The 57,671-nt window shown below is 42.1% G+C and carries 58 protein-coding genes (2 of these 58 cut by a window edge); 25 read left to right on the top strand and 33 right to left on the bottom strand.

Translation table 11 applies throughout. The features are described 5' to 3' along the window. A protein-coding gene (locus MKX52_RS16515; RefSeq protein WP_012011525.1) for a peptidoglycan DD-metalloendopeptidase family protein crosses the window boundary here: on the top strand, positions 1–279 show its 3' end. Its footprint begins 618 nt before the window's first position; 279 of the gene's 897 nt are visible here — the last part of the coding sequence; the start codon falls outside the window, past its left edge; the stop codon is at positions 277–279. Positions 280–358: 79 nt separating this feature from the next. Here the strand turns inward: MKX52_RS16515 and MKX52_RS16510 are convergent, their stop codons facing one another. The 5 genes from MKX52_RS16510 to MKX52_RS16490 form a co-directional block, all read right to left on the bottom strand. Beyond that, entirely contained in the window at positions 359–706 is a 348-nt protein-coding gene (locus MKX52_RS16510) for a P-II family nitrogen regulator (protein WP_007497589.1), read from the bottom strand. A gap of 18 nt (positions 707–724) precedes the next feature. Continuing rightward, positions 725–1,933 carry an ammonium transporter gene (locus tag MKX52_RS16505; protein ID WP_088003428.1) on the bottom strand — a complete coding sequence of 403 codons (1,209 nt, stop codon included), beginning with the start codon at positions 1,931–1,933 and terminating at the stop codon, positions 725–727. Positions 1,934–2,126: 193 nt separating this feature from the next. Then, positions 2,127–2,867 (bottom strand): amino acid ABC transporter ATP-binding protein, encoded by a 741-nt coding sequence (locus MKX52_RS16500; protein WP_088003433.1) that lies wholly within the window; start codon positions 2,865–2,867, stop codon positions 2,127–2,129. Between the two features lie 10 nt (positions 2,868–2,877). Next, positions 2,878–3,555 carry an amino acid ABC transporter permease gene (locus tag MKX52_RS16495; protein ID WP_012011521.1) on the bottom strand — a complete coding sequence of 226 codons (678 nt, stop codon included), beginning with the start codon at positions 3,553–3,555 and terminating at the stop codon, positions 2,878–2,880. Positions 3,556–3,595: 40 nt separating this feature from the next. Continuing rightward, on the bottom strand, positions 3,596–4,441 hold the full coding sequence (locus MKX52_RS16490) for a transporter substrate-binding domain-containing protein (RefSeq protein ID WP_342491902.1): 846 nt from the start codon (positions 4,439–4,441) through the stop codon (positions 3,596–3,598). A gap of 218 nt (positions 4,442–4,659) precedes the next feature. Here MKX52_RS16490 and MKX52_RS16485 point away from each other — a divergent pair, with 218 nt between their 5' ends. Next, entirely contained in the window at positions 4,660–6,048 is a 1,389-nt protein-coding gene (locus MKX52_RS16485) for an MFS transporter (RefSeq protein ID WP_342491061.1), read from the top strand. 37 nt (positions 6,049–6,085) lie between these two features. On the opposite strand, the gene MKX52_RS16480 is transcribed toward MKX52_RS16485, so the two are convergent. The 3 genes from MKX52_RS16480 to MKX52_RS16470 all read right to left on the bottom strand — a co-directional run bounded on the left by MKX52_RS16480 (position 6,086) and on the right by MKX52_RS16470 (position 8,389). Continuing rightward, positions 6,086–6,685, bottom strand: a complete 600-nt coding sequence (locus MKX52_RS16480) for an undecaprenyl-diphosphatase (protein ID WP_041816376.1) — start codon at positions 6,683–6,685, stop codon at positions 6,086–6,088. A gap of 89 nt (positions 6,686–6,774) precedes the next feature. Continuing rightward, on the bottom strand, positions 6,775–7,962 hold the full coding sequence (locus MKX52_RS16475) for an MFS transporter (protein WP_144499982.1): 1,188 nt from the start codon (positions 7,960–7,962) through the stop codon (positions 6,775–6,777). Between the two features lie 13 nt (positions 7,963–7,975). Further along, complete coding sequence (locus MKX52_RS16470; RefSeq protein ID WP_217016040.1) at positions 7,976–8,389, bottom strand: MarR family transcriptional regulator; 414 nt, start codon at positions 8,387–8,389, stop codon at positions 7,976–7,978. Between the two features lie 338 nt (positions 8,390–8,727). On the opposite strand from MKX52_RS16470, the gene spoIIID reads away from it, so the two are divergent. The 4 genes from spoIIID (at position 8,728) to MKX52_RS16450 (ending at position 12,005) form a co-directional block, all read left to right on the top strand. Then, entirely contained in the window at positions 8,728–9,006 is a 279-nt protein-coding gene (gene spoIIID / locus MKX52_RS16465; RefSeq protein WP_008343327.1) for a sporulation transcriptional regulator SpoIIID, read from the top strand. A gap of 184 nt (positions 9,007–9,190) precedes the next feature. Further along, the gene (gene mbl, locus MKX52_RS16460) at positions 9,191–10,192 is read left to right on the top strand and encodes a cell shape-determining protein Mbl (RefSeq protein WP_012011515.1); all 1,002 of its coding nucleotides are present in this window, start codon (positions 9,191–9,193) and stop codon (positions 10,190–10,192) included. Positions 10,193–10,316: 124 nt separating this feature from the next. Continuing rightward, positions 10,317–11,156: a flagellar hook-basal body protein gene (locus MKX52_RS16455; RefSeq protein ID WP_012011514.1), complete on the top strand. Its 840-nt coding sequence runs from the start codon at positions 10,317–10,319 to the stop codon at positions 11,154–11,156. A gap of 30 nt (positions 11,157–11,186) precedes the next feature. Beyond that, positions 11,187–12,005 carry a flagellar hook-basal body protein gene (locus tag MKX52_RS16450; protein WP_003215031.1) on the top strand — a complete coding sequence of 273 codons (819 nt, stop codon included), beginning with the start codon at positions 11,187–11,189 and terminating at the stop codon, positions 12,003–12,005. 14 nt (positions 12,006–12,019) lie between these two features. Here MKX52_RS16450 and MKX52_RS16445 read toward each other — a convergent pair whose 3' ends face one another. Further along, a complete protein-coding gene (locus MKX52_RS16445) occupies positions 12,020–13,075 on the bottom strand; it encodes a tetratricopeptide repeat protein (RefSeq protein WP_342491060.1) in 1,056 nt (351 codons plus the stop codon). Positions 13,076–13,293: 218 nt separating this feature from the next. Between MKX52_RS16445 and fabZ the strand changes: the two genes are divergently transcribed. Together fabZ and mscL are read left to right on the top strand one after the other, a co-directional pair. Then, positions 13,294–13,728 carry a 3-hydroxyacyl-ACP dehydratase FabZ gene (fabZ, locus tag MKX52_RS16440; protein WP_012011512.1) on the top strand — a complete coding sequence of 145 codons (435 nt, stop codon included), beginning with the start codon at positions 13,294–13,296 and terminating at the stop codon, positions 13,726–13,728. A 126-nt stretch (positions 13,729–13,854) separates the two neighbouring features. Then, positions 13,855–14,250, top strand: coding sequence for a large conductance mechanosensitive channel protein MscL (gene mscL / locus MKX52_RS16435; protein ID WP_003215139.1), 396 nt, complete (start codon positions 13,855–13,857; stop codon positions 14,248–14,250). Positions 14,251–14,472: 222 nt separating this feature from the next. Here mscL and MKX52_RS16430 read toward each other — a convergent pair whose 3' ends face one another. Next, a complete protein-coding gene (locus MKX52_RS16430) occupies positions 14,473–14,883 on the bottom strand; it encodes a YwpF-like family protein (RefSeq protein ID WP_003215215.1) in 411 nt (136 codons plus the stop codon). A gap of 117 nt (positions 14,884–15,000) precedes the next feature. Between MKX52_RS16430 and MKX52_RS16425 the strand changes: the two genes are divergently transcribed. The 3 genes from MKX52_RS16425 (at position 15,001) to MKX52_RS16415 (ending at position 17,533) form a co-directional block, all read left to right on the top strand. After that, entirely contained in the window at positions 15,001–15,357 is a 357-nt protein-coding gene (locus tag MKX52_RS16425) for a hypothetical protein (protein WP_041815992.1), read from the top strand. Positions 15,358–15,730: 373 nt separating this feature from the next. Further along, entirely contained in the window at positions 15,731–16,591 is an 861-nt protein-coding gene (locus tag MKX52_RS16420; protein WP_342491901.1) for a Cof-type HAD-IIB family hydrolase, read from the top strand. Positions 16,592–16,744: 153 nt separating this feature from the next. After that, positions 16,745–17,533: a PAS domain-containing protein gene (locus MKX52_RS16415; RefSeq protein WP_342491059.1), complete on the top strand. Its 789-nt coding sequence runs from the start codon at positions 16,745–16,747 to the stop codon at positions 17,531–17,533. A 70-nt stretch (positions 17,534–17,603) separates the two neighbouring features. Here MKX52_RS16415 and MKX52_RS16410 read toward each other — a convergent pair whose 3' ends face one another. Next, complete coding sequence (locus tag MKX52_RS16410; RefSeq protein ID WP_342491058.1) at positions 17,604–20,381, bottom strand: DEAD/DEAH box helicase; 2,778 nt, start codon at positions 20,379–20,381, stop codon at positions 17,604–17,606. Beyond that, a complete protein-coding gene (locus MKX52_RS16405; RefSeq protein ID WP_342491057.1) occupies positions 20,368–21,975 on the bottom strand; it encodes an SWIM zinc finger family protein in 1,608 nt (535 codons plus the stop codon). Before MKX52_RS16405 ends, MKX52_RS16410 begins: the two co-directional genes overlap by 14 nt. Positions 21,976–22,161: 186 nt before the next feature. Here MKX52_RS16405 and MKX52_RS16400 point away from each other — a divergent pair, with 186 nt between their 5' ends. Further along, on the top strand, positions 22,162–22,305 hold the full coding sequence (locus tag MKX52_RS16400) for a hypothetical protein (protein WP_003214884.1): 144 nt from the start codon (positions 22,162–22,164) through the stop codon (positions 22,303–22,305). A gap of 116 nt (positions 22,306–22,421) precedes the next feature. After that, entirely contained in the window at positions 22,422–23,741 is a 1,320-nt protein-coding gene (locus MKX52_RS16395) for a UDP-glucose/GDP-mannose dehydrogenase family protein (protein ID WP_342491056.1), read from the top strand. Between the two features lie 35 nt (positions 23,742–23,776). On the opposite strand, the gene MKX52_RS16390 is transcribed toward MKX52_RS16395, so the two are convergent. The 5 genes from MKX52_RS16390 to alsS all read right to left on the bottom strand — a co-directional run bounded on the left by MKX52_RS16390 (position 23,777) and on the right by alsS (position 28,044). Next, positions 23,777–24,310 carry a chromate transporter gene (locus tag MKX52_RS16390; protein ID WP_041816374.1) on the bottom strand — a complete coding sequence of 178 codons (534 nt, stop codon included), beginning with the start codon at positions 24,308–24,310 and terminating at the stop codon, positions 23,777–23,779. Continuing rightward, positions 24,310–24,900, bottom strand: a complete 591-nt coding sequence (locus MKX52_RS16385; protein WP_342491055.1) for a chromate transporter — start codon at positions 24,898–24,900, stop codon at positions 24,310–24,312. The genes MKX52_RS16390 and MKX52_RS16385 overlap by 1 nt, the downstream gene beginning before the upstream one ends. Positions 24,901–24,907: 7 nt before the next feature. Further along, positions 24,908–25,384, bottom strand: coding sequence for an Lrp/AsnC family transcriptional regulator (locus MKX52_RS16380; protein ID WP_041815982.1), 477 nt, complete (start codon positions 25,382–25,384; stop codon positions 24,908–24,910). 153 nt (positions 25,385–25,537) lie between these two features. Further along, positions 25,538–26,308: an acetolactate decarboxylase gene (gene budA, locus MKX52_RS16375; RefSeq protein ID WP_088003954.1), complete on the bottom strand. Its 771-nt coding sequence runs from the start codon at positions 26,306–26,308 to the stop codon at positions 25,538–25,540. A gap of 35 nt (positions 26,309–26,343) precedes the next feature. Continuing rightward, the gene (gene alsS, locus MKX52_RS16370) at positions 26,344–28,044 is read right to left on the bottom strand and encodes an acetolactate synthase AlsS (protein ID WP_088003952.1); all 1,701 of its coding nucleotides are present in this window, start codon (positions 28,042–28,044) and stop codon (positions 26,344–26,346) included. A 150-nt stretch (positions 28,045–28,194) separates the two neighbouring features. Here alsS and alsR point away from each other — a divergent pair, with 150 nt between their 5' ends. Together alsR and MKX52_RS16360 are read left to right on the top strand one after the other, a co-directional pair. Continuing rightward, a complete protein-coding gene (alsR, locus tag MKX52_RS16365; RefSeq protein ID WP_012011500.1) occupies positions 28,195–29,091 on the top strand; it encodes an acetoin biosynthesis transcriptional regulator AlsR in 897 nt (298 codons plus the stop codon). Positions 29,092–29,141: 50 nt separating this feature from the next. After that, positions 29,142–29,759, top strand: a complete 618-nt coding sequence (locus tag MKX52_RS16360; protein WP_041815979.1) for a flavin reductase family protein — start codon at positions 29,142–29,144, stop codon at positions 29,757–29,759. Between the two features lie 238 nt (positions 29,760–29,997). Here the strand turns inward: MKX52_RS16360 and rbsB are convergent, their stop codons facing one another. The 9 genes from rbsB to MKX52_RS16315 form a co-directional block, all read right to left on the bottom strand. Continuing rightward, positions 29,998–30,915: a ribose ABC transporter substrate-binding protein RbsB gene (gene rbsB, locus MKX52_RS16355; protein ID WP_342491054.1), complete on the bottom strand. Its 918-nt coding sequence runs from the start codon at positions 30,913–30,915 to the stop codon at positions 29,998–30,000. 13 nt (positions 30,916–30,928) lie between these two features. After that, positions 30,929–31,882: a ribose ABC transporter permease RbsC gene (gene rbsC, locus MKX52_RS16350; protein WP_342491053.1), complete on the bottom strand. Its 954-nt coding sequence runs from the start codon at positions 31,880–31,882 to the stop codon at positions 30,929–30,931. 1 nt (position 31,883) lies between these two features. After that, on the bottom strand, positions 31,884–33,365 hold the full coding sequence (locus MKX52_RS16345; protein WP_217016046.1) for a sugar ABC transporter ATP-binding protein: 1,482 nt from the start codon (positions 33,363–33,365) through the stop codon (positions 31,884–31,886). A gap of 15 nt (positions 33,366–33,380) precedes the next feature. Beyond that, the gene (gene rbsD / locus MKX52_RS16340; protein ID WP_088002346.1) at positions 33,381–33,773 is read right to left on the bottom strand and encodes a D-ribose pyranase; all 393 of its coding nucleotides are present in this window, start codon (positions 33,771–33,773) and stop codon (positions 33,381–33,383) included. Further along, the gene (gene rbsK, locus MKX52_RS16335) at positions 33,770–34,648 is read right to left on the bottom strand and encodes a ribokinase (RefSeq protein WP_342491052.1); all 879 of its coding nucleotides are present in this window, start codon (positions 34,646–34,648) and stop codon (positions 33,770–33,772) included. The genes rbsD and rbsK overlap by 4 nt, the downstream gene beginning before the upstream one ends. Continuing rightward, positions 34,645–35,631: a LacI family DNA-binding transcriptional regulator gene (locus MKX52_RS16330; protein WP_342491051.1), complete on the bottom strand. Its 987-nt coding sequence runs from the start codon at positions 35,629–35,631 to the stop codon at positions 34,645–34,647. Before MKX52_RS16330 ends, rbsK begins: the two co-directional genes overlap by 4 nt. Before the next feature lie 117 nt (positions 35,632–35,748). After that, a complete protein-coding gene (locus tag MKX52_RS16325; protein WP_342491050.1) occupies positions 35,749–36,891 on the bottom strand; it encodes a Ger(x)C family spore germination protein in 1,143 nt (380 codons plus the stop codon). After that, a complete protein-coding gene (locus MKX52_RS16320; protein ID WP_342491049.1) occupies positions 36,881–37,978 on the bottom strand; it encodes an endospore germination permease in 1,098 nt (365 codons plus the stop codon). Before MKX52_RS16320 ends, MKX52_RS16325 begins: the two co-directional genes overlap by 11 nt. Then, complete coding sequence (locus tag MKX52_RS16315; RefSeq protein ID WP_342491048.1) at positions 37,968–39,449, bottom strand: spore germination protein; 1,482 nt, start codon at positions 39,447–39,449, stop codon at positions 37,968–37,970. The genes MKX52_RS16320 and MKX52_RS16315 overlap by 11 nt, the downstream gene beginning before the upstream one ends. 745 nt (positions 39,450–40,194) lie before the next feature. Between MKX52_RS16315 and pgsB the strand changes: the two genes are divergently transcribed. The 5 genes from pgsB to MKX52_RS16290 all read left to right on the top strand — a co-directional run bounded on the left by pgsB (position 40,195) and on the right by MKX52_RS16290 (position 44,524). Next, positions 40,195–41,376, top strand: coding sequence for a poly-gamma-glutamate synthase PgsB (pgsB, locus tag MKX52_RS16310; RefSeq protein ID WP_012011489.1), 1,182 nt, complete (start codon positions 40,195–40,197; stop codon positions 41,374–41,376). A gap of 15 nt (positions 41,377–41,391) precedes the next feature. Further along, positions 41,392–41,841: a poly-gamma-glutamate biosynthesis protein PgsC gene (pgsC, locus tag MKX52_RS16305; RefSeq protein WP_012011488.1), complete on the top strand. Its 450-nt coding sequence runs from the start codon at positions 41,392–41,394 to the stop codon at positions 41,839–41,841. Between the two features lie 18 nt (positions 41,842–41,859). Further along, positions 41,860–43,026 carry a CapA family protein gene (locus MKX52_RS16300; protein ID WP_342491047.1) on the top strand — a complete coding sequence of 389 codons (1,167 nt, stop codon included), beginning with the start codon at positions 41,860–41,862 and terminating at the stop codon, positions 43,024–43,026. After that, on the top strand, positions 43,023–43,193 hold the full coding sequence (locus tag MKX52_RS16295; protein WP_003213661.1) for a hypothetical protein: 171 nt from the start codon (positions 43,023–43,025) through the stop codon (positions 43,191–43,193). The genes MKX52_RS16300 and MKX52_RS16295 overlap by 4 nt, the downstream gene beginning before the upstream one ends. A 107-nt stretch (positions 43,194–43,300) precedes the next feature. Beyond that, positions 43,301–44,524, top strand: a complete 1,224-nt coding sequence (locus tag MKX52_RS16290; protein ID WP_342491046.1) for a C40 family peptidase — start codon at positions 43,301–43,303, stop codon at positions 44,522–44,524. A 56-nt stretch (positions 44,525–44,580) separates the two neighbouring features. Here the strand turns inward: MKX52_RS16290 and MKX52_RS16285 are convergent, their stop codons facing one another. Both MKX52_RS16285 and MKX52_RS16280 read right to left on the bottom strand, forming a co-directional pair. After that, the gene (locus MKX52_RS16285; protein WP_342491045.1) at positions 44,581–45,462 is read right to left on the bottom strand and encodes a Cof-type HAD-IIB family hydrolase; all 882 of its coding nucleotides are present in this window, start codon (positions 45,460–45,462) and stop codon (positions 44,581–44,583) included. 189 nt (positions 45,463–45,651) lie between these two features. Further along, on the bottom strand, positions 45,652–46,617 hold the full coding sequence (locus MKX52_RS16280) for an LCP family protein (protein WP_003212964.1): 966 nt from the start codon (positions 46,615–46,617) through the stop codon (positions 45,652–45,654). A gap of 270 nt (positions 46,618–46,887) precedes the next feature. Here MKX52_RS16280 and MKX52_RS16275 point away from each other — a divergent pair, with 270 nt between their 5' ends. Then, on the top strand, positions 46,888–48,252 hold the full coding sequence (locus MKX52_RS16275) for a sugar porter family MFS transporter (protein WP_342491044.1): 1,365 nt from the start codon (positions 46,888–46,890) through the stop codon (positions 48,250–48,252). A gap of 137 nt (positions 48,253–48,389) precedes the next feature. Beyond that, the gene (locus MKX52_RS16270) at positions 48,390–49,787 is read left to right on the top strand and encodes a bifunctional glycosyltransferase family 2 protein/class I SAM-dependent methyltransferase (RefSeq protein WP_342491043.1); all 1,398 of its coding nucleotides are present in this window, start codon (positions 48,390–48,392) and stop codon (positions 49,785–49,787) included. A 12-nt stretch (positions 49,788–49,799) separates the two neighbouring features. Here the strand turns inward: MKX52_RS16270 and MKX52_RS16265 are convergent, their stop codons facing one another. The 5 genes from MKX52_RS16265 to kduI form a co-directional block, all read right to left on the bottom strand. After that, positions 49,800–50,945, bottom strand: a complete 1,146-nt coding sequence (locus MKX52_RS16265; protein ID WP_342491042.1) for a Ger(x)C family spore germination protein — start codon at positions 50,943–50,945, stop codon at positions 49,800–49,802. Next, entirely contained in the window at positions 50,942–52,042 is a 1,101-nt protein-coding gene (locus MKX52_RS16260; protein WP_342491041.1) for a GerAB/ArcD/ProY family transporter, read from the bottom strand. Before MKX52_RS16260 ends, MKX52_RS16265 begins: the two co-directional genes overlap by 4 nt. Before the next feature lie 3 nt (positions 52,043–52,045). Beyond that, positions 52,046–53,512 carry a spore germination protein gene (locus MKX52_RS16255; RefSeq protein ID WP_012011479.1) on the bottom strand — a complete coding sequence of 489 codons (1,467 nt, stop codon included), beginning with the start codon at positions 53,510–53,512 and terminating at the stop codon, positions 52,046–52,048. A 106-nt stretch (positions 53,513–53,618) separates the two neighbouring features. Further along, complete coding sequence (gene kduD / locus MKX52_RS16250; RefSeq protein WP_342491040.1) at positions 53,619–54,392, bottom strand: 2-dehydro-3-deoxy-D-gluconate 5-dehydrogenase KduD; 774 nt, start codon at positions 54,390–54,392, stop codon at positions 53,619–53,621. Between the two features lie 4 nt (positions 54,393–54,396). Further along, a complete protein-coding gene (gene kduI / locus MKX52_RS16245) occupies positions 54,397–55,224 on the bottom strand; it encodes a 5-dehydro-4-deoxy-D-glucuronate isomerase (RefSeq protein WP_144455419.1) in 828 nt (275 codons plus the stop codon). A 262-nt stretch (positions 55,225–55,486) separates the two neighbouring features. Here kduI and MKX52_RS16240 point away from each other — a divergent pair, with 262 nt between their 5' ends. From MKX52_RS16240 to MKX52_RS16230, 3 genes are all read left to right on the top strand, one after another. Next, on the top strand, positions 55,487–56,497 hold the full coding sequence (locus MKX52_RS16240) for a LacI family DNA-binding transcriptional regulator (RefSeq protein WP_342491039.1): 1,011 nt from the start codon (positions 55,487–55,489) through the stop codon (positions 56,495–56,497). An 86-nt stretch (positions 56,498–56,583) separates the two neighbouring features. Then, the gene (locus tag MKX52_RS16235) at positions 56,584–57,600 is read left to right on the top strand and encodes a sugar kinase (RefSeq protein WP_342491038.1); all 1,017 of its coding nucleotides are present in this window, start codon (positions 56,584–56,586) and stop codon (positions 57,598–57,600) included. After that, positions 57,572–57,671, top strand: partial view of a bifunctional 4-hydroxy-2-oxoglutarate aldolase/2-dehydro-3-deoxy-phosphogluconate aldolase gene (locus MKX52_RS16230; protein WP_342491037.1) — the beginning only. The gene runs 500 nt beyond the window's last position; the window shows 100 of its 600 coding nt (coding positions 1–100); it begins with the start codon at positions 57,572–57,574; its stop codon lies off the right edge, out of view. Before MKX52_RS16235 ends, MKX52_RS16230 begins: the two co-directional genes overlap by 29 nt.

The raw sequence follows: 57,671 nt of genomic DNA, 5'->3' as shown, positions 1-57,671 counted from the left end.
CGTATGGAAGGTTTAGCGCTTAATCCACTTAGCTTCATTGACAAGCCTGTTTCAACTATTGAAAAGGCCGCACAAGAAGTGACGGAAGAAGCAAAAGAACCTGCTCAGCCAAAAGCTGATGAAAAAACGAAGGAACCTGCTGCTGAAGATAAGGTCAAAGAGCCTGCTGGAGAAAAATCTGAAGAAAAGTCTGATGAGAAGGGAAAATCCTCTGATCAAGAAAAGTCTTCTGATTCCTCTAAAGACAGCAGTCAATCTGAAGAAACAAAACAATCTTAAGTCTTGAAACCTCTGTATATGAATCATGCAGAGGTTTTTTTCTGTCTTAAAAAATCCCCCGCACTCGGCGGAGGATGGTTTAAAGGGCGGCAGGACCTTCTTCACCTGTCCGAATGTTGATTGTATTTTCTATCTCATATATAAAAATTTTCCCATCCCCTGGTTCGCCTGTACGAAGTACCTTTTGAGCTGTTTCAACGACCTGTTCAACAGGTACTTTGCTTAGGACGATTTCAATCTTTAAACGTTCGTACACATTGCTTTCCTTTTTGACGCCGCGATATAATTCTGTATGTCCCTTTTGTAAACCGCAGCCGTGTACATTCGAAAAGGTAATGGAAGTGACACCAATCTTTCCAAGCTCCACCTTTAATGTTTCGAAATTGGCTGGACGTGTGACAATCTCCACTTTATACATTTTGCTCATAGAGACACCCCTTTTTCTTTAATCTTGATAAGCTTTTTCCCCATGCATGGTTAAATCAAGACCCACTGATTCTTCTTCTTCAGTTGCGCGAATCTTAAAGAAGAGATTCACCACTTTGATGATCACGTATGTCACAACAGCTACAAAAGCATAGGTGGCCACAATAGCGACGACTTGCTTCCAAAGTAAGCTAGGATCTCCATAAAATAAGCCATTGGCTCCGCCGTCATTGACAGAGGTTGTTGCGAAAAGTCCTGTTGCAATACCTCCCCAAGTCCCGCCAATTCCGTGAAGTCCGAATGCATCTAGTGCATCGTCATAGCCAAATTTGGCTTTGAGCGAGAAAACTCCCCAGAAACACACGATGCCGCCGATAATTCCGATAATAATAGAAGCAAAAGGTGTGACAAAACCTGCGGCAGGTGTAATTGCCACAAGACCTGCGATGGCTCCAGATATTGCGCCGAGCATGGTCGGTTTTTTGTTGATCATCCACTCGACTAACAGCCAGCCGATGATTCCCGCAGCCGCAGCAGTATTGGTGTTAATAAAGGCATACATGGCGACACTGTCTAAGGTAAGGGCACTTCCAACGTTAAAGCCAAACCATCCGAACCAAATGACAGCTCCGCCAAGAAGAGTATAAATCAAATTGTGAGGGGAAGAGCTTGCTGCTTCTTTACGTTTCCCGAGCACAATCGCTACAACTAGACCTGCCACACCTGATGAAATGTGAACCACGTTTCCTCCAGCAAAGTCGAGCGCACCCATTTCGCCAATCCAACCGCCTCCCCATACCCAGTGAGCGACTGGCGCGTATACAAATGTGACCCAAAGGAGTGTAAACACGACGACCGCTGAGTAGCGAATTCGTTCAGCAAAGGCACCTGAAATGATGGCTGTTGTTAAGACGGCAAAGGTCATTTGGAACATCATAAACAATGAATGTGGGATCGTCTCACTGTAGGAACCAGGTTCAAAGCCAACGCCTTTTAGTCCAACCCAGTCTAAGCCTCCGATCCATGCATTGCCTGGTGCGAAAGCTAAGGAATAGCCAAACAAGATCCATACGATAGAAACGATCGCTAGTGAAGTTAAGCTGTGCATGGTTGTACTTAAGACGTTTTTACTTCTCACGAGTCCTCCGTAGAATAAGGCTAAACCCGGTGTCATTAACCACACGAGTAGTGCGCAGAAGAACATAAATACTGTATCACCCATTTGCATGCTGCATTCCCCCTGAATCATTCAGAATTAATTGATTTCTTAATTCCTCATTATAGAGAGAAAAGTCATATATAACATATTTATGTAAGTTAATCTTACATGGTTTTTGGTTATATTCAATATAAATGGATGAAAAGTTCGTGGGAAATGAGAAAAATCGTGCCTTGAGTACGAAAAATAAAGGGCGTTTGACCTATAAAATGGAGCTGAGAAACAGCTTGGTTCGTTCCTCTCGAGGAGAATCGAACAATTCTGAAGGGGTGCCTTCTTCAACAATACGGCCTTCGTGCATATAGACGACACGATCGGCTACTTCTTTCGCAAAGCCCATTTCATGTGTGACGATCACCATCGTCATGCCTTCTTTTGCGAGACTTTTCATTGTTTGCAGTACCTCGCCTACAAGCTCTGGGTCGAGGGCAGACGTAGGTTCGTCAAATAACATGACATCTGGTTTCATGGCGAGTGCTCTTGCAATAGCCACACGCTGCTTTTGACCGCCTGATAGTTTAGAAGGGTATACATTGGCTTTATCCGCAAGTCCGACCTTTTCTAACAGGACATTGGCTTCTGATACAGCTTGAGTCTTTTTTGTTTTTTTCACCATAACAGGCGCCTCGATGATGTTTTCAAGCACAGTTTTATGCGGAAAGAGGTTGAAATGTTGAAACACCATGCCTATTTTTTGCCGCATCTCGTTTAATTGATCGCGTTTTGGGTGAACTGGACTGCCATCAATAATGATTTCCCCATCATTTTTGATTTCTAAAAAGTTCATACAGCGGAGCAAGGTGCTTTTTCCAGAGCCACTGGCACCAATTAAGACGACCACATCATTTTCGTAAACAGTGAGATCAATATCCTTTAAAACATGCAGTTCTCCGAAGTGTTTATTGAGTTTTTTAACACGAATGAGTTCCTTTGATTCTGTCATGTTTCTCCTCCTAATGGTCACTGACTGATAGTTTTTTCTCAAAGGTTTGGACAGCAAATGTTAACAGCAGGACAAGGACTAAGTAATAGACGGCTACAACAAGTAAATAGGTCATATTGTCAAAGCTGTTTGAGCCTTGGGTCGTGGCGACATTAAATAGTTCATTGACGCTAATAAAGGCGGCGAGTGATGAATCTTTTAAGCCAATAATGAACTGGTTGCCAAGAGGGGGGAGGGCGCGCCGCATCGCTTGCGGGAGAATGATGCGTCTCATTGTTAGAAAACGTCCCATGCCAAGAGAGCGTCCAGCCTCTTTTTGCCCCTGATCGATTGATTGGATGGCGCCTCTAAATATTTCTGCTATATACGCTCCATTATGAAAGGCGAGCGCAATGGAAGCGGCCCAGAAGTCGGGGATATTTAATTCTGTCAGTCCAAAATATAGGATGAAGATTTGGACAATCAGTGGTGTGCCGCGTACAAGGAAGATATAGGCGTTGGCGATATAACCGAAGACAGCCACGCGTGATATTTTCAATAAAGCAAAGAAGAGCCCGATGAACATGCCAATGAAGATGCTGATCACAGTGAGTTGTAGGGTGAGCAGCATTCCTTCTAAAAAAATACTTCTTGAATCAATCAGCGTCTGAAAAAAATGTGATAGGGTAGGCAAAACAATCATCTCCATTTGAAGAAAGTGCGCCTAAAAAAGGCGCACAATCGTGGTTTTAATTTTGTTTGACCGTGATATCTTCATCAAAGTATTTCTCGCTAATTTGTTTGAATGTTCCGTCCTTTTTTAATGCGTCAATCGCATCGTTGATCTCTTTTATAAGCTGTTTATTTTCTTTAGATACAGCGATTGCCTGCTCACTTTGTCCGAGTCTTTCTTGCGCTTCAATCTTTAATTTTTTCTTCATGGCTTCTGCACCTGTGGCGAAATCCGTCACGACTGCATCGTGTTTTCCGTTGGCTAGTGCTTCTAAAGCGACGACATCACTGTCGTAATATTTTGGTTCCTGCCCGCTATGTTTCTTTGCGATATCAGCATAGGACGAGCCTTTAGATACAGCGATTTCTTTGCCTTTTAAATCATCAGCCTGCTCAATGTCTGCTCCTGGTCTTGTGAAAATTTGCGGACCAGAGTAGTAGTAGGGCTTAGAAAGAAGGACGTGTTTTTTTCGTTCCTCATTGATGGTATGACTTGCAACTGCCGCATCGAATTTTCCAGATTTCACACCTTCGACGATGCCTGCGAATTTATATTTCTTCTGTATAGGCTCGAGACCTAGTTTGTCACTAATCGCATTGCCTACATCGATATCAAAGCCTGACATCTGATTTCCATCCATGTAACTGAACGGGTGAAATTCACCTGATGCTGCAAATATAAACTTCCCATCCTCCAAAATTGGCGACCCTTTCGCTGTAGAATTACGTTTATCTCCGTTCCCATTTGTTTCATTTGAACCACACGAAGACAGAAGTAATACTGCAACCGATAAAAGGGCTGGGACCCAAAACCGTCTTTTCTTAATAATAAGCTTCTCCTCCTTTTTAGCCGTTCTCCATATAAGGAGAAAGTAGGCTTTTCAATATGTGTAGCATCTTACCATTTGTTCCTCATATTCTCAATTTTATATGTGTTTTTCCAACACTCGCCCTTTTAAAATGTATGTCTTGCTTTTCCAAGAGAGAACTTGAATTCATCAGGGTAAAAAAGGGAAATGAATCTCATAATAACGGAAGGATTGGTAAAAAACATGTCAGTTCATAAAGAGGGGGTCGGTGTATGAAGAAGTGGAGAGACAACCGAAAAGTCTTTTTAACTGCAATTGCCTTTGGGACAATGTTAAATCCGTTGAATTCCTCAATGATTTCTTTGGCATTGCATCAAATTCAGCATGAATTCGGTTTGTCATTTACGACTGTATCTTGGCTGATTTCGTCTTTTTATTTAGCTAGTGCGGTGACGCAGCCGGTGAGCGGCCGGATTGGGGATCATGTGATGAGCCGGAGAACATTATTTTTATTCGGACTAGGTCTTGTAGCGGTCTCAGCTATCTGTGCGCCGTTTGCCCCGACGTTTGCGGTGCTGATTGTGATCCGGCTGTTGCAGGCAATTGGGAGCAGTGCCATTTATCCTTCTGGTGTCGGACTTATTCGGGATCATATCCAAGAAAAGCAGGCATCGGCGTTAGCTGTATTGTCCATTTTTGCTTCGGCGATGACGGCGCTTGGCCCGACACTTGGCGGCTTTTTGATGACGATCGGCGGCTGGCCAGCGATCTTTTTAGTGAATCTGCCTTTTATTTTGATTAGCTTCTTTCTTGGACTATCTTTGTTTCCGAAGGAACAAAAAAAGAGAAAGCTACGTATAGGTGAAACGGTACGAAAGCTCGATTTGCCAGGGATGCTTCTTTTTACCGTTTGTATTGTCCTTTTGCTTTCGTTTTTATTATCACTAGGTCATGGTATTCAATATGTACAGGGGGTTCTTTGTCTCTTGAGTGCAGGCGCTTTTATTTGGTGGGAGTATCAGGTGGATGAACCGTTTATTCAAATTCGGATGTTCAGACAGGAGCAGCGGCTGTCACTTGTGTATGTGCAATTTATCATTTTAAATATCTTTTTCTATTGTCTTTTCTTTGGTTTGCCGAGCTATTTCCAGGATGAATTAGGCTGGCGTGTGGAAATGACAGGTCTTTTTATGCTTTGCATGTCTGGGGTGAGCATCATTGTCTCTCCACTTACGGGAAAGTGGGTGGACCGAGGGGATGAACGTCATCCGGTATTAGCCAGTGCGGTATTGATGCTGGCTGGAGCGTCTGCGATGACCTTCTTTTTTATTCCGGCACCATTATGGGGAAAAGGGCTGGTTCTAGCTTTGCTTGGACTTAGTTATGGGATTGGAAATGTTGCGCTGCAAGCAGCGATGCTCGAGGCAAGTCCTCAGCATATGATTGGCACGTCCTCTGGGCTTTTTCAAACATGCCGCTACCTTGGCTCTATTCTATCGTCTGCTGTTCTCGGTATGCTGTTTGGAGATGAAATTGCTGGTCCTCATTTTGAGCAGTTAGGCTGGACGTTGATTATCATTTCCCTTATCGGCATCGGAGTCAGTCTTTACTTTTCGAGCAAGGTCAGAGGAGGGCAGTCAATAAAAAAAGCGGCGCGATAAGTGGAAGAAGAATCTTCATCACGTTATCGCAAGCCGCTTAAGAGTTAGACAGGTCAGAGCCCTGATCCTTTTGCTTCCTTCTGAATATTTTTCCTTCAATTGTCTCATAGAAAGTGACGATGCGATCAATTGGAGAGTCAAAGAACTTCCATAATTTATTCATGATAAACACGACCACAATCGATACGATCAAGCTGCCTAAAACATCTAATGGATAATGGTGACCGACCCAGATGCGGGAGAATCCTGTGAGTAATCCAAAGACGAGCAAGATGTTACCAAGCTTTTTATTACGAGATCGAATGGCAAGTGAAAGAGCCAGTGCACCTGTTGTATGGTCACTTGGGAAGGAAGCGTCTGCTGAGTGCGGAATGAGTGTGTCGACTTTATGCGCCACAAACGGCCGCTCCTCATAATGAAACAGTGTAATGGCAAAATTAACGATAAGTGCCGCGATGCCTGTTACACCAGAAAAGAAGACATGCTTCTTAAATTTGTGATTACCTAAAAACCAGCAAATCAATAAAACAAGGGCATACACAAGAAGGGCCTTTTTCGTAATGAAAATCATGGCCTGATCTAAAAACTCAGAATGATGAGCCATCCCGTGTATCAATTTAAACAGTTCGTAATTCAAAACATCACCTATACCTTCGCTTAATGCCAACTATATTTTTCAAACATCCTATATTTTAGCATGTTTCCGTTGAAGTTTAAAATAGAATCCTATTCTGATAGGGAGACCTTCTGTGCTTTTGCTTCTTGGGGCTTTCGTTCGCTCCAGTAAAAAACAATCATACTGAGCAAGACAACAATACCTGCAATGAGATATACATTTGAAAAATCGGTGAAGCTGACAAGAAGACCAAATACAAATGAGCCAGCAGCAATCCCCGTATCATATAAAGTGAAGAAAGTAGCCGTCGCATAGCCTGTACGGTGAGCTGGCGAATGCTGAATGGCAAGTGTTTGTAAACATGGTACTAGTGATCCATAGCCAAGTCCAATGACACCACCTGATAAAAGAAGCATTGTAGCTGAATGTGTAGCCGTCAGCATCCATAAACCAATCGCAAAAAGAGCAATCGAAGGATAGATCACAATGTGAGGTCCTACTCGGTCAAAAAGTCTGCCTGTAAATGGACGTGATCCAAGCATTGCTGCCGCAAACACAATAAAGAAATAACTGCTTGCCCCCATCAAGTCAAGGGAATTGGCATAGACTGAAATAAATGAAATGATCGGCGAATAACAGAAGGAAATAATGATACCGACTGCTGCTGTTTTTAATGCACCTTTTTCAAACAAGTGAGAAAAAGTAAATCGGAAGACGACACTACCCCCATCTTCAAGCTCTGGCTGTCTGATTAGCATCGTAAAAGCGGCACCAATGGTAACGATAATGGAGAAAAGAAGGAATAAGGAATGGAATCCTACTTTTCCTACTTGATTCAATGCAATAAATGGACCGATAACCACAGCAAGGTTCATGGACATGACAAAGTAGCCGAGTCCTTCCCCGCGTTTATGTTTTGGAATCATATCTGCTGCTATGGCACTGGTTACTGTCGTCAAAATGCTAAAAAAGATGCCCTGCACGAAACGCAGCATGAGAAGTGTTTGGAATTGATCAATCGGGATGTATAAATAAGTGAGTAAGGCAAATGCCGTTGATGAGAAAATTGCCATCCGTTTTTTACCGAATTTCTCAATAATCGCTCCAGAAAACGGTCTTGTCACAATGGCGGACAATAAGAAGACCGTCACAAGAAGACCACCCTGTGATTCTGTTCCATTGAGTTCATCCATTGTGTAAATAGGCAGCAAGGTCAAAAGGGCATAAAAAGAGGTGAACGTAAATAAATTCACCAGGACAATCATGATAAAGTCTCTCGTCCAAATGCGTTCGTTCATGATGTATCACTTCCTATTCAGTTGATAATTTGTGTAAAAGTGTATGGAGGAGTTGTTTTTCTTCGTGGGTGAAATCTGCAAGACATTCTTCTTCAAATTGTTCCATCGTACGTTTGATTTCTTCAAATCGGGCCTTAGCATCATCTGTCATCACGATCAGGTTTTCACGTTTGTCTTTTCCTTGTATCCGTTGCACCCAGCCATTTGCTTCTAGACGGGTTACGGTTCGGGTAATGGTTGGGGCTTCGACGTTCAAGTATGTCCAAATGTCTTTTTGGGTTTTCGGGCCGAATGTATCCAAACAAAAAAGTACAGTCCATTGGGACATGTACAAATCATAAGCAGCAAGCGCTTCGTTCGCCTTTTTAGACAGCAATCTGGCGCTTTGGTGTATTTGATGTAAACACTCTCTATTTAACGTATCCATATGCTCACCTTTATTAAATATTTAGCTAGGTAAATAAAATCACCTTTTCTATTTTACGTGCTCGACCCATTCTTGTAAAGTGAAAATTTTCGCCACTCGAAATGATTGCATTTTCTGATAAATCCCTTGTCCCTTCTTCATTTTTAGCATATTCCCTATGCAATGCTAATACACTGTTACAAACCTGACAAAGAGAGTGTTTGAGGTGAGGGATCGTGTTTGGCATTTGCTACCTAATGGATGAGAAATTAAGACGAACAAGCGCCGCTGAAAATGGATAATATTGATACGGATCTCATTTCACACTTCTCACATCCATTTTAGGGAGGTCGAGTGGTGTGCACGATTACATCAAAGAGCGAACAATCAAGATAGGTAAGTATATCGTGGAGACAAAGAAAACCGTTCGTGTAATTGCGAAAGAATTTGGAGTCTCTAAAAGTACTGTACACAAGGATCTAACAGAAAGACTGCCAGAAATTAATCCAGATCTGGCTAATGAAGTGAAGGAGATACTGGATTATCATAAATCAATCCGCCACTTGCGAGGAGGAGAAGCCACTAAATTAAAGTATAAAAAAGAAGAAATTTTAGAAGGCGAGCCTGTGAAACAGTAAGCTTAGTTCTTTGTTCATAAACATGATATATATATCTTCCTCATATCGGTAGTTTCTAACCACAAATTTTGTAAAGACTTTTGTAAAGAAATATCTTTTTTTCTGCAAATTATGATAGAATATATAATTAGGGCAGAATGTGGTATTTGCTATGGAAACAGATTTTCAAGGAGGATATATATAGATGTTTGCTAGGGATATTGGAATTGATCTTGGTACTGCCAATGTACTGATTCATGTCAAAGGAAAAGGAATTGTGTTAAATGAACCATCTGTGGTAGCTCTTGACAAAAACAGCGGGAAAGTTTTGGCTGTTGGAGAAGAGGCGAGACGTATGGTTGGACGTACGCCTGGGAATATTGTTGCGATTCGTCCATTAAAAGATGGCGTAATTGCTGATTTTGAAGTAACTGAAGCGATGCTCAAGCATTTTATTAACTCATTAAATGTGAAAGGGCTATTCTCTAAACCGCGTATGCTCATCTGCTGCCCGACAAACATTACATCTGTTGAGCAGAAGGCGATCAAAGAAGCTGCTGAAAAAAGCGGCGGAAAGCATGTATTTCTTGAAGAAGAGCCAAAAGTAGCAGCTATTGGTGCTGGTATGGATATTTTTCAGCCAAGTGGAAACATGGTCGTAGATATTGGAGGCGGAACGACAGATATCGCTGTCATCTCAATGGGTGACATTGTAACCGCCTCTTCTATTAAAATGGCTGGAGACAAATTTGATCTGGAAATTCTCAATTACATTAAAAAAGAGTACAAGCTGTTGATCGGTGAACGCACGGCTGAGGATATTAAGATCCAAGTTGCAACGGTATTCCCAGACGCACGTCACGAAGAGATTTCAATTCGTGGACGAGATATGGTGACAGGATTACCAAGAACGATTACCGTCACAAGCAAAGAAGTAGAAGAAGCATTGCGTGAATCTGTATCTGCGATTGTTCAGGCTGCGAAGCAAGTTCTTGAGAGAACACCGCCTGAATTATCAGCTGATATTATTGATCGCGGCGTCATCATTACAGGTGGCGGAGCTCTTCTAAACGGGCTTGATCAATTGCTTGCAGAAGAGCTGAAAGTACCTGTTTTCGTGGCTGAGAATCCGATGGATTGTGTAGCTGTTGGTACTGGCGTCATGCTTGATAATATGGACAAGCTGCCAAAGCGAAAACTCAGCTAATGATGTCCCTCATTCTTTTTCGAAAGAATGGGGGATTTTTATTAAAGAACCCTGCAAATATGCCGATATATTTCATAGAAGATTGTGTTTAGGTCATGTGAAAGAATTTTAATGAGGTGAGCACGTGTTAAAAGGACTATACACCGCAACATCTGCCATGATCGCTCAAGAGCGGCGGACAGAAATGCTTTCAAATAATATCGCAAATGCGAATACACCAGGATATAAAGCGGATGAGGGGACGATGCGGGCATTTCCAGAAATGCTGTTAAGCCGAATGGAATCAGGACGTTTCCAAACTTCCTCAGGCAAAGGTTTTAGTGTTCCGCAGCAAACGCCGATTGGCGGCATTAATACGGGGACATATATGCAGGAACTGATCCCTCAATTTACCCAAGGAACGTTAAAAACAACAGATCAAACAACGGATGTCGCACTAGTCGAAAATAACGTGCCGATCAACCCAGAGACTAATCAGAAATCAGCGCTCTTTTATGCGGTCAATACACCAGAAGGCGTTCGTTATACGAAAAGCAGCTCGATTACATTGAACGCACAAAATCAGTTGACTATCAATGGGCGTGCTCTTCTTTCTGTGACAGGTGAGCCAATCACGGTTCAGAGTGAGAATTTCAAAGTGAACGCAGATGGAACTGTGAGTGAAAATGGACAAAACCTCGGGCAAATTGATGTACGTGTTGCGATGGATACAAGGAACTTGGCGAGAGAAGGAAATGATTTATACCGTACAGCTGATAACCAGCCCCTGCCAAGTGCAGTTAATAACGGTCAAATGTCCTATACGTTAAGTCAAGGTGTATCGGAGCTGTCGAACGTGGATGTGACGAAATCATATACAGAAATGACAACCGCCTATCGAGCATTTGAAACAAACCAAAAAGTGGTTCAGGCGTATGATAAAAGCTTGGAAAAAGCAGTAAATGAAATCGGCAGAGTGTACTAATCAAGAAATGATAAAGAAAGGAGGATTCTCATGCTTAGAACGATGATCAATGCAGCTGTATCAATGAACGAAGTACAAAAGCAGCTTGATATTATCAGTAATAATATCGCGAACAGTGAAACAACAGGGTACCGTGCGAAAAATACCCGTTTCTCAGAGCTGATCAGACAACAGTTCAACCAAGTGGATGAAAAAAATGCGCAGGTGGCAAACAGTCGTCTGACACCTGATGGGTTAAGGCTTGGGACGGGTACGATGGTCAATGCGTCCATTAACTCATTGCAAGGCTCGATTAAAGAAACAGGCCGTGATCTTGATGTTGCTTTTGGAGCGCCATCTCAGTATATGCAGGTCAATGTCGGCGGTAATATTCGTTATACAAGAGACGGTTCTCTTTACTTACAGCCAGGCAATAATCGTAATCAAGTGCAGCTTGTCACTAGCGAAGGGCATCCGATCCTTGATGAAAATGGAAATGAAATCGTCTTAAATGCGAATTTCCGTGATATTTCAATTGATAAAAATGGTCGTCTGACAGCCATTTCAAGAGATAATCAACCGAATCAGCAAGTGAATCTAGGTGTTGTACAAGTCAATAATTCTTCAGCGCTTGTCTCTGAAGGAGATAATTTATTCTCAGTTGACGGTACTTATCAAGGCGCATTAACGGCACTAAATGGAGCAAACCGCCAAGCGATTCAGCTTCAGCAAGGTGCACTTGAAACGTCGAATGTGGATATGTCTAAAGAATTAACAGATCTCATGACAACACAGCGCTCCTATCAGATGAACTCAAGAACGATTACGATGGGTGATCAGATGCTTGGATTAGTGAATACAATTCGATAACGAACAGGCTGACATCAGCCTCTCATGATAAAAAAGGCGGCTCGCTCAAAGTCGCCCTTTTTTTTGTAAAAATCTGAGACATCGGCAAGCAAATCCTCAAGATCAATCCACGCTTCTTTTCGTTCAAGGCATGTAACAAGCCTTGCGATCTGCTCATCTGCCTTTGGCGTTTGGCTGTAGAGAAGAAATAAGATTTGAAACTTGATTCTTAATATATCAAATTGAGAAGCAACGGCCTCTTTTAATCCTTTTTGAATATACTTCATTCCTTCATCGGTTAAATTTTCTTTATAACAGGAACGCACAGTTTCATAGAGGCACGATACATAGGAGTGTACGGACTTCCGGTATGCTGGGAGACGAAGTGCTTTTTTAAAGTATTCCAGCGCTTTCGTGTGTCGATTTTGTCTCGACTGAATAAAACCAGCATCATAATAAACGATACCGAGCAGTTCTTGATCATCAATCATTTTCACGTAGTCGATGATCTCAATAAAAAGAGCTTCGGCTTCTTCATATTTTTTTTGATCGCTATAATTAAGGCCGAGCACAATTTTACAACGATAGAGGCTATGGTCATCCCCATGCTTTGCAAAGATATCCATCGCTTTTTGAATATGACGAATCGATAGCAACGAATAGCGATTGTTATAATAAACACCACTTGTACGGAAATGGAACTCTGCTTCCTCCAGCTCATCGTTAAGGAATGACAGTCGTTCTTCTGCCTTTTCGAGATAGTAGATTGCATCATTTTGATCGCTGTTTAAAGCTTCGTAAAGTCCGAGAAAGAAGTAAAAGTAATAGGCTAGTTCTTCGTTCATATCCTCTTTGTGCTGCATCAATTCATGTTTCATTTTTTCTAAGTCTTCTGTTTGATTCATCCACAGCTGATGGCGAAAAAGCATCAGCTGATAATGTAAACAGAGTTCCTGTTTTTTTGATATTTTACGTTGATATTTTAATAGAGTTGTTTTGATTTCTTCAGCCTTCGAAAAATGTCGATGCTTTAGCATTGTATACCACGAATGGAGAAGTTTTTTAATGGATTTATCACTTATAAAATTCATTTTTACCCTCTTATTCAATCAATGATGTAATATATATTACCATATTTGTGAAAAAACAATGAGTGTAGTGTGGATTATATTTGATGACAATAGGTAATAGTAGATTCTATTTTTTACCATATGTGCGGAACGGACGTTGAAAAATACGAGCATTCATAATATACTTCTATAGGAATCAAATGAAGATCATCGATATAGAAAAAAGGAGAGATCAAGATATGCTTGATGCTCAGCAAATTCAAGACATTATTCCACACCGTTATCCATTCTTATTGGTCGACCGTATTTTAGAGGTTGAGGGAGAGAAGAGAGCGGTTGGGATTAAAAATGTCACAGTGAACGAAGAATTTTTTAATGGTCATTTCCCAGGATACCCAGTCATGCCGGGTGTGCTTATTGTAGAAGCACTTGCGCAGGTGTTTGGGGTCATTATGTTAGGAAAAGAAGAAAACAAAGGGAAAATTGGTTTATTTGCAGGAATTGACGGCTGCCGTTTCAAAAGACAAGTGAAGCCTGGCGATCAGCTTCGTTTAGAGGTAGAAGTGACGCGTCTTAGAGGTCCAGTCGCAAAAGGAAAAGCAGTAGCCACAGTAGATGGCGAAGTGGCATGCGAAGCAGAACTCACATTTTCTATCGGTCCTAAAGTATCATGATTTGCCTGGCGGTTCATCAAGGATGAATCGCTTTTTATATGGAAACAACTAGTCTGAACGGATCAGGACTTGCAATTTTGACAAAAAAACGTCATATTAGACAAAAAAAGATGAAGGTGATAAAAGATGCTGAAAGAATTTAGAGAATTTGCAGTCAAGGGAAATGTCATTGACTTGGCTGTAGGTGTCATCATTGGGGGAGCATTTGGCAAAATTGTCACTTCTCTTGTGAATGATTTGATCATGCCGCTCGTTGGTATTATTATTGGTGGACATGATTTTAGCGGTCTATCTATTAAGATCGGATCTGCTCAAATTTTATATGGAAGCTTCATACAAACAGTGATTGATTTCTTGATTATTTCTTTTTCCATTTTTATCTTTATTCGTTATTTGAATAAATTAAAACGGAAAAAGGTAGAGGAAGAAGAGGTTGTAGAAACGCCGGATCAAACGGAAGTTTTACTAACAGAAATTAGAGATCTTTTGAAACATCAAAGCCAATCGAAAGATGTTCAATAGAAAAAGAGCGGCTAATCCCGCTCTCAGCGTGTAGGCAAACCCTCGCATTCGTTGTCAGGTCTGTGCTCCGGTGCTCACGAATAATCAATTCGCTCCGCTCCAGTGCTCGCTCTTCCTAGACTGCAAAGGTTTTCTATCACGCTGAAAGGAAGACAAAGGGCTAAAATAAGATTCATTTTAGCCCTTCGTCAACTATCTAAGAGCGGCTAATCCCGCTCTTTTTTATGTGTTTTGTTTAAATGCATCTAGTAGTTTTTCTCCAGAAAGCCCCTCTTTGACGAGGTCTTTAAGTACTTCTTCGGTTTCTGTTCTGTAGCGATTTGTAATCATCTTACCATCGAGCAGCACAGAAATGTTTTCTTCTAAAGCAACAATGTTTTTGACTTGGACAGATAGATGAACAGGGCGGTTGTTTTCTTTCGTGATCGTTACTAGAATCTTCACTTCAGTGTGCTGCTGAAAGAGCACCTCAAACACCTGTCTATGTTTCTTTGGGATGAGTGCCTCGATCATCCAGTGATTTTCTCCATCTTCTTTATTAATGATTAAACCGTCACGAAGGGGAATGCTGGACATTTTATCTTGCTTTGGATCAAGTTCGATTTTTAAATCAATCAGCCTAAAGGTTTTCATATTTTTCACCTCACAAGCGTTCATTATTCGTAAGTATCATTATAACATACAACATCTGTATAAATGAAACCGCTGCCTGCTTAGAACGAGCTGTATTTGAGTGAAAGGAGATGTTTTATGGAGTCTTATCAATTGCGAAACATACATATTGGCGATGAGTCGGCAAAGAGTACAATGCGCATTTATTCGTGGGGAGACATTCTGACATTTTGTGATGTGTACATGGAAGAAGGCGAGTCACTCACGTTTCAATACGTCACCGAAGATCAAATGGACTATTTTGAATTTCAATTGTCGATTCATGATGGGCAGCTTTGTTTTTATTGGTTTGCATGGGATGGATCTGATTATATTCACATGCCTTCAAGTAATTGGATTCATTCAGATGTTTTTTATCAATTTATGAAAAATAAGTTTTTCATTAAACAAAACAAGATGATGTTTTATACTCAAGCGGTAAAAAGCAGAAATTAAAGAGGAAATAGACAATTTGAAGGGGCAATTTTTCATTTTCATGTTTTGTCACATACAATCTTTCTCGGTAGACTAAGGGCAGTTAAAAGGAAAGGAGGTACGGTCTGAAACAAAAGGTAACGTCTAGCATCTGATAGCCCCCCTCTAGCTAAAGCTGATAGACGCTGCCTTGTGCATAAGAACACTGCGTAATAGAACCATCGCTTCTTTGTATAAGTCATGTGTCCCCTTAAATCCCCTTGTGTGTATCCGGTCATGTAGCGTGGCCGGGTACCCTTTTTTATTCCATAAAAAACCGATCTCCTCTTGATGATGGATTTTATCAGCGGTATGATAGCCAAAATGGAGACAAAAGGAGAGAAAGATGACAAACATTCAATTGATCGCAACGGATTTAGACGGAACGTTATTGAATAGTGAACACAAAGTGAGCCGGGAAAATGAGCAGGCATTAAAGGAAGCAGCGGCGAATGGAATGCAAGTTGTCGTTTCTACAGGAAGAGCGTATTTTGATGTGAGGTCTATTTTTGATGAGCTTGGGATGAATACATGGGTGATTAGTGCCAATGGAGCTGTGATTCATGATCCGACTGGGCAAGTATATCATTCAGCTGCTTTACAAGAAGAAAAGGCCAAACGCATATTATCATGGCTTGAAGAACGTGGTTATTACTATGAAGTTTTTACAAACGAGGCCATTTTCACACCGAATCGTGGTAGAGAGCTTCTGGCGATTGAAATGGACCGCTTAAAAAGTGCAAATCCAGAAACGGACCTGAGTGTTTTAAAACAAGCGGCAGAAGTTCAATACAGTCAGTCAGGCTTTTCTTATATTGATACATATAAAGAGTTGTTTCATGAGGATCGGAAGCTTTCATTCTACAACATCTTAGGTTTCTCTTTCTTTGAAGACAGATTGAAGGCAGGGTGGGATCAGTTTGGTGATGATGCAAGTGTCACAATGGTCAGTTCAGCCGATCATAACTTTGAAATTGGTGCAAAGGGCGCTTCTAAAGGCCAAGCATTAACAAGGCTGGCAGAACGTCTTGGTATTCCTTTAAGCCAGACAGCGGCTGTAGGAGATAGTTTAAATGACGAATCGATGCTTCGAGCAGCTGGTGTTGGGGTTGCGATGGGCAATGCGAGACAGGATATAAAAGAAATCGCTGATCATGTCACGTTAACAAATGATGAGCATGGTGTGGCGCATATGATTCGACACCTTTTGAAATAGATGCATCAGATGTCGTTGTATAAATCACATAGGATAAAGCGCATTCTACAAAAGAGGAATTCAGAACTACTTCTATTTACACATGATGTGGAACATCATATAATTTAATTATGAACATAACCCGCTTGTAAGGAAATTAAGGAGAGTAAACGAATGGCGCTGGAATCTTATAAGTCCGAAAATCTGCATTTAATCAAGGAAGCCTTAGACTATACTCAGGTTGGCCTGACGGTGACGGACCCGTCTTTACCTGATAATCCTTTAATATATGTGAACAAGGGCTTTTTAGATATGACAGGCTATCAAGAACCCGAAGTATTGGGGAAGAATTGTCGTTTCCTTCAAGGAAATGAAACAGAGCAAATTGCTCTCCAACAAATTAGAACAGCTATTGAGAACAAAGAGGCTGTCACTGTTCAGCTGAAAAATTATAAACAATCTGGACAGATGTTTTGGAATGAGTTGAGTGTAGCTCCTCTTTGGATTGACGAAAATGAAGGGAAACGTCTTTATTTTGTAGGTCTGCAAAAGGATGTCACGAAAGAGAAGGAACAGCAGGAGCTTCTTGAGCAATCAATTGATGAAGTGCTGAACATTTCTGTTCCAATTGTTCCTGTGAAAGATGGCATTTCTGTGTTACCGATCATTGGTACGTTAACAGCGCCAAGATTTGATAAAATTATCTCAACAGTCTCCACCTATATCTCTCAATCCAAGGACGATTATTTCATTGTCGATCTGTCTGGTTTATTAGAAGTCGATTCATTTGTAGCAGATGCGATCTTTAAGCTGAACGATTTGATTTTAATGACAGGTACGGAACTCATCGTGACAGGAATTAAACCGAATCTAGCGATGAAAATGGGAGAAATGAGAGAAGATTTCCGTGAATTGAATACGTATATGAACGTGAAATCTGCATTGAAAAAACTGCACATTTAACCTATGTTCATATGAAATGAAAAAAGAGGACTTTTCATCATGTTTGAGAAAAGTCCTCTTTTTGCTTGGATTAAGATGATTGAGCGGCGGCACTTAATGTGAATAAATCCTCTAGTTCGTTTGTTGATAGCTCTGTAATCCAGCTTTCACTTTGGATAATTTGATCATTTAACGTTTGTTTTGTTTCGAGCATCTGATCGATTTTTTCCTCGATCGTGCCCGTTGTGATCATCTTATGAACGTGAACGAATCGTTTTTGTCCGATCCGATAAGCTCGGTCGGTCGCTTGGTTTTCCACAGCGGGATTCCACCATCTGTCGTAGTGAATGACATGGTTTGCGGCGGTTAGGTTAAGTCCAGTTCCTCCTGCTTTTAAAGAGAGAATTAAGATGTTAAATTCTTTCTTCTGGAAGCGGTCCACCATTTTATCTCGCTCCTGTTTGGACAGACTGCCATTTAAAAATTGAACGGGTTCGCCAAACATCTTTTCCGCCAGCTGCTTGATCATGTTCCCCATTCCAATATACTGCGTAAAGATGAGGCAGCTTTCGTCTTGCTCATGTATTGCTTTTAACAGCTCTGCGAGTTTATCCATTTTTAATGAACGTTTCAGCAGTTTCACATCGGTTCCACTCTCTTTTAAATAGAGTGCTGGGTGATCGCAAATCTGTTTGAGTCTGCCGAGCATACTTAAAATAATGGCTTTCCGCTGCATTCCTGTTAACGAAGCCATGTGTTCAAATGTATCTTTCACGAGCTGTTCATATAAAGAAGCCTGCTCAGCGGAGAGCGGAATGAATTCTTTTTCTTCGAGCTTCTCAGGCAAGTTCAGGGCGACCTCTTCATCTTGCTTTGTTCGTCTTAATAGGAAAGGCTTAATCAGCTGCTGAAGCTGTTCAATTCTTTTTTCATCACGGTCTTTTTCGATCGGCAGAACGAATTTCTTATGAAAGCTTGTCAAGCTACCAAGATACCCTTTGTTGACGAAGTCAAAAATGGACCAAAGCTCTGTTAAACGGTTTTCCATAGGTGTCCCGCTAAGGGCAATGTGATGCTGCCCTTTGAGCTGTCTGATCGCTCTCGATTGTTTCGTATGGGCATTCTTAATGTTTTGGGCTTCGTCTAAACAAATCGTATCCCACTTTGCTGATGTTAATTCATCACGATCAGAATGTGAGAGTCCATAAGACGTCAGGACAATATCTGTTGACTCGTATGCCTTTGTAAAGTGTTCCCCTTGAGGACGCGATGGCCCGTAATGCAAGGCAACATTCAAATGTGGTGCGAAGGTTTCAAGCTCTCGTTGCCAGTTTCCTAAAACAGAGGTCGGCGCAATGATGAGAGATGGAGCGGCATTTGATTTCTGCTCCTTCAAATATGTGAAATATGCAATCATTTGAATCGTTTTCCCAAGCCCCATATCGTCTGCTAAACAAGCTCCAAATCCATGAGACCTTAAGAATAACAGCCAGTTGACACCATGCTGCTGATACGGCCTGAGTGTGCCTTTAAAGGAATCACTCATTTCATAGGAAGGCAGCTCATGCGTATCATTTAACTGATGGACAAGTCCTCTTAATTGAGACGAAAGTTCAAATTGAATATGTGCAAATGCTGAGCTGTCTAGCAGCTCTGGAATCGATTCAGAAGATGCTTCTTGATCTGCCAGCTCGCGTGACAAAATATCAGACATGTGCAGCCCTTCATTTTCGGCACGCTCCATCCATTTTTTCATTTGCTGAATGAAGGTTGGATCGATTTTGATCCATTGTCCACGAATATTGACAAGACGTCGTTTACTTTGGACAAGCTCGTTGAACTCATCTTCTGTCAGCTCGATGCCGTTTGTAGCAAAGCGCCAATTAAAGTCCATCAACGCATCCATTCCGACATGCGACTCGCCTCTTGGGGTAGAGGAAATCCTTGCTTTAAGCATCATGGTGCTTTCTTTGACAATTTGCCACCACGATGGGAGTAGAATCTCAATTCCCATATTCACAAGGGTTTCACTTGCTTCTGATAGGAAAAGCCAAGCTTCGTCTTCTGACATGAGTGTGGTGCCAGATGTGAAAGAGAGCCAAGGCACAATTTGACCGAATCGCTCCAGCTCTCTGGAGATTTTATCTTGATACGGATGCCAAGATCTTTTTAATGAACGGATGCCTTCAAAAAAGTGAAGATCACTGTTTTTCTTATCACGCAGAAACAATTCGATCTTCCAATCGTCTCCATCGAAATCCGGTTCATTTAAACGCAAGCCGACAGTGAAAGGTGTGTCGTCATCAATCCAGCCAATCGTTTCCAAGAAATCCTGCTCATCTAAAAAATGTCCTTGGAAGGATGAGAGTGCAGGCGATTGTTCTGTCATGCGGTTCCATTTGTGCTGTAATGCATCATCAAATTGAATGTAATCCTGTACAGCAAAGGAGAACCATTCAGCCGTATAGCCATCTAATAGTCCTTCTTTGTCTTTAAAACGTAGTACACCTTTTGTCCACGCCTCGTAATCCGGAATAAAATCTTCATCCTCAATGAATTCGTAAATGGTGGAGGCTGTCTTCATCAGTGGTTCTGTTTCATCGGTTAGTGTCACATGACTAAAGGTATTAAATGAATTTTTTCCTAGTAGTTCAACGGTCATCCAAGGGCTTAACAGGAAGGCAGGTGTGCCAATAAAGCTCACATCTTCTAAAAATGTTCCGTAAAAAGACGATTCATGCCATTGGAAAAGCTGCCTCTTCATTTCATTAAGCGGAACAGGGTGTCCGTCCTCTGCTTGCGCTGAAATGGTGAAAGAGAAATCTTCTGTTTGTTCTGCATGAATGACAATTTGTTTATGGCGTGTCATCAATTAATTTTCCTTTCTTCATTTCCTCTTGGAACGCACGCAGCCGTTTCGTTGAATCTTGTAGCTGCTTTACATATCTTTCCCAAATCGCAGTTTTTTTCGTTTTATGATAAAGCGTGCGCAGTTTTTTTAGCATTTTCACAGATTCTCGGTATGCACTTCGATTCTTTTGATCGAGAAGCTGTGAGATTTCACGGTGATACGATGGAATGAGCGCCTCAGGTTCCTCTTTTGCAATTTGTTTGATCAGATCCTTCTCCAGTTCACTGATGGAGAAACCAACAAGGCTGTGAATCTCAATCCATTCTGCATAACGCTGTTGTGCATATAAGAGCTGACTATATTCAGTAAACGCATAGGGCATGCAGATCTGGAGGTAGCGTTCATATAAATGATGATCCTTCGTCTGTTTAAAGTATGCGTCTAAATAGTAGAAGAAATCACTGACGGCTCCACGTAGTTCTCTGTAGGAAAGGTCGAGCTGGCAATATTCCTCTAAAATATAGGTGATCTCTTCATACCAGAGCTTGAGCCGCTTCCAGTCCTTGCGGTTTGTCAGATCCTTCAGCCAATTGAGCACATTTGGCAGCATATCTGCATTGAGCATTTTTAATTGCTGAAAGAGGTGATCGTCTTCTTTCAGTAAATAATCCATGTGCATCAATCCGATGGTACGTTCTACCGTTTTTACTTGCTGCTGAGCGTTCTTTAGTAATTCTGTTTCTTTTTTTACCCATTTCCCTCTATTTAATATGGTGCCCCAAATCTCCATAAAGACCGCTACTCGTTCATGTTGAAAAGGTCCGTTTATTTGAAGAAGTGTCCGAACGGCAGTTGGTGTGTTTTCAAGAAACGGATCGAGGGAAAAGGAAAGGGCGTATGTCTTCAAGTGATCCACTGAATCAAAAATGGTGTTCATGAGCTGTTCGACATATGGATTCATGGAATAATAGTCCTTCTCGGCATCAAGCTGGCCAAGATCGATTAATTCATAAATCCTTAACCACACATCGATTGACGTATGAATCGCATACAAACTCTTGAATTCAGGTGAATGAGGTGCGTGTTTTTTTAGGATCGATAAATAGCCGTAATACAAATGCTGCGGTGTTTGCTGGTGCTTTGGTGTCCGTTTCAGCCAGAGGTTAAATTCCTCTTGGAAAAAATTCAACCAGCTTTGAAGTGATTGTTCGTCTGGGCGCTTCACCTGGAAGTGCTGGCGAATTAATTCTTTGCTACGTTGTAATTCATCCTTTTCTGACCAATTTTCTGTAAATCCGGTCACACTCTCTACTTGAGCGTATAGCGAAAAGAAGACAGCGAGAATGTGTTTACAAAGTCCATCTGCTGGACATGAGCAGCTGCTTCTCACAGGAAACAATACATGAAAGTGGACTCTGGCTGCCACGACATCATGTACATAAGCTGACCATTCCGTATCAGATTCTTGCTTGAGACGATATACACTGTCCTGTCTATAAGTAATCAATGCTTTTTTGATGAGTTGTTTGTTTTCATCTGTTGCAGGAAGAAGTTCTTTGATTTGTTCTGCTGTTTGCTTGAGTTCTTCTTCGTTGATGTTGTGCTGAAGCATTTGATCCGCTCCTAACCAAGTAAAAGATTCCAATTCTTTTATTATAGCTCAATGGTGATTTATAAAAAAGTTTTTCATGAAAATGGTCATAAATTTCAAAAGCTGTCGAATGATGTATTAGAGTATTGCATAAACCAACCTTACAGCATATAATAATGAAATTAGTGGAATCGAAAGGATACAGACATGGATAATAAGGGTTTGAATCAAGAAGAGTTTTTAAAAATTTTGATGTACGCTCATGATATTGGTGAGAATTCAAATGATGTCACAACAAAAGAAATGCTTGAAAATCTGATTGCTCATATTCGAAATGGTCTTGTTTCATAAAAGTAACCCCCTGCTAGTGATGGCAGGGGGTTTTTGTCTGCTTTTATGAATGGAACGAAAGCTCCCAGCATACGATGTCTTTACAAGTATAAGGCGTATAGGGAGCTGATGGTGTCATGAATATAGCCATTGCAGGCTGTGGATATGTGGGACTGGTCACAGGTGTGTGTTTAGCGGAGGCGGGGCACAATGTGGCGTGTATTGATATTGACCGGAGAAAGATCATGCAGCTAAAACAGGGACGTCCACCAATGTATGAGCCAGGATTAAAAGATCTGCTGAAACGCAATCTTGCGCAAGGACGAATTCAATTTCACATAAATGGAGAGGTAGCCTACCAGCAGGCTGATGTGTTAATGATTGCGGTTGGTACCCCGCAGCAAGCAGATGGCCAAGCTGATTTACAATATGTGCTTCAAGCTGCAAAGGAGATCGGTACAAAAGCAAAATCAGGTGCGGTTCTTGTGGTGAAAAGTACAGTGCCTGTTGGAACAGGTGATCAAATCGAACAGATGATACATCAAGAATTAGGACGGAAAGAGCCATTATCAATTGCATCTAACCCAGAGTTTTTACGAGAAGGCTCTGCCATTTCAGATACATTGAGGGCAGATCGGCTTGTGATTGGGGCTGAAACAAAAGCGGTATTAGACCGGCTCGAGGAGATGTATGCTGATTTCCACTTGCCAGTAGTCAATACAGACCGAAAAAGTGCAGAAATGATCAAGTATGCATCAAACGCTTTTCTTGCGACCAAAATCAGCTTCATGAATGAGATCGCCTCTATTTGTGAGAAAACAGGTGCTGATGTGGAATGGGTGGCGCAGGGAATGGGGCTCGATCAACGGATCGGTTCTTCGTTTCTCAAGGCGGGGATTGGCTACGGAGGTTCTTGTTTCCCAAAGGATACAAATGCACTTGTCCAAATCGCAGGGCATGTGTCGCATGATTTTGAGCTACTAAAGGCTGTTATCAAAGTAAACAACGAGCAGCGAGCCGGTTTTATCAGAAGTATTCAAGAGAGACTGGGGGCAAATCTTGAAGGGAAGCGAATTGCACTTCTTGGTCTTGCTTTTAAACCGAATACAGACGATATGAGGGAGGCGCCATCTGTTCCAATAGCTCATGAACTCCATCAATTAGGCGCGGAGCTTGTGGCTTATGATCCTGTTGCCTCACGCCATGCCGCTCGTGAATTACCGGATCAAATCGTGTTTGCTCATACGATTGAAGAAGCGATAAAGGATGTCCATGCAGTGTGTATATTAACAGAGTGGACAGAGATTCAGACGTTTCCTCTCAAGTCCTATAAGGAATGGATGAGACAGCCGCTTATTTTTGATGGACGAAACTGTCATACACTTGAAGCGGCAGAACAAGCAGGAGTCGAATATCATTCGATTGGGCGCAGACCAGTTTCTCCAATCTATATGTAAAAGAAAACCGATAACAGATGATGTTATCGGTTTTTTTAATGCGGTAGAATGAATCCGCCATATAAAAAGGCAGCCACAATGAGAAAGGCGGGGTGCATTTTGTATTTAGTCATAAAGAAAAAGGAGATCGCAGCAATGGCAAGCGATTGCATCCAGCCAATGGCTTTCACTGCATCTCCGCCAATTTCCCATGTTAATAAAAGCATCATCATCGCAATGACAGGCTGGACGGATAAGGTCATGCCTTTGACGACAGGTGATTGGCGAAAACGGTCAATCAGCTTGAGCAATAGAATCAATCCAATGGCTGATGGCAGTACAGTTGCAAGCAGTGCCACAATAAAGCCTGGCCAGCCCATGACGTCATAGCCGACATATGCTGCGATTTTCGTCGCAATTGGTCCTGGAAGTGCATTGGCTAAAGCAAGCATATTGGAAAATCCTTCGTTCGTCATCCAATGAAAATGGTTGACGATTTCTTCATAATTCAGCGGAATTGATGCAGGTCCTCCGCCATATCCTAATAGATTGGACAAGAAGAATGCCCAGAATAAAAAGAGAATCAGCATCATGAAGACACTCCTTTCTCTTTATTTGGTCGATTCCAGCGTTGTTTTAGTTTGAAATGAAATGCGCCATAGCATAAAAAGATAATGACAATGATTCCTGGATGAATGGACAGGACCTGCAGCCCGATAAAGGCCAGAAGGAACAGAGTAATCCCGAAGATCATTCCGAAGCCTTTCAGCGTTTTTTGTCCAAATTCGTATGCCATGATCCCAAGTAGAACGGCAATGACTGGTGTCACAGCGCCAATCATATTTTGAATGATTTGTGAGGAGCTCAAGACGCTGACAAGTGTGACGAGTGCCACCATGGCGAGACATGTCGGTAAAATATGGGCAGCTGTTGCGACGATTGCGCCGAATACGCCTTTCAATCGATAGCCGAGATAGGCTGAAATTTTGGTCGCGATCGGACCTGGTAATGCATTGGCGATGGCGAGTGTTTCTCCAAATTCGTCATCATTGACCCATTGATATTTCACCACCGCTTCATGACGAATGAGTGGTATGACGGAAGGACCTCCGCCAAAACCGAGAATGCCGGTTCGCACCATAGCGATGATGAGTTCGATATATGATTGCAAGTGCTTCAACTCCTGTCTACAATTTCATGCCCATTCGGCTTTTGTACCGTTTAATAAGCATTTGGCAGTCCACACTCACGACGCCTTCTAGCGGGTACAGTTTTTTTGTTAGAAATGTCTCCATTTCTTGTTCGTTTTGAAAAATGCCATGCATATGCAGTTTGCTTGGCCCTGTCATGTGATAAAGGCTTGTGACAGCTGTTTCTTGCTCAAGCTGAAGGGCGACTGCTTCTAAAAATTTCGGCTCCACTTCTACATTAAAGAAGACAGAAACATGAATGCCGATCTTAGCAGGATTGATGACTGTTGTGAATCGTTCAATGACGCCTGCTTCAATCAGCTGCTGAATACGGGCTTGCACAGCAACACGTGAAAGACCGACTTGTTTCCCGAGATCCGTATAAGACATACGCCCGTCCTCATGTAATAGGGATAAAATTTGTTTATCTCGTTCGTCTAATGTTAAGTTCGGAATGCTATAGTCGTTTGACACCGTATGACCACCTTTCTTCTGTTGATATTTTAACACATTTTATTACGAATGGAATGTATATAATTAAATTTACTAACGAAATGAATATCAATAAAGTGATGTATATTCCTTTCGCATAAAAAGACACCCCGGAATCACCGAGGTGTCTTTCTTTTATTGATCTGGGCTGCTTTCTGCACTGGCAATTTGCTGTGCGAGGTCAGCTCGATCAATGTCTGCTTGGAAGAATTCCTGCGTGTTCGGCAGGTGTAAATTCATATGACGCTTTTGTGAAATTCGGATGGTCACTTGATCAACAGTGTAATCAAATACGTGTCCGCCAACACTTCGATCGTCATCAATGAAATGAAGATGATATCCACTCACCGCAATTCCATGTGCATACTGCGGTGTACGGAAACCGGCGATTGTTCCTTGAATATCCTCGAAATCGAAGATGGGCTGTGACTTGACTGCTTCCACCATCGGAACGTAAGGTTTTTCCTGTTTTTCGACCGTACGTGTTTGAACCTTTTTGAATGTACCATCAATGCGGATCGCATAAAACACATTCTTACTCGGTAAAATGCGGTCGATTTCTTCTTCTAACTCTTTGCTCGTCATGGCTGCATCAATTCGATGAACGATATCAGTTTCAAAGAATGCTAGAGAGCAGAAAGGCGAATAGTCTAGATCGGTAACTGGTGTCGCTGTTCCATCCGAGCGCAGTCGATAAAATGCGCCGTCAAAGCCGATCAGCTCTCCATCTAATTGATTGAATGTACCAATGCCGAAATCACCGTGCTCGGGAATTTGTGAAAGGGAGAAATCTCCATCATATACGGCTTCTAGCAAAGAGGTCATCGTCGATACTTGATAGACTTCTTGCTGTTTGTCATGTTGTCTTGTGTCGTTCTGTTGATTCATTGGGTGCATCATACCCATATCCGCTCACTCCTTTGGTGTAATGTATGGACAACTTATCTAACGTTCAATGTGTGTGTTTCACGAAAGACTTCTGGCCATTTTTGACTGGCGAGGTCTGGGTTGTCTTGATAGTCAATCGGAATATCAATAATAACAGGTCCTTCTATGTTTATACCCTTTTGAAGGACAGTTGAAAGCTCTTCAGGTGAGTTTACTCGTAATCCAGTCGCTCCAAAGCTTTCTGCATATTTCACTAAGTCGATCTGTCCGAATTCAACGCAGGATGTGCGGTCATATTTCATTTCCTGCTGAAATGCCACCATATCGTATGTGCTGTCATTCCAAACAAGGTGAACGAGATTTGTTTTCATGCGGACGGCTGTTTCTAGCTCCATTGCAGAGAAGAGAAAACCGCCATCACCAGAGACCGAAACGATCTTTTCATCTGGATTCAATATGGAAGCCGCAATGGCCCATGGTAAGGCAACACCTAATGTTTGCATCCCGTTGCTCACAAGGAATGTGTTCGGCTCATAGACGCGGAAGTGACGCGACATCCAAATTGCGTGAGACCCGATATCACAAGTGACCTTCGTGTCATCAGGAATCAAGCGTCTTAATGTATGAATGACATCCAGCGGATGAGATAGATGACTTTCTCTTTCTGGTGCTTTTTCAATGTCGCTTAACAGCTCCTGCAATTCAGTAACGAATTCAACTTGTTCTTTGCATAGAGAAAGTGGAACACTGTCATGGGCTAGATGTTTAATGGTTTCAGCTATATTGCCGACAAGCTCAAGTGCCGGCTCGTAAAAATGATCGATATCTGCTTGCATGTCATCGACATGGATGATCTGTCGCTGTTTCGGCTGAATATTCCAATGCTTTGGATCATATTCAATTGGATCAAAGCCGATGCTCAAAAGGACATCTGCTTGTTCAATGAGAAGATCTCCCGGCTGATTTCGGAATAAACCGATTCTGCCTACATATTGAGACTCAAGCTCTCTTGAGAGAACGCCGGCTCCTTGGTATGTTTCAACAAATGGAATTCCAAGTGTTTTCAATAATGTTCTTGTAGCCTTTGCAGCAGCTGGACGACTTGCTTTCATTCCCACAATGGCAACAGGTAAGTGTGCATTTTGAATTTTGGCGATAGCCGAGCTGATGAGAGCATCCGGTGCAGGACCTAGTTCTGGAGAAGGGTGAGCAGACACTGGTGTTTGTGTGGTGTGTTCTGTCACGACATCTTGTGGAAAGCTGATAAATGCTGCTCCAGCCTGCCCCTTTTGTGCCGCGCGAAAAGCATTTGTTAAGGCTTCGGGTATATTATGAACGTCTTGTACTTCAACACTGTATTTTGTGACTGGTTTGAATAATGCCGCATTGTCGAGTGATTGATGTGTTCGTTTGAGCCGATCAGCACGAATGACGTTTCCAGCGATTGCGACAACAGGGTCACCTTCTGTATTAGCTGTTAATAGACCTGTTGCTAAATTAGATGCGCCAGGACCTGATGTGACGAGACAAACACCTGGTTTGCCAGTTAAACGGCCGACAGCAGCTGCCATAAAGGCGGCATTTTGTTCGTGTCTGCATAGGACAAGCTCTGGACCTCTGTCTTTTAATACATCAAATACGGCGTCAATTTTTGCACCTGGAATCGCAAAAACATGGGTCACACCTTGAGCAATCAGCGTATCAACAATCAATTCTGCTCCTCGTCTTGTTAGGGGTTGTGCTTGAGAATTCATTTACCCCGCACTCCTTTCGGCAAGTAAAATTTTTTATGAAAATATATTTTCATGATATGATTTACTATACATTTCAAAATGGAAAATTTCCAATATATGTTTAACGTGGTTTTAATATGTTTCACGAATAAGTGTGCGAGGGGTGAAAGGATGGAACTGAGACATTTGCAGTATTTTGTCACAGTAGCGGAGGAGCTGCATTTTGGCAGAGCAGCCGCACGGTTGAATATGACACAGCCTCCACTTAGTCAGCAAATTAAGCAATTTGAAGAAGAATTGGGATTTCCTTTGTTTCACCGGTCGAAGCGAGTAGTGGAGCTAACAGCTGCTGGAAAGGTCTTTTTACATGAGGTGCGGGGTGTGCTGCATCAGCTTGATAAAGCCGTTGATCATGCCCGGCATACAGCAAGAGGAGAGCTGGGAAAAATCATCATAGGGTTTGTTGGAACAGCGACATATGATATTCTGCCACCAGTTGTACGCGAATTCAGAGAGCTGTATCCCTCTGTCAGTATTGAGCTGGAGCAGCTTTCTGTTCCGCAGCAGCTAGGCGCGCTTTTAAATGGGGAGATTGATATCGGTTTTTTACATCCTACATCTCCTCATGAAGAACTGATCAGCCGTTTGATGAAGCAAAGTGAATGTATTTTTGCGATTCCGAAAAATCATCCGCTGGCGAAAAAAGAGGCGGTCACGATCGAAGATATTCGAAATGAACCGATTATTTCTTTATCACAGGAATCATGGCCGTCCCTTTATCAACACTTTGTCCTGCTATGTGAAAAGTACGGGTTTTCTCCAAATATCGTGCAGGAAGCGGCGGAATATCAAATGGTGATTGGCCTTGTCACAGCTGGGATCGGCATTGCGGTCATTCCGAAATCAGCCCGGCGTTTATTTAATCTAGATGTTGTGTATCGGTCGATTGAAGGTGAACAGCTTCTGGCAGAATGGACGATTTCCTATAGACGAGAAAATCATAATCCTGCTTTATTTCATCTTGTCCACCATATCCTGCATCGCACCGAGTCTGAATCAGAGGCATAGAAAAAGAGATATGGTATGATGTCGATACACCAAAAGGAGGCTTGTCTGAAGTGATTACGTTGCAAATGGATCAGCTATCACGAAAAGAAGCATATAAATTATTATCGGGTTCTATTGTTCCACGACCGATTGCGTTTATTACAAGTCTGTCTAAAGACGATATCGTAAATGCCGCACCATTTAGTTTCTTTAATGTCATCAGCGGACACCCACCGCTCCTCGCCGTTTCTATCGGACGACGAGAAGGTCAGATGAAAGATACAGCGCAGCATGTGATTGACAGGGGAGAATTTGTGGTCCATGTGAGTGATGAAGCGATAATAGAAGATATTAACGAAACAGCTGCTACGCTGCCACAGGAAGAGAGTGAGCTGGATCGAACCGGTCTTCATCAAGTACAGAGCCATGTCGTTTCAGTTCCGGGAATTCAGGAAGCACGTATTCGCTTTGAATGTCGGCTTGAAAAGCATCTTACCTTTCAAAATGATGAAGGGGAGATCACGGTCGATCATATCATTGGCCGGGTTGTGTGTGCGCATTTAGATGAGGCTGTGTATGATGCGGAAAAAGGTTATGTTTCGACTCATGAATTAAAGCCAGTCGCACGTTTAGCGGGAAATGATTACGCCCATTTAGGGACGTCATTTGTGCTGAAAAGACCAGAATAATAGGAAAAACCCCCGAGGGAAATCGGTGGTTTCAGCGTGTAGACAAACCCTCGCATTCGTTGTCAGTCCTGCGTGCTGGTGCTCACGAATGTCAAATTCGCTCCGCGCCAGTACTCGTCCTTCCTAGGGCTGCAAAGGTTTTCTATCACGCTGTAAAGAAGACAAAGAGCTAAAATCAAGATCATTTTAGCCCTTTGTCAACAATCTATACCCCCGAGGGAAATCGGGGGTTTTGTGTTTATTTTTTCTGTTCTAGTTTCAGTGGTGCTGCGATGTTCTTTTCTACTTTTTTCCCTTTTAAGACGTCGCTTGCAGCACCGACTGCTAGTTTCCCGATCAACTCTGGCTGCTGGGCGACTGTGGCAGATAGTTTTCCTGCTTTGATTGAATTGAGTGCATCTTCGTTTCCGTCAAAGCCAACGACGAGAATGTCTTTTCCAGAGCTTTGAATTGCTTCTAGAGCGCCAAGTGCCATTTCATCATTGTGGGCAAAAACAGCTTTGATGTCAGGGTTTCCTTGAAGGAGGTTTTCCATGACATTCAATCCTTTTGTTCGGTCGAAGTCAGCCGCTTGTTTTGCTGTCACTTTTAGATCTTTATCTGCTATTTGGTGGAATCCTTTTCCGCGCTCACGTGTAGCAGAAGCGCCTGGTACACCTTCTAATTCAGCGACTTTGGCTCCTTTACCGACCTTGTCGATGATAAAATTGGCCGCCATTTCGCCGCCTTTGACGTTATCTGAGGCAACAAGTGCTTCTACTTTTCCGCTTTCAGCTGAGCGGTCTAATGTGATGACTGGAATATCAGAAGCATTCGCTGATTCAACAGCAGTCGATATAGCAGACGAGTCCGCTGGGTTGATAAGTAAGGCGTCGACCCCTTGCTGAATTAAATCTTCTACGTCACTTGTTTGTTTCGCTGAATCATTTTGTGCATCTGCAATGACAACTTCGATGCCAAGCTTTTTCGCTTCTTTTGTCACCCCGTTTTTGAGAGAAACGAAGAATGGGTTGTTTAAGGTCGAGATCGAGAGACCGATTTTGATGTCTTTTTTCTTCCCATCTTTTGTTGATTTGGCCCACTCTGGCGATTCTAGCGAGCAGGCAGAAAGCATGAACAATGAGAGAGTCAAAATGAGAATGAGATATTTTTTCATAGCAGCTGCCTCCTTAAGCAGATTTCTTTCTGTCTAGTAGGACTGCAATCAAGATGACAATCCCTTTCACAACAGATTGATAGAATGATGAAACTCCAAGTAAGTTCATACCATTGTTCAGGACTCCGATGATGAGCACCCCAATCAGTGTGCCGACAATTCTTCCTCTACCGCCAGACAGGCTTGTCCCGCCAAGTACAACAGCAGCAATCGCATCAAGCTCATAGGATGTACCAGCTGTTGGCTGCGCAGAATTTAGACGAGATGTTAAAATGGCACCTGCTAAAGCAGACATGAAACCTGCCAATGAATAAATCATTATTTTTACGCGCGGTACTTTGATTCCTGAAATAAGCGCAGCTTTTTCATTTCCGCCAATGGCATATGTTCTTCTGCCGAAAGGCGTTTTATGAAGCAGTACCCATAGTACGATAAAGGTGAGAAGCATCGTGATCGCTGGAACAGGAATGCCTAAGAAATATCCGCGGCCGAATAACTGAAAGGCGTAGTTCGAGCCGAGTCCTGTAATCGGGTTTCCGTTTGTATAAACAAGTGTTAATCCTCTAAAAATGGTCATCGTGGCAAGTGTTGCGATAAAAGGAGCCATTTTTCCTTTTGTGATTAAAAGACCGTTGACCATCCCAAGAATAGCGCCGATGATACTGCCAACGATAATCGCTAAAATCGGGTCCATACCAGACACGATAAATCCGGCAGTCAGCGCACTAGAAAGTGCTAAAATGGCACCGACCGACAAATCAATTCCTCCGGTTAAAATAACAAATGTCATACCAAAGGCAATGAGGGCATTAATGGAGATTTGTCTCAGTAAGTTTAAGATGTTTAATGGCTCTAAAAAGGCCGGGTTTAAAATAGAAACAATGGCGACAAGGATGATGAGTCCTAAGAATGGCCCAAGCTTTTGCATGATGTTGTCAAATCGTCCATTTGAAGTAAGTGGTTTCATGTTACTTCCCTCCTGTAGCAAGTGTCATAATTCGTTCTTGTGTTGCGTCTGCTTTATTTAATTCTCCGCTGATGGTTCCTTCATGAATGACAAGCACTCGATCGCTCATCCCTAAAATTTCTGGTAGCTCAGAGGAGACCATTAAAATGGCAACACCTCGATCGGTCAGTTCATTCATTAACTGGTAGATTTCTCGCTTCGCTCCGACGTCGACACCTCTTGTCGGTTCATCTAAAATCAAGACCTTCGGCTGGATGCCGATCCATTTGGCGATGACGACTTTTTGCTGATTTCCACCAGAGAGACTGCGAGCAGAGATTTCAGAGGAAGCCGTTTTAATCGTCAATCTTTTGATAAGGAGGTCAACAAAATCCTGTTCGTTTTTTTTATCGATCAGTCCCTTTGGAGAGAAGCTTTTTAAGTTTGGCAGACCAATGTTTTCTCGAATGGAAGCATCCAGCATAAGTCCTTCATCTTTGCGATCCTCTGTAATAAAGCCGATGCCGAGCTTGACGGCATCACTTGGTTTTTTAATGACAGCCTTTTTTCCATGAACCCAGATTTCCCCTTGATCAAGAGAATCAAGACCAAACAGTGACCGCATCATTTCGGTCCTGCCAGCGCCCATTAAGCCTGCAATACCGACGATTTCTCCAGCTTTAACGGAGAAACTGATATCTTGAAATTGTCCTTTTCTTGTCGCTTGCTTTACCTCAAGGATCGTATCTCCTAGAGAAGGCGTTCTCTCAGGGTATCGATCTGTTAATTCGCGGCCGACCATTTTTTTGACGACCTCATGGAAATTCGTTTCAGGTATGGCTTTCGTATCGACCGTTTTCCCATCACGCATGATTGTAATCCGGTCGCAGATCGCAAAAATTTCCTCCATACGGTGAGAAATATAGACGATGGATACGCCTTCTTTTTTGAGAGATTCAATAACCTGAAAGAGTTTTTCAATCTCACGATCTGTTAGAGCTGCCGTTGGTTCATCCATGATGATGACCTTCGCATCCGTCATTAATGCCTTTGCAATCTCAATCATCTGTTTTTGACCAACAGAACAGCTACCTGCCTCTTCATCAAGCGAGAGGTTCACAGACAATCGGTCCAGCTGGCTTTGAGCAAGAACCTTCATTTTCTTTGTGTCTAGCAATCCAAACTTCGTATAGAGTTCTTTCCCGATGAATAGGTTTTCCAAGACGGTCATATCCGGCCATATGTTTAGCTCTTGATGAATAAAGGCGATACCGTGTTGTTCCGCTTCTTTCGGATTTTTGAAAGCGGTTTCTTTCCCGTCGATATGAATCGTTCCCTGGTCTAATGAATAAAGACCTGTGAGCAGGTTCATTAAAGTTGATTTTCCTGCGCCATTTTCACCCATGAGCGCGTGGACCTCACCTGTGACGAGGTCAAAGGAGACCCCGGAAAGAACGGTGTTTTTTCCAAAGGCCTTATGGATGTTATGCATCTCAATGTTCATATCTGGCTCCTCCTTTTAAAAGATGACACCGGCATGAAGAATGCAGTTTGCGTATGGGGTGGCTTCACCCGTGCGTATGACTGCTTTTGCCTGTTTGGTCATGTCTTTGAACGTCTCATGGTCTACATCATGTAATGGTTTTGAGAACGCTTTCTTTAGAAATAGATGATCTCGCTCATTGGCTTTTTGGATTTCACTAGCCACCGTAATGTGTTCAACCGCCATTTCCTGAAGAAGGAGGGAGGTGACCTCCTGAAAGGATGGTGTGCCGATCGTTAATGATAGGTCGATTTTGACTGGACCTTCTGGAATAGGCAGGCCGCAATCTGCGATGACGATTGTATCTGTATGACCAAGGTCAGCAAGTACTTTGGCGATATGGCTGTTTAGGATGCCGTTTTTTTTCATTTCTTTCTCTCCAGTTCTTCTCTTGTTGGCATACCGCCTTGTGCGCCAAACTTTGTGACGGACATAGATGCTGCAAGATTGGCAAAGGCAAGCGCGTCATAAAGGGATTTGCCTTCTGTTAGGGCGACAGCTAAGGCTCCGTTAAAGGTATCGCCTGCTCCTGTTGTATCAACTGCTTCGACTGGAAAGCCTGGGACTAGCACTTCTTTCAATCCGTCAAAATATCGAACCCCATTTTTTCCTTCAGTAATCAGTAATTTGTTAGGGTATTGACGCAAGGCGTCTTCAATTGAGCGTCCATTAAACATGAGAACAGCTTCGTGCTCATTCGGTGTAATATAGGTAGCCTGGTCTAACACTTGCTGTGATACTTTGCGGGCAGGCGCAGGGTTTAAAATCACAGGGATTTCTTTTTCGCTGCAAATGCCGCAGACAGCTTCAACCGTTTCTTCAGGTATTTCCTGCTGAATAAGCACCATTCCAATATCATCTATTGTAGAAAGTGCTTCTCTTACATAGTCAGGAGTGACCTTGTCATTTGCCCCTTTGACCACGACAATGCTGTTATCACCTTCTGCTAAAATGATATGAGCCGTGCCGCTTTCCATTTCGGTAACCGGTTTCATATATGAGGTGCGAACCCCTTGATCTTGTAAATTGCTGAGAATATCTTGACCATAAGTGTCATCACCGACTCGGCCGATCATGTATACATCAGCACCGAGCCTTGCACTGGCGACTGCTTGATTGGCGCCTTTTCCGCCTGGGACGGTTTTAAATGTTTCGCCTAACACTGTTTCACCGGCATTTGGTCGTTTATTCGAAGTGACGACTAAATCCATAGAGCAGCTTCCTACTACGACAATATGACTCATTGTGAATCCACCTTTCTTGTTGTTTCTCGTTCAATAAAAGAGACGGGCATTTGGATAACTGGTTGATCTATCGGTTGTTTTTGAATCGCTTTGATTAACAGCTGCGCTGCTTCTTTTCCCATTTCATAGGCAGGCTGCCTAATCGTCGATAGGGAAGGGAAGAGCAGCTCACTTTGCGGAATATCGTCAAACCCAATGATTTGAACATCCTCTGGAACGGCTTTTCCGATCCGAAGCGCTTCATGTATGACCGCTGTTGCGACAATGTCATTACTGGCAATGATGCCATCTGTTTCAGGATACAGCTGGAAAAGAGCCTTAGCACTCTTGCGGGCTTCTTGAAAAGAAAACGAAGCATTAGACATCACTTGGAAGTCGACGCCTTTTTCGGTTAGTACATCGAGTGCACCTTTGAATCGCTGCCTCGCTGTTTGAAGGTGGGCAGGTCCTTTCAGCAGTGTGATCTGCCTGCTACCGCGCCTGATTAATTCCATTGCGGCCATTTTCCCGCCAGTTGTAGCATCTGCAGATACAGAAGGTGCATGCGAGACGGTTCGATCTAAGAACACAACCGGCAATTCATCATCATTGTATATATCTGATTCGGGTTCATTTGTGACAGCGATGACACCGACCACTTGATTTTGTTTAAATGTTTGTAGATAAGCCAATTCTTTCTCTAGATCTTCATCACTGTTACCGAATAATAACCGAAAACCTTGCGCATGAATCTCATCCTCTACGCCTCTAGCAAGCTGAGGAAAGAAGGGGTTTGTGATATCAGGTAAGATCAAACCGATTAAGCGAGATTCTCTTTTGAAAAGGGATCTAGCCACTTCATTGGGAAAGTAGTTCAGCTCCTGCATCGCCTGTGTCACGCGGGTTTTCGTATCTGTATGGACATATCCAGTATCGTTCAGTACGCGCGAAACAGTGGCAACAGATACTTGTGCAGCTTTTGCAACATCTTTAATTGTAGCCAATGGAGAGCCTCCCTTCTTCAATGTGTAACCGTTTACACAAATAGATTATCACGAAAGCTTTTAAATGACAATCTTAAAAAAATAAAAAAAGAAAAGAAAGATCACATCTTCCTTTTCTTAACTAATAATCCCTGTTTGTGTAATATTCACTTTGACTTTTGGGATGATTTTTACATTTGGGTATTCAGTAACCCAATTCATTTTCATATATTCATCATAGTGTTTTACCCGATATTTTCTGCCTAGGCTGAGGACGTCAGAGTTTGCTTCTTGCAGAACAGCTACCACTTTTTCTGCTTCTTTTGTCAAAATTGCGGAAAGCCTTTTGTTGAGCATTTCAATTTTCTTATCTGTGTCTAGATTATCTTTCGGGTATTCAAGGACAGAGGTCGTGAATTCATACTCGAGAGAAAAGGTTAAGTTTCGATGGTCAGGATTGATAATATTGATGTCTCTCTTCGAATCTGTCACTTGAATGGTGATGTAATTGTTCTCTTTTGATTTCATATCACTTCTTACTTTTTTAGTGAAGTTCGCATATTTTCCCATTTTCTCGTCCATGACAGTGAGAAGAATGGCATCTTGTCCATACAGCTCACCTTTCTTTTTCTCATTATCAAAGAGGGCGACGCCTTTTACACTCGTTAGTTTTTTCTCTTGATCATAGTGAAGTAACGGCAGGGTGAAATCCTCTCCAGTTTGCAGCATTTTGGAACGAATGCTTTGAATGTTTTTCGGTGCTACTTGGGAGGATCGAGCTGCAGTGGTGATAAGGTTATTTAAATAATCACTCACAATGAGCTTCTCCTTGAGGAGCTGATTGATTAATTCCCCGCAGCTTCCTCCCTGTACCACTGCAAGATTTGCGAGCAAAGGACTTTTTGGATCTCGATAAAACATATCTAAGTAAGGGAGAATCTGAGTTTGAGCAAATTCATCACCAATGAGCATGACCCGCATTTTTGACATATCAATTTTTTGATCGACAATTCGGCTGAAGTTGGTTCTTGCTTTTCTTAATGTAGGAGCTTCCGTTGTGAGAAGAGTGGTCAAATAGCTACCTGTATTTCCTTGCTCCATGCTTTGAGACTGCTGGACTTTACGATAGGTGATGGAAAATTTCGCATTGTCGTCCTCGCCTTGATCAACTGCAGACGTTAACACAAGAGAGATATTTTTTAATAAGTTTTGATCCCAGCAGCCAGGCATGAAGATTAGGGATATACACATGAGGAGCGTCAGCAAAAACTTATGACGCATGCGATTTCACCTTCCCTTTACGATGTTTGATAAAGATGATGATGGCCATAATAATCGGAAGTGTGTAAATAACTGAGATCTGAGCAATGGTCGTAAAGTCGTTGAAGCGCTGTATTCTAAAGTTATCGTTTGCGAGAAAACAGCTAGCTGCGTAAATGAAAATAGCAAAATAATAGACATATTTTTTATGCTCTTTTGTTTTAAGAAGGCTCGCTAGGCCATTGGCACAGAAGTAAAGGTAATTGCTAAGTGTGGCAAGAATAACAAACACCCAGAAACTAAGGAAAATTAAATCTGTTCGTTCAATTATTCCAAATGAAATGGTCTTTAATAGATAAAGCACAGGATTCGGAATGACATCAAGCTCAATCGGACTAAAGAACATAAAACAAATTAATGTAATAAATAGGTAGAAAAGCGTCGTGCATATATTTGAAATGGTCATGACCTTATACCGTTTTTTGATCGTGCCTTTCATGAAAGGAGAGATGATGAGAATCATTTCAAAGCCGTTCATTGAGAGCACCACATCTTTCAATCCAAGTTGAAACTGAGACAGGTCCGTTTGGAAGAAAGGCATGAGGTAATCAATATTGGTTCCTTTTAATGAATACAGCATGAGTAAAGACAGCATGAGTAATAAGGGCGTCAAAATAAAGTTAAATCTGACGATCGCTGTGATTTTTTCTTTTGCGATGTAGACGATAGAGATCATCAGCAATAAATTGATCACCCAGTTTGGCGTAAGCGGCAATACCCATATACCAAGCATTCTGGTGAAAATCGACAGAACCACAATACAGACCGAGGCAAAATATATGGTATACAGTCCGATCAAAATTCGTCCTAGCCATTTCCCATAGACTTTGGTTAATGCTTGGAAGAACGAGATGTCAGGATATTTCTGAATGATGTAAATAAATATGGTATTGATGATTTGAATAAAGACACCCGCTAAGATGATCGCCATCCACCCATCATGCCCCATATCCTTCATCAGCAGATGAGGAAGCGCTAAAATCCCTACACCAATTTGAGATTGAATGAGAAAAAAGACCGCTTGAGATGAGGATATTTTATTTTTCATTTTTCTTTTCCCATCCTCTCAATTGTTCAATTTGTTTTTTCTTTTGCGGATTTAAATAGACAGGACGCTGTTTGTACATCCACATAGGTAGTCGAATGACGGTATCCTTTAAATCCTGCCAGTTAAAAGGTGTAACAGGTGATAAGTACGGTACACCTAAAGATTCTAGGCGGCATAAATTCATGAGGACGATGGCAAGGCCAAATGAAATGCCGATAAAGCCAAACATTGAAGCCATGAACATGAGCGGAAAACGCAGCATCCTGATGGTAGACGTCATTTCAAATGAAGGAAGGACAAAGGAAGCAACAGCAGTCACGGCAACGACAACAATAAGAACATTCGAGATAAGTCCTGCTTGTACTACTGCATCCCCAATGACCAAACCGCCTACGATCCCAATGGTCTGCCCGATGGGTTTTGGCAGACGCACCCCAGCTTCCCGTATGAGTTCAATGGTAATTTCCATTAGCATGGCTTCTATTAAAGGAGGGAAGGGAATCCCAATAATAGAGTTCTTCATCGTAATGGCGAGCTCATCAGGGACCACCTCATAATGAAACCCAATCACGGCGATATAAAAAGATGGCAGGATGACTGCGATGATGCAGGCAAGATAACGCAAAACACGAATAAATGTAGCTGGTATCCAGCGGCTATTATAATCATCTGGTGATTGAAAAAAACTAAAAAAGGTGACAGGAAGAATAATTGCCATAGGGCTACCGTCCATCAGCACCACAATTCGACCTTCAAGAATGGCAGATCTCACCTTATCAGGGCGTTCTGTATCAATCAGCTGCGGAAAAATAGAAAATGAATCATCTTCAATTGCCTCAACGATAGAGCCGGGACTTATCAATGTGTCTACTTTAATAGAAGAAATCCGTCTGTTTAACTCTTCTACCTTTTCTTGATTCGCCACATCAGATATATAAACAATCGCAAGCTTTGTTTCTGATTTTGTACCGACCTTATGATACTGGATGGCGAGCTTCCGATCATTTAAGTGAGAACGCAGCAAATATAAATTCGTATCTAAACTTTCCACAAATCCATCATGAGCACCAGCAATGATGCTTTCTGAAGAAGGTTCTGAAATAGAACGCAGAGGAGGCTGTCCAACGGTAAACAATTTAACCTGTGAGGCATTTTCTTCAAGAAAGGCAATACTTCCTGCAATGATGCTGTCTGTAATCAGCGTCAAGTCACCAGTTTCGAGTGTGCTAAGAGATTTTGTATAATCCTGCTTTCCAGGTGGTCCTAACAAGTTGCCGATAATGAAATCATTTAGCTTGCCTTCATCTACTCTTGTTTTAATAAAAAACAAAACAGATTTCGTTTCATTCACCATTAACTCCCGGTATTCAAAATCCCCACTTTGCTGAAATGTCTTTTTCAGAATGCGGATTTTCTCCTCGAAGCTGCCTGATAAAAAATGCAAGCGTGTTTGTTCATTGGTGTTTGGCATCTTTAGCCTCCTCTCACAGTTTTTAACCATAGTGTGAGCGGAGAGTCCGATTTTATTCGTCATCTTAGTTGAAAGCATGACATAAGCTGACAACTTTCAACTAAAATCATATTAAAAATGTTAAGAAATGATGAATGTTGATAAAAACAAATGAATAATGTTTCATTGTTTAGGTCATAAGGAGCGAATATCGTAAAGAACAGGCATTTCAAAATGATCAATAGTTTACATCTTATCCCATTTTTTTGTGACCTTAAAATAAGCATATGGCTTGATTTTTTTAGTGGTGACCTTTGTCATAGGTCAACGCATCGCTTTCTGACGGATGAGGATGACTTTCTAACCTGTTCCTTCAAAAAACAAAAACATTCCAAAACACGCACTATTCATTTAAAGCGCTGATATGACTGATGTTATAGAGTTTAAAAGGTTTTAAAACATTGATTCAAAATACATCTTAACAATTGTCAAAAAATTTAGGGAGAAAAGGACAAAAGATTTTTCGATGCTTGATGGTAACGCTTACTCTTGATTGAAGCCAAAATTCAGGCTCTTTTTTGTCCATCTTTTGACCTTTTCATTTAAAGAAGAGCTAGGTCAATCCACCTTCTGATTAGAGGAATTTGGCATACGAGGAAGTGAAAGATTATGTTACATAATACCGATTGTGATTTTATGCTGAACCTATATACTGTTGATTGAATTTACATATCACACTCATAAAAAAAGGAGATGTAGATAAGCGATGTGGTTAATCGTTATAGCCTGTGTCATCATGTTAGGGATTGGCTTTATTGAAAAGAAGCGTCACCAGAAAAATATCGATGCCCTACCGGTGCGCGTCAATATTAATGGTATTCGCGGAAAGTCTACCGTTACAAGATTGACAACCGGTATCTTAATGGAGGCAGGTTATAAAACTGTCGGCAAAACAACGGGAACAGATGCAAGAATGATTTATTGGGATACGCCAGAGGAGAAACCGATTAAAAGGAAACCGCAAGGACCGAATATCGGTGAGCAGAAGGAAGTCATGAGAGAAACCGTTGAAAGAGGAGCAAATGCCATCGTCAGTGAATGTATGGCGGTCAATCCAGATTACCAAATTATCTTTCAGGAAGAGTTGCTTCAAGCGAATATTGGCGTGATCGTAAACGTTCTTGAAGATCATATGGATGTCATGGGGCCGACACTTGATGAAATAGCAGAAGCCTTTACAGCGACAATTCCTTACAATGGACACTTGGTTATTACGGATAGTGAATATACGGATTTCTTTAAAGAGATTGCGAAAAAACGCAATACAGAAGTCATTGTTGCAGATAATTCAAAGATTTCCGATGAGTATTTACGGAAATTTGAGTACATGGTCTTCCCAGATAATGCCTCACTTGCACTTGGTGTTGCACAGGCATTGGGAATTGATGAAGATACGGCATTCCGTGGAATGTTAAATGCGCCACCTGATCCAGGAGCGATGAGAATTCTTCCATTAATGGATGCGAAAACACCTGGACACTTTGTAAATGGTTTTGCGGCAAATGACGCATCATCTACATTGAATATTTGGAAGCGTGTGAAAGAAATTGGATATCCAACTGATGAACCGATTATTATCATGAACTGCCGAGCGGATCGTGTAGATCGAACGATCCAGTTTGCGGAGGATGTACTTCCTTATATTGAAGCAAGTGATCTCGTCTTAATTGGTGAAACAACAGATCCAATTGTAAAGGCATATGAGGATGGAAAAATTCCGGCTGACCACTTACACAACCTTGAATATCAATCTACAGAAGAAATTATGAACATGCTTGAGAAAAAGCTTCATAATCGAGTGGTTTATGGAGTCGGCAATATTCATGGTGCCGCTGAACCGTTAATCGAAAAAATTCAAGAATACAAAATTAAGCAGCTTGTCAGCTAGGAGGAAATATAGAAAATGTTCGGATCAGATCTTTATATCTCGTTAATTTTAGGTGTTCTACTTAGTTTAATCTTTGCAGAAAAAACAGGAATCGTACCAGCTGGACTTGTTGTACCAGGTTATCTAGCGCTTGTATTTAACCAGCCAGTTTTCATTTTAGTTGTCTTATCTGTCAGTTTGCTTACGTATGTCATCGTTCGCTTTGGTCTATCAAAATTTATGATTTTATACGGACGCAGAAAGTTTGCTGCGATGCTCATTACAGGGATTGCCTTAAAGCTTGTCTTTGATTTCTTCTATCCAGTGGTCCCATTTGAAATAGCAGAATTCCGCGGAATCGGTATTATCGTTCCTGGATTGATTGCGAACACGATTCAAAAGCAAGGTCTTACGATTACCCTTGGAAGCACGTTACTTCTAAGTGGTGCAACATTTGCCATCATGTATGTTTACTATCTATTTTAAGATAAGGTGTGTCCAATGATGAATAAAAAATTGAGCTTTCAGGAAAAGCTGCTGAAAATCACAAAGAGCCAAAAGAAAAAAACGAATAAACACGTGCTGATTGCTTTACCGATCGTCATTGCTTGTACATTTCTATTTACGTTTATCGGGCAAGCAAAAGTGCCAACTGTGCAAAAGAATCCAGAAAACATCCTGACCGCTTCATTTGTCGGTGACATTATGTTTGGAAGAAACGTAGAGAAAGTAACAGACCGTTATGGAAAACAGCATCTCTTCCGCTATGCCAAACCATACTTTGATGTATCAGATTATGTGACTGGTAACTTTGAGCATCCAGTCGCATCAGATCAAGAACAAGCGGCGCAAAAGAATATTCATTTAAAAACAGATGAGGATTCTGTCAAAGCATTGAAGGATTTGAATTTCTCTGCATTAAACTTTGCGAATAACCATGCGGCAGACTATGGTGAAAAAGGGCTAAACAAAACAATTGATGCCTTTGAACAAGCGGACATGGATTATACAGGCGCAGGCCGTAACCTTCAGGATGCGAAGCAGAACATTTCGTATAAAGAAGTAAATGGTGTCAAAATCGCTACACTTGGTTTTACAGATGTGTATGGGAAAGATTTTAAAGCAACGAATCGTAAGGCAGGTATCTTGCCAGCCGATCCATCTATCTTTATTCCGATGATTTCGCAGGCTGCTGAAAAGGCAGATGTCGTCGTTGTTCATGCTCACTGGGGACAGGAGTACAACAATGAGGTAAACGATAGACAAAGAGAATTGGCAAGAGCGATGTCAAAAGCTGGTGCTGATATCATTATTGGTGCTCATCCGCACGTTCTTGAGCCAATGGAAGTCTATAACGGCACGGCGATCTTCTATAGCTTAGGAAACTTTATTTTTGACCAAGGCTGGTCAAGAACACGTGATTCTGCACTTGTTCAGTATCATCTGAATGAAGATGGAAAAGCGACATTTGAAGTTGTCCCAATGTACATCAAAGAAGCAACACCTGCACCAGTTAAAGCAGGATCTTTTGAATCAAAATCCATTATCCGTATGCTGACAAATGGTACGAATGCGGATTGGAAAGAAAAAGACGGACACATTTTCTTTGAAGTAGATCACGCTGATAAAGTTAAACACTTAAAAGAAAACGGAGGGAAAGAGAAGAAATGAAATTTCTAAAAGCCAGCTGGCCGTTTGTTGCGTTAATTTTAGTCTTTGTCTTTATGTCTGCTTTTAAATTTAGTGACAGCCTCACAGATCATGAAAAACAAAAGATCTCGGTTGAAATGCAGAAAATCGAACAACAAAAACAGTCAAAAACGGAAGCAAGTAAATAACTCTAACGAGCATAGAGGGCACGCATTGCGTGCTCTTTTTTGTCGAAAAAAGGTGTAAAAGGTGAGGTGTCATGACGAAACTATAGAAGAAAGGAGGGGAAAAGATCATGAAATGGAAAGGAATAGTGATTGGTGGGTGTGCGCTCGTAGGGCTGATGTTCATGTCTCAATCAGAAGCAGCTTCTCAAACAGCATCTCCTTTGCAACAAGCGGAAAAGTTGATTGGATCACCCTATCATAAAGGAGGAACCGATCCAAAAACGGGCTTTGACGCATCAGGCTTTACTCAATATGTGTACAAGACATCAGGTGCATTTGATTTGCCTCGTAAGGTGATCGACCAGTATCAGATTGGGAAAAAGATATCATGGGACAAAGCCCAGCCCGGTGACCTCGTATATTTTCGCAGCTTAGAAGAAACAAAAGATATCCCGACACATGTGGCGTTGTACGCTGGTAACGATCTGGTCATTCACATCACACTTAGTCAAGGTGTGGTGAAAACGGACGTGAGCAAAAGTAAATACTGGACAGACCGGTTTTATGCAGTCAAACGGCTTCCAGGCACACCGGAAATCTCGGATCATCGTCTAGTGAAAGATGCGATGAAATATTTAGGTATTCCTTATGTATTTGGTGCAGCAGACCCTAAGATTGGCTTTGATTGTTCAGGCTTTTTACAATATGTATTTGAAAAATCACTAGGGATTTATTTACCTCGAAGTGCTGAACAGCAGTGGATGGTTGGAGAAAAAGTGGCATTAGATGATATACGTCCTGGGGATTTTGTCTTTTTTAGCAACACATACAAGCCAGGCATTTCTCATGTAGGGATGTATATTGGCGGTGATCGTTTTATTCATGCGAGCCGTTCGGAAAGTGTAACGATTTCTTATTTGTCTGAATCGTATTGGCGCGAAAAATGGACAGGTGCGAAACGATTAACAGAGCTGAAATTAGCAAAAGAAAATCCGATTGTCTCAAAAGCCGCTACGTATATTGGTGAAGTTCCTTATGTCAAAGGTGGGACGAATCCAAAGCAAGGCTTTGACACAGCAGGGTTCACACAGTACGTATATCGAGAGGTGCTTGGTATTGAGCTGCCTCGCTATGCGTCAGGTCAAGTCAAGACAGGTACCCCTGTGAAGCGGTCGGAGCTGAAGCCGGGAGATCTTGTTTTCTTTAATGGAACGTCATTGATGCCGGCGATTTATGCAGGATCAAACCAAGTCATTCATGTGACCGTCTCAAATGGTGTCGTGCTCACGAATATGAAAACAAGTACGTACTGGAAGGATAAGTATGAGACGGCTGTTCGAATTAAAAAATAAAGAAAAAGCCCGATCAATGCTCGTATCGGACTTTTAGATTTCTCTCTAGGCGCTGATCAGACAAGCGTCTTTTTTTCGTGGAATTGATTTTTTAAAAGCAGATCAATAAAGTAAGCGACACCGTCTTCATGATTGCCTTTTGTCATGTAAGTGCTCTTTTCTTTAATGACATCGACTGCATTCCCCATAGCAATGCGGTGGCCTGCTTCCTCAAACATGGATAGATCGTTGGGGCTGTCGCCTATTGCATAAATATGTGAGCGGTCTACGCCATAATGAGCTGCGAGTTTTTTTAGGGCATGTCCTTTCCCAGACTCTTTTGGAAGTACCTCTATGATATGTTTTCCAGAAGAGGTCAATGAAAGCTCAGGCATTTCTGAGAGGAGATCTCGTGCTTCCTGTAATTTATTCATATCAAATGAGAAGCAGAGTAATTTATAGGTCGCTTCATTCGACTCAAAAATCTGGCGAATATCATCCACTGGTTTGATGCCAAATTGTTTGAATTGAGTCATTGCCCCTTCCCATAAATCAGCTATATTTTCATTTGGATTCGCGCTTTTGATCACATCAAATTCTGCTTTTAGCTTCTCCTTTCCATCAAAAGGAGAGAGGAGCGCATCGTCCGTGTAAACCTCAAAGTAAATGTTTCGTTCTACTAATGCTTTAGCCGCTCGTTTTCCTGCTTCTTGGTCAAGTGTGATACGGCTGAAAAGTTCATAACCTTCTGTATGAACGGTTCCGCCGTTTGCTGCAATAATGGGGATGTCCAAATCGCCAAGCAGTTCCTTCACATCAAAAGTCGCCCGCCCAGTACAGATGGTGACAATATATCCCGCTTCCTTCGCGCGGATCAATGCCTCCCTGTTTTGAGCAGATATTTCACTTTTTGTATTCAAAAGTGTACCGTCTAAATCAATCGCAATCATTTTTTTCATCGCTGTCAAATCCTCCTTCATGCATGCAATCGCCTCTTCAAAGTATGTACGATTTCTTTCATTCTCATGAGCAATACGATGCTTGTTCCTCTCTATCAAGGCTAAACAAAAATGATTGAATGATCAAGGAAATAAGCCAAGGGTAGAGATCTCAACAATCAAAAAGCGCCCCTTAGGGACGCTTTCTGTTTATGATAATTCAAGCTGCTTCTTCAATTCAGTCTTCACTTCGTTTAGCTGGTTTTGATCCAATTGGTAATAATAAACTCCATTAGGCTGGTAATCAGAGCCTTTTAGCTGGATGGTATCCACCGATTTCAATGACGTCAAAAGCGGGAACAGCCCGACTAGCTCTTTCATTGAAAGGTTGGTCGCGACATTATCACCAAGTGTATCAATGATATTGTCATATGATGGAATAGATGTTAAGGATTTTGATTTATCAAAAATGGCTTTTAATACTTCCATCTGACGCTGCCCGCGCATTAAATCACTATCTGCTTTTCTTGTTCTTACATATGCGAGAGCTTGATCACCGTCTAGCGTATGAGTTCCTGTTTGAAGCTGTACCTTGCCCTTTGTATCTTTTAGAACCTGTTTGACCACATATTCATCCTTGACGTTAATAGAGACTCCGTTTAGTTCATTGACGATCTCTTTAAATGCTTTGAAATTACTTTGGATCACAAAATCAACCGGAATATCTAGTAAATCTTCGACTGTACTTAAGGTTAAATCTGCACCACCAAATGCGTGTGCATGTGTAATTTTGTCATACCCATGCCCTGGAATATTCACGTATGAGTCCCTTGGAATGCTTAATAATTTTACGGTCTTATTTGTACGATTGACGGTTGCTAAGACCATCGCATCGCTTCGTGCTTGTTTCACTGTTTCGCCCGGTCTGCTGTCAATACCAAGCAATAAGACAGAAAAGCTGTCTTTCCCAGGATCGAATGCTTCAATCCGTTTGACAGATTGAGCGCCGCGATCTAAAGATACTTGTGCTTTTTTTGCAGCGCTTGTCACTTTGTAGTAGGCATAGCCTGTGACAGAAGCGGTTGTCAGTAAAAGAATACCAACTATAAATAGAGTGACTTTCACCCATGGTTTTAAACGCTTTTTTCCTTTGCGTTTGCTTCTTGATTGATCCATATATTTAAACCCTCGCTATGATTTTTATAGTAAAAATGTCCTTCTTTTTGCTTACAAACTAAAACAAATATACCTTAAAACGGGATATAGTGCGACATTTTTTTCACTAACGCTTAATTGACGTATCCTTATCGTAAAAAGTTTCAATAATACGCAAATGAAATATATTTGTCATAAAACATCGAAATGTTTGAAGTGACAGAAAGTGAGGAAAATGATTTTTCATAGAGAAACATCCAGTACATACAGAACAAAAGAGGGGTTATGAACATGAAAAATCGGAATGGGTGGCTATATTTCTTCGGCGCACTAGGTGGCGCCTTATATGGCTATGATACAGGTGTCATTTCTGGCGCCATCTTATTTATGAAAGAGGATTTAGGGTTAAACGCATTTACAGAGGGACTTGTTGTCAGCTCGATTTTAATCGGAGCGATGCTCGGTTCCTCTTTATCTGGAAAGCTGACAGATCAATTTGGGCGAAAAAAAGCCATCATCGCCGCAGCGATTTTGTTTATTATCGGGGGATTTGGTACAGCCCTTGCCCCGAATACGGAAGTGATGGTCTTGTTCCGAATTGTGCTAGGGCTTGCTGTCGGGTGCTCGACAACGATTGTTCCATTATATTTATCTGAACTTGCTCCGAAGGAATCGCGAGGAGCACTGTCCTCATTAAATCAACTCATGATCACATTTGGTATTCTACTCGCCTATATTGTGAATTACGCTTTAGCGGATGCAGAGGCATGGCGCATGATGCTTGGAATTGCGGTTGTTCCTTCTGTGCTTTTATTATGTGGGATTATGTTTATGCCGGAAAGTCCCCGCTGGCTGTTTGTCCATGGACAGGCAGACCGTGCAAAAGAGATATTATCTAAACTGAGAAAGAGTAAGCAAGAAGTGGAAGAAGAAATTTCAGACATACAACAGGCAGAAAGTGAAGAAAAAGGCGGTTTTAAGGAATTATTTGAGCCATGGGTGCGCCCAGCATTAATCGCTGGTGTCGGTCTTGCCTTTTTGCAGCAGTTTATCGGTACCAATACGATTATTTACTATGCACCAAAAACATTCACAAGCGTTGGTTTTGGCAATTCAGCGGCCATTTTAGGAACCGTCGGAATTGGGGCAGTGAATGTCGTCATGACGTTTGTGGCGATTAAAATTATTGACCGTGTAGGGCGTAAAGCGCTGCTCTTATTTGGCAATGCTGGCATGGTCCTAAGTTTAATTGTCCTGTCAGTGGTCAATCGATTTTTCGAAGGGTCAACAGCGGCAGGATGGACAACTATTATTTGTTTAGGTCTCTTTATTGTCATCTTTGCTGTCAGCTGGGGTCCTGTTGTTTGGGTCATGCTTCCTGAGCTTTTCCCGGTACATGTCCGAGGGATTGGTACAGGTGTCTCTACCTTCCTCCTTCATACAGGAAATTTAATCATCTCGCTTACATTCCCAACTTTACTAAGCGCGATGGGTATCAGTAATCTTTTCCTCATTTATGCGGTCATCGGCGTAGGCGCCTTCTTATTTGTGAAATATATGGTGACTGAAACGAAAGGGAAAAGTCTTGAAGAAATTGAAGACGATTTAAAAAAGAGGAATCGTGCCGTCACAGGTGACGAAGGAAAAACGGTGTGAACCACGACCAGCTGCCCAGATGCGGCTGGTTTATCTTTGTTAAACAAACGTTTAATCAAGAAAGGACAATCTCTCATCTTCTGAACGTGCTGCATATGACATACATATGGAACATGCGGGCGAAAGGTGGAAATGAGATGAAAGGGAAAACGAGCATTGTCATGCTGACATACAATGAACTGCATTTAACGAAAAAATGTATCGACAGCATCAAGCAGCATACCCGAAGTGAACAATATGAACTCATCATTGTTGATAATGCATCAACCGATGGGACGAAGGAATATGTGAGAGAGCTGAACGATGTGATCTTCATAGAAAATGAAGAAAATCGAGGCTTTGCAAAGGGCTGTAATCAAGGAGCAAAAAAAGCGACAGGAGATAGCATTCTCTTTTTAAATAACGACACGATCGTCACGGAAAATTGGCTTTCTCCACTAAGGGAGGCGTTATTTGCATCAGAACGTATTGGGATGGTAGGGCCAGTCTCCAACTATGTGAGCGGCCCTCAAATGGTCGAGCCAACGTATACAGATGTGAAGGAACTGCCAGCCTTTGCGAAGAATTATACGGCTGCGAAAAAAGGTCAGAGAACTTATGTACATCGGCTTGTGGGGTTTTGTCTACTTGTGAAAAAAGAGCTCATTGAAAAGGTGGGTTTATTTGATGAGCGGTTTGTGTACGGATCATTTGAGGATGACGACCTTTGTTTGAGATCCTTGCTGAACGGATATCAGCTTCAAATCGTTCACGATTCATTTGTGCATCATCACGGTCATGCAACCTTTCGAGCAAATCAAGATACGAACATCACTACATTGTTTACAGAAAACAGGCTACGGTTTTTAGATAAATGGGGAATTGATCTCAATTTGATGACCCCTCATCCGTACTTTGCAGATCTACTGCCTGAAGATGTTGCCTGTGTACTGGATGCAGGATGCGGCGCAGGGGCAACAGGGCTTGAACTCATGAATCGGCAGTCTGTTGACATGTACGGCGTAGAGGCTGATCCATTAAAAGCAGCCATCGCAAAGGCTTATTACAAAGAAGTCATTGAGGCAAAAGCAGATGAGTACCCGTGGTTAGAGAAAAAGGCCTTTTTTGATGCGGTCATTTTTTCGGATGTTTTAGAGCATGTGTCAGATCCTTGGCATATGATTGAACAAGCGCACGCATCTTTAAAACCGGGCGGCGTGATCATTTGCTGCTTGCCGAACATGATGCATGCGGAGGTGCTACTCCCGTTAATGACAGGGGATTTTACGTATCAAGATGTAGGAATTTTAGATCGAGGTCACTTGAGGTTCTTCACACCAAACACAATGCGTGCGCTTTTCCCAAATCATTTGTTTGAACGGGTGATCGAGCAGAGGATCAATGTTCCGATAGATCAAAACGTGCAATTGTTTTTTGATGAGATAGCAAGAGTAGGAACGTCACTTGGCTTGCAAACAAAAGCGTTAACTGATCAAGTGACACTATATCAGCTTTTAATTGTCGTACGTAAAAAAGGCGGGTCCTCTTCGGGATAACCGCCTTTTGCATTACCATTTGAAGCTTTTCGTTGAGCCCTCTGCACCAAAGTTTAAAATGCTGACTTTGACATCATATTCGATTTCCGCTTTTTGAAAGAGCGCATCCCATTCGTCTCGATGCTTTTCCCAATAGTCAGGGTATTTAATACGAAATTGCCGGCTTAAAAAGATAGGATCAACGCCCACCTCTTTTTGCACATGATGAACCGCTTTTTGAATCCTTTGTTTGATTTTATTTGCAAAAAGACGCTCAAATCTTTGGATGTACTGCTCATCGTATGAGTTTTCTGCAGGATACTGATCTTCAGAAAGCTTTCCATTTGTGTTGACAATAATCTTAAAGGAAATATGCCCATCTTTTAGATAAGGTTCAATTTTAGTTTTGGCTTTCTTAATTTCATATGTGATCGGAAAGCCTTTGTAGGTAGCTGGTACAACGCCGCCTGAGATTCGGTCCATCACCCAGTTTAAAGATTGGACATCCTTTGCAGGGATGAATCCGATCAGCTTTCGGTTTTTTCCGTGAATGATGCCTGCCCCATCATAGATAAGTTCGCCGTCTATCGCGTCTACACTTTGGACAAGGAAGCTCACGCCCATCTGGAAGTAATCAGATGCCCGGCCAATCCGGGTTGGCAGCAAGATCTTTCCGTTAAAGTTTCGATTTTTGGATGTTTCAAAGATATGTTCAACTGGAACCTTTTGCTGTGATTTCAATTTTTGATTGATTACTTTTGATGCATCACCACGTGACACGAGGAGATAGCTGCTTCGCCGAACTTCATCATCTCGAATAAAATGATTGAGCGTTCCTTGAATATCGTGATGTTCTGCTTGATCTTTGCCGAACAGAAAGATTTTTAGATGATCACTATAGATTGGCGGGTCCTTTAAGGCGACATTACTGACAGCCTCCAGCACGTTTTTCCCCTTCGAGACGACGTTTACATAGCCAGGAGAATCAGCCTCTTGTGTTCCGCCCATCTTCGGCACCAGGTTTTGGTAAGTGAGCTTAACTCCTTTCTGTTCCTCCTCATCTATTCCAACGCCGCGCACAAATGATAATTTTTCAATATCTTTTAAGTCCCAGCACCCTGCTGATAGAAGGAAGAGACAGCAGGACAAAAAAATGAACAATACACGTCTTCCTCTCATGCAGATCGACCTCCCCATTTTTTGCGTATCATCAGCAGAATGGCTGTAATAAAAGGAATGGCTAAAACGACGAACAATGCATAGCCGAGTAAAGTAGAGTAGTAAAAGACTTCATTGATATTTCTCGGAAATAAAGAGAGGGCAGAGGTAATCAAAAACAGCAGCCATAGCAGTCTCGTTACATTGGTCGTCTTAAAGACTGTGTGGCAACCTTTAATGGCAAATTGGAAAAAGCCAAGCATACAAATAAACTGTTGGCACGTCCAAATCGTCAGCAAAAAAATATCAAATCGTTCAATGAAGACCCCTTCAAGTTCTAGTGCTTGAATGAGGGATACAGTCGGCCAGGTGAGGGATTTCGTTTCACCTACTGTCATAGAACCAATCACAACAAAGAGCGTGAGGGAATAGATAAGAGAAGTAATCCCAACCCCGATCGCAGCTGCCCATTTCGCTTTTGACCATTTGTCTTTATAAATAAGTGGTACAACAAACAAAATGACCTCAAAGCCAGTAAATTGAATAAAGGTTTGAGAGAACAACTTGCTAAAATCCCGAAACCCGTGCGCCATCACAGGACGCAAATAATCAAAATCGAATATTTTCAAACTAAACAGCATGAGCCCAATATAAATAATCATCGTCATCGGATATATGTATGTCACCATTTTGACTATTGGAAAAATACCACTTTTCAAATGATAGATCGCGACGAGAAGAAAAATCATCACAATCACTGCCATGGGAGTCGATTCCAGCAGGAAAAATTGGACGACTTCCCCGAGAACACGCGCTTCGAAACCGACGATGCCTAGTAAATAGACAATCAGCATTAAATTGAAGAACGTGCCAAAGATGGCACCGGCTCCTTTTCTATTTGACTCAAAAATGGTATCCGGCGCATTTTTTTCAGCAATCCATCCCAATAAAAAAGCAACGAAAGCGAAGATGACTCCCTGTATTAATACAATGATCCAGCCATCAGGGAATCCTGAATTGGCAGAACTGCGTGGAATGGTTAAAATTCCAGCGCCTATCATTGTAGAGCTGCACAGAATGGTGACTTGTAACAATGATAGCTTCTCAGCTCTGTACATCGGTTAATCTCCTTGTCTTTTGAGATTTTTTATTTTTGCTGTTTTCGGTCTCGATTTAAATAACCCAATTGGTAGACGTACATACGTATCCTTTAAATCTGAAAACGGTGAAGACAAAACAGGCGTGAAATAGTCAAAACCAAAGGTCTTTAATTGCATCAAGTGACAAAGCACAAATAAATAACACATGATTAAGCCATATAACCCAAACATCGCTGAACTGAAAATGGCCATAAATCGCAAGATACGCAGCGGGAAACTAAAGTCATAGGATGGTGCCGTAAAGTCAGCGAGTGCCGTCAGCGACACAATAATCACCATTAAGGCACTGACGATATTGGCTTGGACAGCCGCCTGACCAATGATGACGCCGCCAATGAGCCCAATTGTCTGCCCGATGGCTCTAGGCAGCCGAAGTCCAGCTTCCCGCAGCAGCTCTATCGTAAAAGACATGAGAATCGCCTCAACAACAGGAGGGAACGGAACATTCTGACGGCTGCCTGCGATGGTGAGTGCCATCCGTGTTGGTAATAAGCCTGGGTGATAAGAGACAAGTGCAATGTAAAGCCCGGGTAAAAAAATCGTGAGCAAAACAGCGATATAACGGAGTAAACGTAAAAGAGTCGCACTAGTCCATCTCTGATAATAATCTTCAGGTGATTGCATCAAGGCTGTAAAGGTCATCGGTAAAATGAGTGCAAAAGGAGTGCCATCGAGTAAAATCGATACTTTCCCTTCAAGCACAGATGCAATCACCCGGTCTGGACGTTCTGTATTTTGAATCTGCGGAAAAATGGAGATGTGGCTGTCCTCAATCAGTTGTTCAATATAGCCGGTTTCAGGGATGTCATCCATTTTAATTTCGGACATCCGTGATAAAACATCTTCAACTAATTTGGGATCAACAATATCACGAACGTATACAAGGGCTGCGGCCTTCTTATTGCGAGTACCTACATTCACCTTTTGAATGACAAGGTTTGGGTCGTTTGCCCGCTCACGAATTAAAGCCGTGTTTTTTTCAAGGTTTTCAATAAAACCGATCCGAGGCCCTCTTACAAGGACTTCCGATTGCGGCTCTTCTACTTCTCTAAATTGAAAAAGGTTCGTTTGGAGCGCAAGTGCTTGTGCCGCACCATCTACAAATAAAATAGCCCTGCCGCTATATAACTGCTCGATGGCAAGGTTCATATCCTCCAGCACGTCATTTTGGATGCCAAAGAACGTTTTAGACAGAGCCGGAAGCGTATTAGGATCAACCTCGGTAATATCCAGTTCCTTTTGCATGGGTGAAATGATTTGTTTGGAAAGCATCTCAAATTCTGTGAGTCCTTCAACGTACATGAGACATGCAGAGATAGCAGAAGGACCAAATGAAAATGAGTGGAACACGATATCATCACTTTTCCCGGCAAAGCTCTTGACGCGCTTGATGACGGACGCTATATCTTGTTCAATACGACTTTTCATAATACCTCACCCTCATGTTCATGTTTTTTATAGAGTGACTCGGATGGTGGAGAATTATGCAAATAGAAAAAAGAGAATCCCTGCAAATAGGAATTCTCTCGTCTGTTTATCTCGCAAGCCAGCCGCCATCAACAGCTAAAATATGACCGTTCATATAATCGGAGGCTGGTGAGCTAAGGAAAACAGCCGCACCGGCTAGATCCTCAGGCTTTCCCCAGCGCCCGGCAGGGATTCGTTTGAGAATCTCTTCATTTCGATTCTCGTCGTCCCGAATGGCTTGCGTATTATTGGTCGCAATGTAACCAGGAGCGATCGCGTTCACTTGTATATGCTGGTTCGCCCATTCGTTTGCAAAGGCCTTCGTCAGCCCTGCGACTGCGTGTTTACTTGCTGTATAAGCGGGGACAAAGACGCCGCCTTGAAATGATAGAAGGGAGGCGATATTGACGATTTTCCCTTGCCCATTTTTCAGCATCTGCCGCCCAACCCTTTGGGTGAGGAAAAAGAGACTATTGATATTCACATCCATGACCGTATGCCAATCTTCCTTTGAATAATGAGCGGCCTGCTCTCTTTTAATGGTGCCAGCATTATTGATTAAAATATCAATCGTATGCTTTTGTAACATGGCATCGACAGCCTGCTTTGCACTTTGAGGATCGGAAAAGTCAACCTGAACCGCATGAAACGAGCGGCCCGCCTGTTCGACAAGCGCTTTCGTTTCCTCAAGCGGTGTATGGTGGTATGTGCCGATAATATCTGCGCCTGACCTGGCAAGCGCCACAGCAATGCCCTGCCCAATGCCCGTTCCAGGACCTGTCACAAGGGCTGTTTTGCCTTCAAGAGAAAAGAGGGACGCTACATAGGATGCTGTTGTCATCACATTACCTCAGCTGGTCCATTGGGACAAAGTCCATATCTTTGAACGTATAGTTCTCGCCAGCCATCGCCCAAATAAATGAATAATTCGCTGTGCCCGAGCCTGAATGAATGGACCAAGCAGGAGAAATGACCGCTTCTTCATTAGCCACAACGAGATGTCTTGTTTCAGATGGCTCCCCCATAAAATGAAAGACACGAGCATCTTCTTCGATATCAAGATATAAGTACACTTCCATACGCCGATCATGAATATGAGCAGGCATCGTATTCCATGTGTTATTGGTTTCCAGTTGAGTGATTCCCATCATAAGCTGACAGCTTTGGATGCCGTTTGCGTGGATAACTTGATATAGATTTCGTACGTTGGAAGCAGACGCTTCCCCTAAGTGATTCGGTGTTAACTCAGCGATGGCTGCTTTTTGCGTAGGATACGCTTGATGAGCCGTGGCTGATACAAGATAGAACTTGGCTTCCTCGCCGGATGCACTAGCAAACTGTACATCTTCGTGTCCAAGCCCAATATATAAGAAATCTTTGTGCTCCAGTACAAAGGCTTCACCATCGACAGTGACCGTTCCTTGACCGCCGACATTGACAATGCCGATCTCGCGTCTTTCAAGGAAATACTCCGTACGTAAAAAGTCGCTAGCATCTAATTTGAGCGGCTCTGCAGACGGCATGACTCCGCCAATCACTACGCGGTCCTCGTGCGAATAGTAGAGCTTTAATTCACCACTGACAAATAGTGTAGGAATATGAAAATGACGACGAAGTTCCTCTGTTGTAAAACGTTTGACCTGCTCAGGGTGTACAGCATAACGATTTTCCATTTGAGATAAGCCTCCCTTTCCATCTGAAACAAAGTATGGGTATTTTATTTGGTATCGGTTTCAAGGAAAATATTAGAGGAAAAAGAGGGAGACGTCAACCGTTAATTTGAAATCGCTTTCTTTTTGTTTATTTAAATGATTTTTTGCCATCTTCAAGCAAAAAAATCTTCTGGAATTCAAGAAGTTATGTTATGCTCTTTTTAAGTTATTTGAAATCGGTTTCGAAACAAATGAGAAGACATTGATTGTGGGAGTTTTTTGAATGAAAGAGAAAAAGCAAACGAAAGTGACCATCAACGAAGTGGCCGCTTATGCAGGTGTTTCAAAATCAACTGTATCCAGATATATCAATGGCAGAACAAATGAAATTTCTATTGAAAAGGTCAAAAAAATCAAAAAAGCCATTGAAGAACTGCATTATCGTCCGAGTCAGCTCGCCCAAGGTTTGAAAGTAAGAAAAAGCAAGGTCATTGGGTTTATTGTAGCCGACATTACGAATCCATTCTCTGTAGCGACACTTCGCGGAGTCGAAGAAATTTGTGATGAATATGGATACAGCATCATGGTATGCAACACAGATAACCGGCCAGAAAAAGAAAGAGAAATGCTCCTCAAACTAAATGCGCATTATATTGAAGGACTCATCATTAATACGACAGGCCAGAACAATGACATTTTGCAGGATTTTAAGGAAGACGGTGTGCCGATTGTCCTTGTTGACCGGAAATTATCTGAACTAAAAGTCGACACAGTGACAACGAATAACCGTGATATCACGATCCAACTGCTTCAACAAATGTATGAGAAAGGATATGAGCACATCGCCTTCTTTACTGAGCCGGTTGATGGGATCAGTCCTCGTGAAGAACGAAAAGAAGCATATGAACAGACAGCCATGAGTAAACATAAGAAACCTATTATTAAAGAAATTGATTTGAAACAAAAAGAACAATTGCGAGAAGAACTTGTCCATTTTGTTCAAACAAATCAGCGAAAAAAAGCGATTTTAGCAGCCAATGGATTACTGATGCTCAAGTTGATCAGTGAGCTTGTAGAACTCGGGTTAAAGATTCCAGAAGATATAGGCGTCGCAGGCTTTGATGATACAGAATGGTATAAGCTGATTGGGCCTGGAATCACAACGGTTGCCCAGCCATCTCATGAAATGGGGAAAGCCGCCATGAAAAAAATCAAGACTCGGCTTGAAGGGGATGAAAGTGCGCCCCAAACCATTCAACTTGATGGAGAAATCATCGTAAGAAAATCTTTATAAATAACAAACAGAGAAGAGTATACATATGTGCATGCTCTCTCTTTTTCAACTGATTTGAAACCGGTACCAAGAGAGGGGAGAAATGATTGAAAGCATTGGATGCAGTCACATTTGGGGAATCAATGGCGATGTTTTACGCAAAAGAAGCCGGAGAGCTTCATCAAGTGCATACATTTCAAAAGGCGCTTGCTGGTGCTGAAAGTAACGTGGCAGTCGGTTTGGCGAGGCTAGGTTTTGATGTGGGATGGATGAGCAAAGTCGGAGCAGATTCACTTGGCACATTTATTTTAGAAGAGCTTCAAAAAGAAGGAGTCGATACAAGTGCAGTGATTCGTTCAAATGATGGGGCCAAAACGGGGATCTTACTTAAATCCAAAGTGATGGATGGAGATCCTGACGTTACGTATTATCGCAAAGGTTCTGCTGCGAGCACCATGAGTCCAAGTGACTTTCCTGCGGATTATTTCAAACAGGCAGGGCATCTCCATATGACAGGTATTCCGCCTGCATTATCCAGTGAAATGAGAGCGTTCTCTTTTCATGTTCTTCAGAAGATGAAAGAAGCAGGCAAAACCATTTCATTTGATCCAAACCTTCGGCTGCAGCTATGGGAAGAGGAGGAAGATATGATCCATACAGTGAATCAAATCGCTTATCAAGTGGATTGGTTTTTTCCGGGGCTTGCAGAAGGACAAAGGCTCACAGGCTGTCATGAGCCGGAAGAGATTGCAGATGTTTATTTACAAAAAGGCGTCAAGCTTGTGGTCATTAAGCTCGGTGCAGAAGGTGCCTATTATAAAAGTGCAGCCAATCAGGGGATGGTGAGCGGCTTTTATGTGCCCAATGTCGTGGATACAGTCGGTGCCGGTGATGGATTTGCCGTGGGGGTTATCAGCGGCTTACTGGACGGTTTATCATGTGAAAAATCTGTAACGATAGGCAATGCTGTAGGAGCTCTTGCGGTGATGTCTCCAGGCGATAAGGATGGCCTGCCTACTCGGGAAGAGCTTCAGTCTTTTATAAAAGAAGCCAAACGATATCACAGACGGGAATATATGAAGGGGGATGAAGGATATGGGGAAGTCAGCAAGTTTGAGCGTTAAAGAGCGTCTCGCGGCTTGTAAGCTAATCGCAGTGGTGAGGGCGGGGAGCGAATCGGAAGGCATTGAGATCA

It is taken from the genome of Bacillus sp. FSL R5-0422 (assembly GCF_038610765.1).
GTDB lineage: Bacteria > Bacillota > Bacilli > Bacillales > Bacillaceae > Bacillus > Bacillus pumilus_O.
The sequence above is the reverse complement of the archived record's forward strand: the minus strand, read 5'-3'. Positions and strand labels throughout refer to the sequence as shown.

Coding starts and splice junctions, on each gene's coding strand:
- MKX52_RS16510 (WP_007497589.1), bottom strand. CDS start 706: ATGAGCAAAATGTATAAAGTGGAGATTGTCACACGTCCAGCCAATTTC.
- MKX52_RS16505 (WP_088003428.1), bottom strand. CDS start 1,933: ATGCAAATGGGTGATACAGTATTTATGTTCTTCTGCGCACTACTCGTG.
- MKX52_RS16500 (WP_088003433.1), bottom strand. CDS start 2,867: ATGACAGAATCAAAGGAACTCATTCGTGTTAAAAAACTCAATAAACAC.
- MKX52_RS16495 (WP_012011521.1), bottom strand. CDS start 3,555: ATGGAGATGATTGTTTTGCCTACCCTATCACATTTTTTTCAGACGCTG.
- MKX52_RS16485 (WP_342491061.1), top strand. CDS start 4,660: ATGAAGAAGTGGAGAGACAACCGAAAAGTCTTTTTAACTGCAATTGCC.
- MKX52_RS16475 (WP_144499982.1), bottom strand. CDS start 7,962: ATGAACGAACGCATTTGGACGAGAGACTTTATCATGATTGTCCTGGTG.
- MKX52_RS16470 (WP_217016040.1), bottom strand. CDS start 8,389: ATGGATACGTTAAATAGAGAGTGTTTACATCAAATACACCAAAGCGCC.
- mbl (WP_012011515.1), top strand. CDS start 9,191: ATGTTTGCTAGGGATATTGGAATTGATCTTGGTACTGCCAATGTACTG.
- MKX52_RS16450 (WP_003215031.1), top strand. CDS start 11,187: ATGCTTAGAACGATGATCAATGCAGCTGTATCAATGAACGAAGTACAA.
- MKX52_RS16445 (WP_342491060.1), bottom strand. CDS start 13,075: ATGAATTTTATAAGTGATAAATCCATTAAAAAACTTCTCCATTCGTGG.
- fabZ (WP_012011512.1), top strand. CDS start 13,294: ATGCTTGATGCTCAGCAAATTCAAGACATTATTCCACACCGTTATCCA.
- mscL (WP_003215139.1), top strand. CDS start 13,855: ATGCTGAAAGAATTTAGAGAATTTGCAGTCAAGGGAAATGTCATTGAC.
- MKX52_RS16430 (WP_003215215.1), bottom strand. CDS start 14,883: ATGAAAACCTTTAGGCTGATTGATTTAAAAATCGAACTTGATCCAAAG.
- MKX52_RS16425 (WP_041815992.1), top strand. CDS start 15,001: ATGGAGTCTTATCAATTGCGAAACATACATATTGGCGATGAGTCGGCA.
- MKX52_RS16415 (WP_342491059.1), top strand. CDS start 16,745: ATGGCGCTGGAATCTTATAAGTCCGAAAATCTGCATTTAATCAAGGAA.
- MKX52_RS16410 (WP_342491058.1), bottom strand. CDS start 20,381: ATGACACGCCATAAACAAATTGTCATTCATGCAGAACAAACAGAAGAT.
- MKX52_RS16405 (WP_342491057.1), bottom strand. CDS start 21,975: ATGCTTCAGCACAACATCAACGAAGAAGAACTCAAGCAAACAGCAGAA.
- MKX52_RS16400 (WP_003214884.1), top strand. CDS start 22,162: ATGGATAATAAGGGTTTGAATCAAGAAGAGTTTTTAAAAATTTTGATG.
- MKX52_RS16395 (WP_342491056.1), top strand. CDS start 22,422: ATGAATATAGCCATTGCAGGCTGTGGATATGTGGGACTGGTCACAGGT.
- MKX52_RS16390 (WP_041816374.1), bottom strand. CDS start 24,310: ATGCTGATTCTCTTTTTATTCTGGGCATTCTTCTTGTCCAATCTATTA.
- budA (WP_088003954.1), bottom strand. CDS start 26,308: ATGGGTATGATGCACCCAATGAATCAACAGAACGACACAAGACAACAT.
- alsS (WP_088003952.1), bottom strand. CDS start 28,044: ATGAATTCTCAAGCACAACCCCTAACAAGACGAGGAGCAGAATTGATT.
- alsR (WP_012011500.1), top strand. CDS start 28,195: ATGGAACTGAGACATTTGCAGTATTTTGTCACAGTAGCGGAGGAGCTG.
- rbsB (WP_342491054.1), bottom strand. CDS start 30,915: ATGAAAAAATATCTCATTCTCATTTTGACTCTCTCATTGTTCATGCTT.
- rbsC (WP_342491053.1), bottom strand. CDS start 31,882: ATGAAACCACTTACTTCAAATGGACGATTTGACAACATCATGCAAAAG.
- MKX52_RS16345 (WP_217016046.1), bottom strand. CDS start 33,365: ATGAACATTGAGATGCATAACATCCATAAGGCCTTTGGAAAAAACACC.
- rbsD (WP_088002346.1), bottom strand. CDS start 33,773: ATGAAAAAAAACGGCATCCTAAACAGCCATATCGCCAAAGTACTTGCT.
- rbsK (WP_342491052.1), bottom strand. CDS start 34,648: ATGAGTCATATTGTCGTAGTAGGAAGCTGCTCTATGGATTTAGTCGTC.
- MKX52_RS16325 (WP_342491050.1), bottom strand. CDS start 36,891: ATGCGTCATAAGTTTTTGCTGACGCTCCTCATGTGTATATCCCTAATC.
- MKX52_RS16320 (WP_342491049.1), bottom strand. CDS start 37,978: ATGAAAAATAAAATATCCTCATCTCAAGCGGTCTTTTTTCTCATTCAA.
- MKX52_RS16315 (WP_342491048.1), bottom strand. CDS start 39,449: ATGCCAAACACCAATGAACAAACACGCTTGCATTTTTTATCAGGCAGC.
- pgsB (WP_012011489.1), top strand. CDS start 40,195: ATGTGGTTAATCGTTATAGCCTGTGTCATCATGTTAGGGATTGGCTTT.
- pgsC (WP_012011488.1), top strand. CDS start 41,392: ATGTTCGGATCAGATCTTTATATCTCGTTAATTTTAGGTGTTCTACTT.
- MKX52_RS16300 (WP_342491047.1), top strand. CDS start 41,860: ATGAATAAAAAATTGAGCTTTCAGGAAAAGCTGCTGAAAATCACAAAG.
- MKX52_RS16295 (WP_003213661.1), top strand. CDS start 43,023: ATGAAATTTCTAAAAGCCAGCTGGCCGTTTGTTGCGTTAATTTTAGTC.
- MKX52_RS16290 (WP_342491046.1), top strand. CDS start 43,301: ATGAAATGGAAAGGAATAGTGATTGGTGGGTGTGCGCTCGTAGGGCTG.
- MKX52_RS16285 (WP_342491045.1), bottom strand. CDS start 45,462: ATGAAAAAAATGATTGCGATTGATTTAGACGGTACACTTTTGAATACA.
- MKX52_RS16280 (WP_003212964.1), bottom strand. CDS start 46,617: ATGGATCAATCAAGAAGCAAACGCAAAGGAAAAAAGCGTTTAAAACCA.
- MKX52_RS16275 (WP_342491044.1), top strand. CDS start 46,888: ATGAAAAATCGGAATGGGTGGCTATATTTCTTCGGCGCACTAGGTGGC.
- MKX52_RS16270 (WP_342491043.1), top strand. CDS start 48,390: ATGAAAGGGAAAACGAGCATTGTCATGCTGACATACAATGAACTGCAT.
- MKX52_RS16265 (WP_342491042.1), bottom strand. CDS start 50,945: ATGAGAGGAAGACGTGTATTGTTCATTTTTTTGTCCTGCTGTCTCTTC.
- MKX52_RS16260 (WP_342491041.1), bottom strand. CDS start 52,042: ATGTACAGAGCTGAGAAGCTATCATTGTTACAAGTCACCATTCTGTGC.
- MKX52_RS16255 (WP_012011479.1), bottom strand. CDS start 53,512: ATGAAAAGTCGTATTGAACAAGATATAGCGTCCGTCATCAAGCGCGTC.
- kduD (WP_342491040.1), bottom strand. CDS start 54,392: ATGACAACAGCATCCTATGTAGCGTCCCTCTTTTCTCTTGAAGGCAAA.
- kduI (WP_144455419.1), bottom strand. CDS start 55,224: ATGGAAAATCGTTATGCTGTACACCCTGAGCAGGTCAAACGTTTTACA.
- MKX52_RS16240 (WP_342491039.1), top strand. CDS start 55,487: ATGAAAGAGAAAAAGCAAACGAAAGTGACCATCAACGAAGTGGCCGCT.